Source organism: Cupriavidus sp. 01L45 (assembly GCF_056399885.1).
In genome coordinates this window covers 55,170-110,928 of sequence record NZ_JBFTSG010000035.1, presented here as the reverse complement: position 1 = coordinate 110,928, position 55,759 = coordinate 55,170, and the positions used below count along the sequence as shown (strand labels likewise).

Annotated in this window: 41 protein-coding genes, 4 tRNA genes and 2 rRNA genes (1 of these 47 running past the window's edge); 19 read left to right on the top strand and 28 right to left on the bottom strand. The window is 64.5% G+C overall.

All coding sequences use genetic code 11. The annotated features are described in order from the left end of the window. From AC1DT6_RS23420 to AC1DT6_RS23405, 4 genes are all read right to left on the bottom strand, one after another. A 23S ribosomal RNA gene (locus AC1DT6_RS23420) occupies positions 1-2,901 on the bottom strand; the annotation flags it as partial. Between the two features lie 314 nt (positions 2,902-3,215). Next, a tRNA-Ala gene (locus AC1DT6_RS23415) sits at positions 3,216-3,291 on the bottom strand. 46 nt (positions 3,292-3,337) lie between these two features. Next, positions 3,338-3,414 (bottom strand) — tRNA-Ile (locus AC1DT6_RS23410). A gap of 61 nt (positions 3,415-3,475) precedes the next feature. Continuing rightward, positions 3,476-5,007: ribosomal RNA gene (locus tag AC1DT6_RS23405) — 16S ribosomal RNA — on the bottom strand. 719 nt (positions 5,008-5,726) lie between these two features. On the opposite strand from AC1DT6_RS23405, the gene AC1DT6_RS23400 reads away from it, so the two are divergent. Genes AC1DT6_RS23400 through AC1DT6_RS23380 form a run of 5 tightly spaced genes read left to right on the top strand, consistent with a single transcriptional unit; the run spans position 5,727 to position 12,699 of the window. Continuing rightward, positions 5,727-7,001 carry an ATP citrate lyase citrate-binding domain-containing protein gene (locus tag AC1DT6_RS23400; protein ID WP_441634625.1) on the top strand — a complete coding sequence of 425 codons (1,275 nt, stop codon included), beginning with the start codon at positions 5,727-5,729 and terminating at the stop codon, positions 6,999-7,001. A 22-nt stretch (positions 7,002-7,023) separates the two neighbouring features. Then, positions 7,024-9,723, top strand: coding sequence for a CoA-binding protein (locus AC1DT6_RS23395; RefSeq protein WP_441634623.1), 2,700 nt, complete (start codon positions 7,024-7,026; stop codon positions 9,721-9,723). Between the two features lie 19 nt (positions 9,724-9,742). Then, positions 9,743-11,059 carry a CitMHS family transporter gene (locus tag AC1DT6_RS23390; protein ID WP_477114936.1) on the top strand — a complete coding sequence of 439 codons (1,317 nt, stop codon included), beginning with the start codon at positions 9,743-9,745 and terminating at the stop codon, positions 11,057-11,059. Between the two features lie 12 nt (positions 11,060-11,071). Then, positions 11,072-11,581 (top strand): universal stress protein, encoded by a 510-nt coding sequence (locus tag AC1DT6_RS23385; RefSeq protein ID WP_477111533.1) that lies wholly within the window; start codon positions 11,072-11,074, stop codon positions 11,579-11,581. Then, complete coding sequence (locus AC1DT6_RS23380) at positions 11,578-12,699, top strand: ABC transporter substrate-binding protein (protein WP_441634617.1); 1,122 nt, start codon at positions 11,578-11,580, stop codon at positions 12,697-12,699. Before AC1DT6_RS23385 ends, AC1DT6_RS23380 begins: the two co-directional genes overlap by 4 nt. A gap of 2 nt (positions 12,700-12,701) precedes the next feature. On the opposite strand, the gene AC1DT6_RS23375 is transcribed toward AC1DT6_RS23380, so the two are convergent. Then, positions 12,702-13,796, bottom strand: a complete 1,095-nt coding sequence (locus AC1DT6_RS23375) for an ABC transporter substrate-binding protein (RefSeq protein ID WP_477114935.1) — start codon at positions 13,794-13,796, stop codon at positions 12,702-12,704. An 81-nt stretch (positions 13,797-13,877) separates the two neighbouring features. Here AC1DT6_RS23375 and AC1DT6_RS23370 point away from each other — a divergent pair, with 81 nt between their 5' ends. Both AC1DT6_RS23370 and AC1DT6_RS23365 read left to right on the top strand, forming a co-directional pair. Continuing rightward, complete coding sequence (locus AC1DT6_RS23370; protein WP_441634615.1) at positions 13,878-14,558, top strand: response regulator; 681 nt, start codon at positions 13,878-13,880, stop codon at positions 14,556-14,558. Next, entirely contained in the window at positions 14,542-15,927 is a 1,386-nt protein-coding gene (locus AC1DT6_RS23365; RefSeq protein ID WP_441634613.1) for a sensor histidine kinase, read from the top strand. The genes AC1DT6_RS23370 and AC1DT6_RS23365 overlap by 17 nt, the downstream gene beginning before the upstream one ends. Before the next feature lie 197 nt (positions 15,928-16,124). Here AC1DT6_RS23365 and AC1DT6_RS23360 read toward each other — a convergent pair whose 3' ends face one another. From AC1DT6_RS23360 to AC1DT6_RS23350, 3 genes are all read right to left on the bottom strand, one after another. Then, positions 16,125-16,373 (bottom strand): H-NS family nucleoid-associated regulatory protein, encoded by a 249-nt coding sequence (locus AC1DT6_RS23360; protein ID WP_441634611.1) that lies wholly within the window; start codon positions 16,371-16,373, stop codon positions 16,125-16,127. A 276-nt stretch (positions 16,374-16,649) separates the two neighbouring features. Continuing rightward, positions 16,650-16,726: transfer RNA gene (locus AC1DT6_RS23355), tRNA-Arg, on the bottom strand. A 127-nt stretch (positions 16,727-16,853) separates the two neighbouring features. Further along, entirely contained in the window at positions 16,854-17,696 is an 843-nt protein-coding gene (locus tag AC1DT6_RS23350) for a hypothetical protein (protein WP_441634609.1), read from the bottom strand. Positions 17,697-18,150: 454 nt separating this feature from the next. On the opposite strand from AC1DT6_RS23350, the gene AC1DT6_RS23345 reads away from it, so the two are divergent. Beyond that, positions 18,151-19,350 carry a sterol desaturase family protein gene (locus AC1DT6_RS23345; RefSeq protein WP_441634607.1) on the top strand — a complete coding sequence of 400 codons (1,200 nt, stop codon included), beginning with the start codon at positions 18,151-18,153 and terminating at the stop codon, positions 19,348-19,350. Next, positions 19,347-20,216 carry a YiiX/YebB-like N1pC/P60 family cysteine hydrolase gene (locus AC1DT6_RS23340; RefSeq protein WP_441634605.1) on the top strand — a complete coding sequence of 290 codons (870 nt, stop codon included), beginning with the start codon at positions 19,347-19,349 and terminating at the stop codon, positions 20,214-20,216. Before AC1DT6_RS23345 ends, AC1DT6_RS23340 begins: the two co-directional genes overlap by 4 nt. Positions 20,217-20,304: 88 nt before the next feature. On the opposite strand, the gene AC1DT6_RS23335 is transcribed toward AC1DT6_RS23340, so the two are convergent. The 19 genes from AC1DT6_RS23335 to AC1DT6_RS23245 form a co-directional block, all read right to left on the bottom strand. Continuing rightward, a tRNA-Leu gene (locus AC1DT6_RS23335) sits at positions 20,305-20,391 on the bottom strand. 113 nt (positions 20,392-20,504) lie between these two features. After that, positions 20,505-21,776, bottom strand: coding sequence for an amidohydrolase family protein (locus AC1DT6_RS23330; RefSeq protein WP_477114934.1), 1,272 nt, complete (start codon positions 21,774-21,776; stop codon positions 20,505-20,507). Between the two features lie 35 nt (positions 21,777-21,811). Next, positions 21,812-22,774 (bottom strand): ABC transporter permease, encoded by a 963-nt coding sequence (locus AC1DT6_RS23325; protein WP_200876713.1) that lies wholly within the window; start codon positions 22,772-22,774, stop codon positions 21,812-21,814. Then, positions 22,774-23,865, bottom strand: a complete 1,092-nt coding sequence (locus AC1DT6_RS23320; RefSeq protein ID WP_441634601.1) for an ABC transporter permease — start codon at positions 23,863-23,865, stop codon at positions 22,774-22,776. Before AC1DT6_RS23320 ends, AC1DT6_RS23325 begins: the two co-directional genes overlap by 1 nt. Next, on the bottom strand, positions 23,855-25,438 hold the full coding sequence (locus AC1DT6_RS23315; protein ID WP_441634599.1) for an ABC transporter ATP-binding protein: 1,584 nt from the start codon (positions 25,436-25,438) through the stop codon (positions 23,855-23,857). Before AC1DT6_RS23315 ends, AC1DT6_RS23320 begins: the two co-directional genes overlap by 11 nt. 107 nt (positions 25,439-25,545) lie before the next feature. Beyond that, positions 25,546-26,553: a BMP family protein gene (locus tag AC1DT6_RS23310; protein WP_477114933.1), complete on the bottom strand. Its 1,008-nt coding sequence runs from the start codon at positions 26,551-26,553 to the stop codon at positions 25,546-25,548. Beyond that, positions 26,543-27,259, bottom strand: coding sequence for a TetR/AcrR family transcriptional regulator (locus AC1DT6_RS23305; protein WP_441634595.1), 717 nt, complete (start codon positions 27,257-27,259; stop codon positions 26,543-26,545). The genes AC1DT6_RS23310 and AC1DT6_RS23305 overlap by 11 nt, the downstream gene beginning before the upstream one ends. Continuing rightward, a complete protein-coding gene (gene upp / locus AC1DT6_RS23300) occupies positions 27,259-27,918 on the bottom strand; it encodes a uracil phosphoribosyltransferase (protein WP_035862882.1) in 660 nt (219 codons plus the stop codon). The genes AC1DT6_RS23305 and upp overlap by 1 nt, the downstream gene beginning before the upstream one ends. Positions 27,919-27,984: 66 nt before the next feature. After that, positions 27,985-29,307 carry a URC4/urg3 family protein gene (locus AC1DT6_RS23295; protein WP_477114932.1) on the bottom strand — a complete coding sequence of 441 codons (1,323 nt, stop codon included), beginning with the start codon at positions 29,305-29,307 and terminating at the stop codon, positions 27,985-27,987. Further along, positions 29,304-30,542, bottom strand: a complete 1,239-nt coding sequence (locus AC1DT6_RS23290; RefSeq protein WP_441634591.1) for a GTP cyclohydrolase II — start codon at positions 30,540-30,542, stop codon at positions 29,304-29,306. The genes AC1DT6_RS23295 and AC1DT6_RS23290 overlap by 4 nt, the downstream gene beginning before the upstream one ends. Positions 30,543-30,783: 241 nt before the next feature. Beyond that, positions 30,784-31,902, bottom strand: a complete 1,119-nt coding sequence (locus tag AC1DT6_RS23285) for an acyltransferase family protein (RefSeq protein WP_441634589.1) — start codon at positions 31,900-31,902, stop codon at positions 30,784-30,786. A 311-nt stretch (positions 31,903-32,213) separates the two neighbouring features. Then, entirely contained in the window at positions 32,214-32,738 is a 525-nt protein-coding gene (locus AC1DT6_RS23280; RefSeq protein WP_441634587.1) for a hypothetical protein, read from the bottom strand. 1 nt (position 32,739) lies between these two features. Then, positions 32,740-33,921, bottom strand: a complete 1,182-nt coding sequence (locus tag AC1DT6_RS23275; RefSeq protein WP_441634585.1) for an MGDG synthase family glycosyltransferase — start codon at positions 33,919-33,921, stop codon at positions 32,740-32,742. 66 nt (positions 33,922-33,987) lie between these two features. Continuing rightward, positions 33,988-34,827: a YfaP family protein gene (locus AC1DT6_RS23270; protein ID WP_441634583.1), complete on the bottom strand. Its 840-nt coding sequence runs from the start codon at positions 34,825-34,827 to the stop codon at positions 33,988-33,990. 70 nt (positions 34,828-34,897) lie between these two features. Continuing rightward, on the bottom strand, positions 34,898-35,725 hold the full coding sequence (locus tag AC1DT6_RS23265) for a YfaP family protein (RefSeq protein ID WP_430869796.1): 828 nt from the start codon (positions 35,723-35,725) through the stop codon (positions 34,898-34,900). Further along, positions 35,722-37,488: a DUF2300 domain-containing protein gene (locus AC1DT6_RS23260; RefSeq protein WP_477114931.1), complete on the bottom strand. Its 1,767-nt coding sequence runs from the start codon at positions 37,486-37,488 to the stop codon at positions 35,722-35,724. The genes AC1DT6_RS23265 and AC1DT6_RS23260 overlap by 4 nt, the downstream gene beginning before the upstream one ends. Positions 37,489-37,495: 7 nt before the next feature. Beyond that, entirely contained in the window at positions 37,496-42,235 is a 4,740-nt protein-coding gene (locus AC1DT6_RS23255) for an alpha-2-macroglobulin family protein (protein WP_477114938.1), read from the bottom strand. 17 nt (positions 42,236-42,252) lie between these two features. Continuing rightward, complete coding sequence (locus tag AC1DT6_RS23250; RefSeq protein ID WP_441628432.1) at positions 42,253-42,948, bottom strand: DUF1175 domain-containing protein; 696 nt, start codon at positions 42,946-42,948, stop codon at positions 42,253-42,255. Beyond that, complete coding sequence (locus tag AC1DT6_RS23245; RefSeq protein ID WP_441628434.1) at positions 42,948-44,729, bottom strand: DUF2138 family protein; 1,782 nt, start codon at positions 44,727-44,729, stop codon at positions 42,948-42,950. The genes AC1DT6_RS23250 and AC1DT6_RS23245 overlap by 1 nt, the downstream gene beginning before the upstream one ends. A gap of 260 nt (positions 44,730-44,989) precedes the next feature. Here AC1DT6_RS23245 and AC1DT6_RS23240 point away from each other — a divergent pair, with 260 nt between their 5' ends. Together AC1DT6_RS23240 and AC1DT6_RS23235 are read left to right on the top strand one after the other, a co-directional pair. Further along, positions 44,990-45,928: an amino acid ABC transporter substrate-binding protein gene (locus AC1DT6_RS23240; RefSeq protein WP_477114930.1), complete on the top strand. Its 939-nt coding sequence runs from the start codon at positions 44,990-44,992 to the stop codon at positions 45,926-45,928. Positions 45,929-46,309: 381 nt separating this feature from the next. Continuing rightward, the gene (locus tag AC1DT6_RS23235) at positions 46,310-46,621 is read left to right on the top strand and encodes an amino acid ABC transporter permease (RefSeq protein ID WP_441628436.1); all 312 of its coding nucleotides are present in this window, start codon (positions 46,310-46,312) and stop codon (positions 46,619-46,621) included. An 83-nt stretch (positions 46,622-46,704) separates the two neighbouring features. Here the strand turns inward: AC1DT6_RS23235 and AC1DT6_RS23230 are convergent, their stop codons facing one another. Beyond that, a complete protein-coding gene (locus AC1DT6_RS23230) occupies positions 46,705-47,595 on the bottom strand; it encodes a hypothetical protein (RefSeq protein ID WP_441628438.1) in 891 nt (296 codons plus the stop codon). A 152-nt stretch (positions 47,596-47,747) separates the two neighbouring features. On the opposite strand from AC1DT6_RS23230, the gene AC1DT6_RS23225 reads away from it, so the two are divergent. The 8 genes from AC1DT6_RS23225 to AC1DT6_RS23190 all read left to right on the top strand — a co-directional run. Then, entirely contained in the window at positions 47,748-48,311 is a 564-nt protein-coding gene (locus tag AC1DT6_RS23225) for an HdeD family acid-resistance protein (protein ID WP_441628440.1), read from the top strand. 521 nt (positions 48,312-48,832) lie between these two features. Next, positions 48,833-50,605: a glycosyltransferase family 39 protein gene (locus tag AC1DT6_RS23220; protein WP_441628442.1), complete on the top strand. Its 1,773-nt coding sequence runs from the start codon at positions 48,833-48,835 to the stop codon at positions 50,603-50,605. Next, positions 50,602-50,973 carry a DMT family transporter gene (locus AC1DT6_RS23215; protein WP_035862867.1) on the top strand — a complete coding sequence of 124 codons (372 nt, stop codon included), beginning with the start codon at positions 50,602-50,604 and terminating at the stop codon, positions 50,971-50,973. The genes AC1DT6_RS23220 and AC1DT6_RS23215 overlap by 4 nt, the downstream gene beginning before the upstream one ends. Before the next feature lie 33 nt (positions 50,974-51,006). Beyond that, positions 51,007-52,170, top strand: coding sequence for a DegT/DnrJ/EryC1/StrS family aminotransferase (locus tag AC1DT6_RS23210; protein WP_441628444.1), 1,164 nt, complete (start codon positions 51,007-51,009; stop codon positions 52,168-52,170). Continuing rightward, on the top strand, positions 52,149-53,141 hold the full coding sequence (locus AC1DT6_RS23205; RefSeq protein WP_035862864.1) for a glycosyltransferase: 993 nt from the start codon (positions 52,149-52,151) through the stop codon (positions 53,139-53,141). Before AC1DT6_RS23210 ends, AC1DT6_RS23205 begins: the two co-directional genes overlap by 22 nt. Then, on the top strand, positions 53,129-54,070 hold the full coding sequence (locus AC1DT6_RS23200) for a formyltransferase (RefSeq protein WP_441628447.1): 942 nt from the start codon (positions 53,129-53,131) through the stop codon (positions 54,068-54,070). Before AC1DT6_RS23205 ends, AC1DT6_RS23200 begins: the two co-directional genes overlap by 13 nt. Continuing rightward, on the top strand, positions 54,067-55,119 hold the full coding sequence (locus tag AC1DT6_RS23195) for a bifunctional UDP-4-keto-pentose/UDP-xylose synthase (RefSeq protein WP_441628449.1): 1,053 nt from the start codon (positions 54,067-54,069) through the stop codon (positions 55,117-55,119). Before AC1DT6_RS23200 ends, AC1DT6_RS23195 begins: the two co-directional genes overlap by 4 nt. Before the next feature lie 13 nt (positions 55,120-55,132). After that, positions 55,133-55,759, top strand: the 5' portion of a protein-coding gene (locus tag AC1DT6_RS23190) for a polysaccharide deacetylase family protein (protein ID WP_441628451.1). It continues 264 nt past the right edge of the window; only the first 627 of its 891 coding nucleotides appear in the window; the start codon lies at positions 55,133-55,135; its stop codon lies off the right edge, out of view.

The window sequence follows — 55,759 nt, the reverse complement described above, 5'->3', positions numbered from 1 at the left end:
ACGTCCTGGTCTCGAACGACCCTTCAAGGAGCTCAAGGCTCCAGGGAATCCTCATCTTCAGGCGAGTTTCCCGCTTAGATGCTTTCAGCGGTTATCTCTTCCGTACATAGCTACCCTGCGATGCCTCTGGCGAGACAACAGGTACACCAGCGGTACGTCCACYCCGGTCCTCTCGTACTAGGAGCAGCCCCCGTCAAGATTCCAACGCCCACGGCAGATAGGGACCAAACTGTCTCACGACGTTTTAAACCCAGCTCACGTACCTCTTTAAATGGCGAACAGCCATACCCTTGGGACCGGCTACAGCCCCAGGATGAGATGAGCCGACATCGAGGTGCCAAACACCGCCGTCGATATGAACTCTTGGGCGGTATCAGCCTGTTATCCCCAGAGTACCTTTTATCCGTTGAGCGATGGCCCTTCCATTCAGAACCACCGGATCACTATGTCCTGCTTTCGCACCTGCTCGACTTGTCGGTCTCGCAGTTAAGCACGCTTTTGCCATTGCACTTTAGGTACGATGTCCGACCGTACCAAGCGTACCTTCGAACTCCTCCGTTACACTTTGGGAGGAGACCGCCCCAGTCAAACTGCCTACCATGCACTGTCCCCGACCCGGATTCACGGGCCAAGGTTAGAACCTCAAACAAACCAGGGTGGTATTTCAAGGACGGCTCCACGCAGACTAGCGTCCACGCTTCAAARCCTCCCACCTATCCTACACAGATCGGTTCAAAGTCCAATGCAAAGCTACAGTAAAGGTTCATGGGGTCTTTCCGTCTAGCCGCGGGGAGATTGCATCATCACAAACACTTCAACTTCGCTGAGTCTCGGGAGGAGACAGTGTGGCCATCGTTACGCCATTCGTGCAGGTCGGAACTTACCCGACAAGGAATTTCGCTACCTTAGGACCGTTATAGTTACGGCCGCCGTTTACCGGGACTTCAATCAAGAGCTTGCACCCCATCATTTAATCTTCCGGCACCGGGCAGGCGTCACACCCTATACGTCCACTTTCGTGTTTGCAGAGTGCTGTGTTTTTATTAAACAGTCGCAGCCACCATTTTATTGCAACCCCTTCACCCTCCTGGCGCAGGCCAGTCAAGCTACAAGGGCGTACCTTATCCCGAAGTTACGGTACCAATTTGCCGAGTTCCTTCTCCCGAGTTCTCTCAAGCGCCTTAGAATACTCATCTCGCCCACCTGTGTCGGTTTGCGGTACGGTCTCGTATGACTGAAGCTTAGAGGCTTTTCTTGGAACCACTTCCAATTGCTTCGCAGCTCTAGGCCGCTCGCCCCAYATCCTTGAATTCCGCGCCCGGATTTGCCTAAGCGCCTTCTCCAATRCAGGGACCGGGACTTCCAACACCCGGACAACCTTCCGCGATCCGTCCCCCCATCGCATCATACGACGGTGCAGGAATATTAACCTGCTTCCCATCAGCTACGCATCTCTGCCTCGCCTTAGGGGCCGACTCACCCTACGCCGATGAACGTTGCGTAGGAAACCTTGGGCTTACGGCGAGGGGGCTTTTCACCCCCTTTATCGCTACTCATGTCAGCATTCGCACTTCTGATACCTCCAGCATCCTTTACAAGACACCTTCACAGGCTTACAGAACGCTCTCCTACCATGCGTGCACTCCTTTAAATCCACTCCACTTGCATCCCAACGACCATTGTTGGGCGCTTTGTCGATGCTGCGCATCGACAAGCAAGGTGCACTTAAAGGAATGCACGCATCCGCAGCTTCGGTGACTGGCTTAGCCCCGTTACATCTTCCGCGCAGGACGACTCGATCAGTGAGCTATTACGCTTTCTTTAAAGGATGGCTGCTTCTAAGCCAACCTCCTGACTGTTTTAGCCTTCCCACTTCGTTTCCCACTTAGCCAATCTTAGGGACCTTAGCTGGCGGTCTGGGTTGTTTCCCTCTTGACACCGGACGTTAGCACCCGATGTCTGTCTCCCGTGATTGCACTCTTCGGTATTCGGAGTTTGCTATGGCGGGGTAATCAGCAATAGACCCCCCAACCATGACAGTGCTCTACCCCCGAAGGTGAGACACGAGGCACTACCTAAATAGTTTTCGGAGAGAACCAGCTATTTCCAGACTTGTTTAGCCTTTCACCCCTATCCACAGCTCATCCCCTAACTTTTCAACGTTAGTGGGTTCGGTCCTCCAGTACGTGTTACCGCACCTTCAACCTGGCCATGGATAGATCGTCTGGTTTCGGGTCTACACCCAGCGACTGAACGCCCTRTTCGGACTCGCTTTCGCTACGCCTTCCCTAATCGGTTAAGCTTGCCACTGAATGTAAGTCGCTGACCCATTATACAAAAGGTACGCCGTCACCCGTTTCCAGGCTCCGACTGTTTGTATGCATGCGGTTTCAGGATCTATTTCACTCCCCTCCCGGGGTTCTTTTCGCCTTTCCCTCACGGTACTGGTTCACTATCGGTCGATCACGAGTATTTAGCCTTGGAGGATGGTCCCCCCATCTTCAGACAGGATTTCACGTGTCCCGCCCTACTTGTCGTACACCTAGTTCCACAACGCTGTTTTCGCATACAGGGCTATCACCTGCTATGGCCGGGCTTTCCATCCCGTTCTGCTAACAATGCTGCTAAAGAGTACAAGGCTCTTCCCATTTCGTTCGCCACTACTTTGGGAATCTCGGTTGATTTCTGTTCCTGCAGCTACTTAGATGTTTCAGTTCGCCGCGTTCGCTTCCCTGACCTATGTATTCAGTCAGGGATGACCCATTCRGGCCGGGTTTCCCCATTCGGACATCTCCGGATCAAAGCTTGTTTGCCAGCTCCCCGAAGCTTTTCGCAGGCTACCGCGTCCTTCATCGCCTGTGATCGCCAAGGCATCCACCACATGCACTTGTTCGCTTGACCCTATAACGAGTGTGTCTCAAACTTGCGTTCAAGCCGTGCTCGCTACAGGATGAGTTCTCGCATTTGTGCCGTATTCCAAGTCATCTTTCGATCACTTAAATACATTTTGGTTGATACAATCACAACCCGGTATCGTGTTGTACTWCAGCGTCTCATCAACGCTCACGACACCTTTACTACATCCCATATTKTTAAAGAACAGCCGTGCGAAACTTGGTCTCGCAACGTCTTGGCCAAGGCCAAAGGCAAACGCTCAATCCTAAGCGCTTGCCTTTGACGACCAATCCAAGGGGCACACCGAAGTGCGCGGTAAATGGTGGAGGATGACGGGATCGAACCGACGACCCCCTGCTTGCAAAGCAGGTGCTCTCCCAGCTGAGCTAATCCCCCATGTACTTCTGTCCGGAGGTTCAGCGTCGAACCACCATCCGTAACTTGGTGGGTCTGGTAGGACTTGAACCTACGACCCCCGCCTTATCAAGACGGTGCTCTAACCACCTGAGCTACAGACCCTTGGCTGTAACAGCAAACAAACCGATAAGTGTGAACGCTCGACTTAAGATGCACGCTCTTGAAAGGAGGTGATCCAGCCGCACCTTCCGATACGGCTACCTTGTTACGACTTCACCCCAGTCATGAACCCTGCCGTGGTAATCGCCCTCCTTGCGGTTAGGCTAACTACTTCTGGCAAAACCCACTCCCATGGTGTGACGGGCGGTGTGTACAAGACCCGGGAACGTATTCACCGCGGCATGCTGATCCGCGATTACTAGCGATTCCAGCTTCACGTAGTCGAGTTGCAGACTACGATCCGGACTACGATGCGTTTTCTGGGATTAGCTCCCCCTCGCGGGTTGGCAACCCTCTGTACGCACCATTGTATGACGTGTGAAGCCCTACCCATAAGGGCCATGAGGACTTGACGTCATCCCCACCTTCCTCCGGTTTGTCACCGGCAGTCTCTCTAGAGTGCTCTTGCGTAGCAACTAAAGACAAGGGTTGCGCTCGTTGCGGGACTTAACCCAACATCTCACGACACGAGCTGACGACAGCCATGCAGCACCTGTGTCCACTTTCCCTTTCGGGCACCTGATGCATCTCTGCTTCGTTAGTGGCATGTCAAGGGTAGGTAAGGTTTTTCGCGTTGCATCGAATTAATCCACATCATCCACCGCTTGTGCGGGTCCCCGTCAATTCCTTTGAGTTTTAATCTTGCGACCGTACTCCCCAGGCGGTCAACTTCACGCGTTAGCTACGTTACTGAAGAAATGAATCCCCAACAACTAGTTGACATCGTTTAGGGCGTGGACTACCAGGGTATCTAATCCTGTTTGCTCCCCACGCTTTCGTGCATGAGCGTCAGTGACGTCCCAGGGGGCTGCCTTCGCCATCGGTATTCCTCCACATCTCTACGCATTTCACTGCTACACGTGGAATTCTACCCCCCTCTGACATACTCTAGCCTTGCAGTCACAAGCGCCATTCCCAAGTTGAGCTCGGGGATTTCACGCCTGTCTTACAAAACCGCCTGCGCACGCTTTACGCCCAGTAATTCCGATTAACGCTCGCACCCTACGTATTACCGCGGCTGCTGGCACGTAGTTAGCCGGTGCTTATTCTTCCGGTACCGTCATCCCCCCGCTGTATTAGAGCARRGGATTTCTTTCCGGACAAAAGTGCTTTACAACCCGAAGGCCTTCTTCACACACGCGGCATTGCTGGATCAGGGTTGCCCCCATTGTCCAAAATTCCCCACTGCTGCCTCCCGTAGGAGTCTGGGCCGTGTCTCAGTCCCAGTGTGGCTGATCGTCCTCTCAGACCAGCTACTGATCGTCGCCTTGGTGGGCCTTTACCCCACCAACTAGCTAATCAGACATCGGCCGCTCCTATCGCGCGAGGCCTTRCGGTCCCCCGCTTTCACCCTCAGGTCGTATGCGGTATTAGCTAATCTTTCGACTAGTTATCCCCCACGACAGGGCACGTTCCGATGTATTACTCACCCGTTCGCCACTCGCCACCAGGATTGCTCCCGTGCTGCCGTTCGACTTGCATGTGTAAGGCATGCCGCCAGCGTTCAATCTGAGCCAGGATCAAACTCTTCAGTTTAATACCTGTGTGRTYCYKRMGRAYCTCGCTCTTTCGAGCGGTCGCTCACTCTCAGAAAACTGACTGGCTACATCCGYGATTTGCACCCCGGACATAACCAACATGTTTTACTGTGCGAGCACTTTATAACTTGTAAGCTAAAAGACCGAAGTCTTCCGCATCCGCTATCAAGCGCCCACACTTATCGGTTGTTTGTTTGTTAAAGAACTAGCCGCGGTTCGCTTTGCTTACCGCGTCACTGCGTTTTCTGCAGCAGAGAAACGAGATTATGAAGAACCTTCTACGTTTCGTCAAACACTTTTAATCTTTTCTTGCTTCGGCAAGCCTCGCTTTTTTGCGCCGCCCACCTTTCCAGCAAACCCTGCAACCCTTGCCCCGCCTGCCTTGCAGCGCGGCGTTTGTGTTGCGAGGGGGCGAATACTAAAGCGTCGGCGCCCGCCTGACAAGCCCTTTCTGGAAAAAATTGCAGGAGCCGTTTCGATCACCCATCGCAAAGCACTTCAGTGCTCCATCTGGTGACGCCTGCGCACATCGCATAGTGCGCATCAGTATCTGGCAAAGGCGTTGCCCCCGCACTCAACACCCTGCCCCTCAAAGAGGCGCCCTGCCCTGCAGCCAGCTGCATGCGGGAAGTCCCTGCCCCCTGGATGTAAGCCGGGCGAAAGCTTCGCTGGAATAGCATGCCCCGGCGATCATAGTTAATAGACGGAGGAGACAACATGCAAATCACCGGCATGCTTCACGGCGCGCGCTTGCTGCAACTCGTGGGCTTCCCCACGGCTGAGGTACTCGGGCCCGACGCCAACGACGACCAGATCAAAGCGCTGATCGAACGCCACAAACAAGTCTTCATCAAGCCGGTATTCCGCGGCGGTGTCGGCAAGAAGGGCAAGGCCGGCCTGCTGGGCCGGGTGGGTGACCTGGCATCGGCACTCAAGGAAAAAGAGCGGCTCTACTTTGCCGAGCACCACCACGGCAACCAGCACGCCAAGGCCAATGGCGTGACCTTCGAAGGCGGCGTGCCTTCCGACCACGAGATCTACTTTTCGCTGACCGATTCCACCGAGTTCCGCGCCCCGACCATGACCTTGACCCACCACGGCGGCATGGACATCGAGGAACTGGACGACAGCCAGGTCGCCCGCGTGCCTTTCAACCCGTTGACCGGCCTCAAGGCCTTTGTCGTGGCGAACGCGTTGAGCGGCCTGAACGCGCCAAAGGAGATCATCTCGCCGCTGGTGCAGCATTTGCCAAACCTGTGGGACCTGTTCCACGACTACGGCATGACCACGCTGGAGCTCAACCCGATCCGGATGCGCGCGGACAAGCGCGGGCGGCTCACGCCTGTCGCCTGCGACTTCAAGTGCGGCTTCGACCGCGACGATCCGCGCTGGCAGCGCCTGGACCTGCCGCCTCATCTGTTTGCTGTCGACACGTCGCCCTTCGAGCAAGAGATCAACCAGCTCCGTACCTATCAGGGGCAAAGTGACGTGTACATCATCAACGACAAGGGAACCATCCTGGCGCCGACCTTCGGAGGCGGCGCGAATTCCCTGGTGACGCAAATGCTGGGAGCCGACGCCATCATCTCTTCCGACTTCGGCGGGAACCCGCCGTACGAGAAGATGAAGGCTGTCGCCGGCATCTGCTTCAAGCATTGGCTCAAGCAGAGCAACGTGCTGTTCATCATCGGGGGCAAGTCCAACAACACCGATATCTTCGAGACCTTCCGCGCCATGGCCGACGCGCTGCGGGAGCATTTCGGCAAGTACGGCGCCGCGCCGCTCTACGTGGTGGTCGGACGCGGGGGACCGAACCTGGTCCGCGGCATGGCCGTGCTGCGCGACACCTGCGAGTCGCTCGGCCTGCCCTACGTGAGCTTTGGATTCGACTCGGCGATGAGCGAGGTGGTGGACTATGCTCGTAAGGTAGACGCCTGGATGAAAGCCGGTGGCCGCGCACAAGTCGCGGCCAGTTTGAATGTGACCGCCTGAAGTCACTGTACAGGAGACAACCATGCGCGCCAAAGGTGTTGGTGATTTCAAGTATTTCGTCGGTATTCAATCCTTGTCGGAAGTGGCCACGCGCGAGGACCGCGTGTGCGTGCTCAACATTATGGGAGGCGAGTCCAGCGACGTGACGCCGGTAGGCCATGCCTACTCGGGCGGCAACGTGGTGTTCGGCACCTCGCCAGGCCGCAAGGGGCAGGTGCTGGACACGCCGGCGGGGCCGATCCCGGTCTACAACAATGTACGTGAAGGCCTGGAGGCCGGCCACCGCTTCAATTGCGGCGTGGTCTATCTGCCCCCCTCTGCGGCCGACGACGGCGTAGTCGAGCTGATACGGGTCAACCCTGACCTCAAGAAGATCTTCATTCCAACCGAGAAGATGTCGGTACACGACGCCCGCGAAATCCGCGCGCTGGCCCAGCTCAACGGCGTAGATATCTTCGGAGGCAACAGCCTCGGCGTGGCCGACGCCTGGAATCAGGTTCGCATCGGTGGCGCGCTGGGCGGGGACGCGCCGGCCGACACCTTGCGCAAAGGCTCGATCGCGATCCTGTCGAACTCGGGCGGCTTCACCACCACCATTGCGCAGTACCTGCGCATGGCTGGCTGGGGCACGACCACGTTGATCTCTAGCGGCAAGGATGTCTACATTCACTACGCCGCCCCCGAATTCGCCTTCGCGCTGGCCCACGACGACCGTAGCAAGGCCGCGGTGCTGTATTGCGAGCCAGGCGGCTACTACGAACGCGATGCCAGCTTTACCAAACCGGTGGTGGCCTGCGTGGTCGGCCGCTGGAAGAGCAAGCTCACACGCGCCGTCGGCCATGCCGGGGCCATGGCCGGTGGCGCCGACGACGCCGAATCCAAAGAGCGCTGGTTCATGGAAAAATTCGGCGTCGATGCGCTATTCACGCCACAGAACCCGGTGGTCTCGGCCAAGGGCGCGGTGGTGGTCAATATCGCCGATATCCCGGCCGCGCTGACGGCTGTGATGCGTGCCAACGGCGTGCAGCCCGATTTCGCGCCGGAAGGCACGATGGAGCTCAAGCCCTGGTTCAGTGCCAGCCGGGGCCTGAAGCTGCCACCTGAACTCGATCTCGCCGTGGTGGAGGCGCCCGCGCCGTACGGCCAGCAGATTGCCGCCCTCCGGCAACAGATCGGTGCCATGCTACCCCGGCAGTCCATGAAAGACACGTCGGGCGCTTCGCAGATGGATGCCAGGACGCAGTTGACCAGCCTGCACGGCGTATCGATGCTCGACGCGGCGCAGCATCCGCTGGAGACCAACGTGAACCTGGCGCTGCTGCACGAGCCCGGTGGCGTCAACGACCAGCGATTGATCAACGTGGCCATCGGGGCCGGGCTGAACTTGCACGGCCACCCCGCGCTGGCGGCCGCCCAGGCCTCGCGCGATGCCGGCAACGCGCCCAACAGCGTACTGGCCACGGCGGCCAGCATCCTCGGGCCGCGCACGCAAGAGCGCGCGCGGGCACTGTCGCAAATGCTGATCGACGCGTTCGCGGCAGCCGGCCTCGACGATGCGATGAACGAAAGCTTCGACATCAGCGGGATCCAACTCGAAGACCCGGCCTTGTTCGTCGCGGACCAGGCCGACGGCCGCGCCGGCGCCATGCTCAATGGGCTAAAGGCCCGAGGCGCCAGGTCGGTGTTCATCAGCTACCTCCGCACCCTGCCGGGCCACCCGACGGAAGACGCTGTACTGGCCGCCATTACCACCACGCTGGCCTGGGGGCCGCTGATGCGCAAGCGCGTGTCGCGGATCACCGCGGAGAGCTTGCCTTGGTGGATGCGCTTGTTCGGCGCGCTGATCGGCGCCTCGGTGCCGGCGAATCAGCACGCGGCCGACAGTTTCTGCGGCATGGCGATCAGCGACATTCTGGAGCGACGGCCAATCAGCGAAGTCGCATTTGTCGCCCTCCTGGGCCTGACACCCAATCCTGCCGATCTGTATGCGTTCCAGGTGCTGGTCGGGCTGCTGCTAAGCAACGGACCGGGCACGATCTCCGCGCAGGGCGCCAAGGGCGCGGTGTCGGCGGACGGGCCCGAAGACCCGGGCCGCGTGCAGCTCAACAAAGCGCTGGCCGGCTTTCTCACGCACTCCGGCTATGCRCATGGCGGCAACGGCTACGAAGGCATCGCCTTCCTGATCGAGCAGTTCAAGGACACCGGCCTCAAGGACCCAGGCGACCCCAATCACGGTATCGACCTCAAGGCCCTGGCGCAGCGATATGTCAAACGCTATGCCGATTACAAGGCGAACAAGAAGAATACCGGCAGCCTGGACATCCAGAAGATCCCCGGCGTCAACCACCCGGTGTTCAAGGACAAGCCTGTCAACCACGACCCCCGGGAGGTGTTCATTGCCGGGCTGCTCGCCGGCCGCGGCGAGTACAACGTGTTCCACACCTTCTACCGTGAACTGGTGCAAACCTTGTTCGATGAGGGCGTGTCGCGCACCGTCTACTGCGTGAATATCGACGCGGTGATCGCCGCGCTACTGCTCAAGATGCTCTGGCAGCCCTACCAGGGCGGACAGTACGCGGAAAGCGCGCTGGAGACGGCCGCCTTCACGATCTTCCTCTACCCGCGCATGCTTGGCTGCGCCGCCGAAATCGACGACCACCTGAACCGGGGCCGCAATATGGACACGCGCACGCCGGCTTCCCAGTGCCAGTTCGTAGCCTGAGAGAGCGGAGATACACGACATGCTGACCCTCCTCGCCTATTCGATGGTGATCGTTTTCATGGCGCTGATCATGACCAAGCGCCTTTCGGCCATGGTCGCGCTGATCCTGGTGCCGATCACGTTCGGGCTGATCGGTGGCTTTGGGATGGAGCTGGGGGCGATGATGCTGGATGGCATCAAGAAGCTCGCGCCGACGGGCGTGATGCTGATGTTTGCCATCCTGTATTTCKGCGTGATGATCGACGCCGGCTTGTTCGACCCGGCGGTGCGCGTGATCCTGAGAATGGTGGGCGGGGATCCGATGAAGATCGTCGTCGGCACCTTCGTGCTGGCAGTGTGCGTCTCGCTCGACGGCGACGGCTCCACCACCTACATGATCACCTGCGCCGCCATGCTCCCGCTCTACAAGCGGCTCGGCATCAGCCGCCTTGTGCTGGCGTGCGTAATCATGATGGCTGGCGGGCTGATGAACATCCTGCCCTGGGGCGGCCCCACCGCGCGCGCGGCGAGCGCGCTTGGCGTGGACGTGGGCCTGATCTTCGTACCGATGATCCTGCCGATGATCGTCACCGGGTGCTGGGGCTTGTTCGTCGCCTTCCTGCTGGGGCGCCGCGAGCGCACGCGGCTCGGCGCCATTGCGGCAGGCTCGGCGGATCCCGCTTCCGCCGCACAGCCGCAGGTGACAGCGGGCGACCCCGACATCGCCAGGCCCAGGCTCCTTTGGGTCAATTTCCTGCTGACCCTGGGACTCATGGTGCTGCTGATTCTCGGCACCATGCCGTTGCAGGTACTGTTCATGGTGGCCTCCGCGCTGGCGCTGATGATCAACTACCCCAGCCTCAAGGACCAGAAGGAGAGGCTCAGCTCGCATGCCGCCAATATTGTTCCCGTGGTGTCGCTGATCTTCGCTGCCGGTATCTTCGTGGGCATCCTGTCGGGCACCAAGATGGTCGACGCGATCGCGGCCAGCGTGATCAGCGCCGTGCCGGACTGGATGGGCCCTTACATGGCCATCGTCACCGGCGTGCTGAGCGTCCCGTTTACTTTTTTCATCTCGAACGACGCGTTCTACTTCGGCATCCTGCCTATCCTTGCCAAAGCGGCCGCCGTCTATGGCATTGGCGCCGCTGAAATCGGGCGCGCATCGCTGATCGGCCAGCAGGTGCACCTGCTCAGTCCACTGGTCGCATCGACCTATTTGCTGGTCGGCCTGGCCGAGGTCGAATTCGGCGACCACCAGCGCTACACGCTGCTCTGGGCCTTGTCGGCGGCGCTGGTCATGCTGGTGGCCACCGTTGTCTTCGGGGTCATCCCCATCGTTGGCCATGCCCATTGACGGTAGCCCACCATGCACAACGAAATCCGATCCATTCTCTATGCCGCGGACCTGAGCGAAGGCTGCGAAGACGCGCTGGCCTACGCCATCGGCCTGGCCAACCGGTTGGGCGCAAGACTGCAGGTGCTCACCGTTATCCCGGACCAGCGCGAGAAGTCGCTGATCGAGATCGATTCCCACGTGCCCCAGGACGCGCTCGACAGGTATCACCATGATCGCGCGCAACGGGTGAAGCTGCACATTGAAGCGCAGATCGCGGCCTTCTATGCCGTGCGCACGGACAAGAACCCGCCGCAGCCGATCACCGAGATCATCGTGTGCGAGGGGGACGACGTGGCCCAGCTTATCCTCGACGAAGCCCGTCTTGGGCCCGCTGACCTGATCCTGATGGGTTCGCATGGCGATGGTGTCCTGGCCGGCCTGCTGTTCGGCTCGGTAGCCCATGAAGTCATGCGCAAGACTCGCACCCCCCTGCTGCTGGTGCCGGTCAGCGGACGAGACGAAGCGGAAGGCAAAGCATGAAATTCCTCATCGGGCTGGGGTTCGGGCTGATCTGCACGCTCGGCATGGCGCAGGAGCCTGGGGAGCTCATGGGCTATGCGTCCAAGGGCAGTGTTCCGCCTGGCTATGCACCGGCGTACGCGGAGACGGTCAAGGCCGCCGAAGACGAAGGCCGGCTGGTGATTTACTCGACCACGGACGCGGGCATCGCCAAATTCCTGATTGCGGATTTCCGGGCCATGTATCCGCGTATCGACATCACCTATGAAGACCTGAACAGCACCGTGCTGTACCACCGCTTTGTCGCCGAGACACAGCTGGGCGGCGAATCCGCTGACGTGCTGTGGAGTTCAGCCATGGATCAGCAAGCCGCGCTGGTCGACAGTGGCTACACCATGACTTACGACTCTCCGGAAAAGGCGAACTTCCCGGAGTGGGCCAGTTGGAAGAACCAGGCCTTCGCCACCACCTACGAGCCGATCGTCGTCGCCTACAACAAGAAGCTGCTGCGGGCCGGCGAAGTGCCGCAGACACATGCCGACCTGGCCCGGCTTCTGAACAGCGACCCAACGCGCTTCAAGGGAAAGGTGGTCAGCTACGATATTGAAAAGTCCGGACTCGGCTTCTTTCTTGCCACGCAGGATGTCGCTGTATCGCCCGCATTCTGGGATGTCGCCCGCGCCCTGGGCAAGGCCGCGGCCCGCCTCGACCTGACGACCGACGCCATGGCCAGGCGCGTGGCCTCGGGCCAGGTGCTGGTTGGCTACAACCTGCTGGGCGCCTACACGGTGGCGCAGGCGCAGAAGAATCCATCGCTGGGCTATGTGTTCCCGAAGGACTACACGCTCGTCATGTCACGCATCATCGTGATCAACAAGAAGGCGGCACATCCCAACGCCGCAAAGCTCTGGGTGGACTACACGCTGTCCAAGCGCGGCCAGGCCGTGATTGCGAACAGCGCACACCTCTACGCGCTGCGCGACGACGTCGAAGGCGAATTCACCGCCGCCCGCCTCAGGCAAAGGCTTGGCGGCAGCCTGAGGCCGATCGCGGTCGGGCCGGGCCTGATTGGCTATCTCAACAACCAGAACTACCGGGATTTCATCCTGCAGTGGCGGCAAGCCGTAGTGCAGCCCTAGGCTTAGCGCGGCTGTGCCAGCGCGTCTTTCCAGCGCTTGAGGAATTCCTGCCGTTTGTTGCGGTCGAGATAGACCATCAGCCCGGCGCCGATCGCGATCGGCCGGATGTTGCTGCCCGCATCGAGCCGGAGCACTGCCGCATTGCCGCCGCCATGCGCATCGCTACGCAACGCAAACAAACCCAGCTGGTTTGCCAGCACGGTCTGGCCGCGCTTCGACAGCATGTAGTCGAGCCACAGCCTGGCTGCATTGGGATGCGCCGCGCGCCGCTGGATAAACGCAATGCGCGAGCCGACCAGCACGTAGTCCTGCGGATAGACAAAGCCGATCGCCGGATCGGTGCGCACCTTGTTGTACGCATAGGAACCCAACAGGTTGTAGGCCAGCAGGCTTTCGCCGGAGGCCACGCTCTCCAGCATGGCAGCGGTACTCGGGACTTGCCGGACCTGATTGGCACCGAGCGCCCGGGCCACGTCCCACCACATGCCGGATGCCTTCGCGTCCTGCGTGGCGAACAGGAAGCCCAGGCTCGAGTTCTCCAGGTCGTAGGTGATCACGCGGCCTTTGAAGCGTCCGGGAGCGGCCGTGAGCAGACGAATGAAATCGGCGTGCGTGCGTGGCACTTCGGCGGCGGCCAGCTGGCGCTTGTTGTAGGCAAAGCCGACTGGCTCAAGCGTCGTGCCCCAGGCCTCGTTCCTCCAGACCGCCCAGTCAGGCAGGCCGGCACGCTCCGGCGACGCGTACTGCAGGGCATAGCCATCGTTGACCAGCTTGACCTGCAGGTCCATGGCCGAACTCCACAGCACGTCGGCCGTGGCGCTGCCACCCTGAACCTCTTTCAGGAAGCGGTTGTAGACCTCGGTGCTATTGAGATCGTGGTACTCGACATCGACACCGGGGTACAAGGATTTGAAATCCGCAATCAGGTACCGGGCCTCTGCCATGTCGGTGGGCGAGTAAACAACCACCCTGCCCTCACGCTTCGCCGCCGCGATGGTCGCCGCGTAATCCGCGGGATAACCCTCGGGGACTTGGGCCCTCGCCATGGGTAGCATCAGCAGTAACAGGAGCCCGATCAACCATGCCCTCGATGTCATGTTTCCTCCAGCCGGCGCGCCATTATAGCGACGCCAATGCCCTTTGCACCCATACCGGCAGTGCCGGCGAGGGTTGACCCCATGCGCACGCTGCTGGTCGAAGACAACCCGAAACTGGCGCGCTCGCTGACGGAGGCCCTGGGTGCCGCCGGCATGGTGCTCGATGTCGTGTCCGATGGCCTGCACGCGGACCAGCTGCTCCAGGCGGAACGCTACGACGTGGTCGTGCTCGACCTGGCGCTGCCGGGAATCAGCGGCATCGAAGTGCTGCGCCGTGCACGCGCCCGTGGCGACGATGTGCCGGTGCTGATCCTCACTGCGTCGGGTGAAACACCCGACCGGGTGCGCGGGCTGAACGCGGGCGCCGACGACTACCTGCCAAAGCCATTTGACCTGGCCGAACTGGTGGCCAGGTTGCGCGCCATCGCGCGGCGCCGGCAGGGCAGCACGCATGCTCTGTTCGAGATGGGCCGCCTGTGCTTCGACAGCGTGGCCATGGAGTTCAGCGTGGCCGGCCAGCCGCTGGTTTTGCCGCGGCGCGAGCATGGCGTGCTGGAGACCCTGATCACACGCGCCGGCCGGCCGGTCAGCAAGCAGGAGATGTGCGCGCAGTTATGCTCGCTCGACGACGCGGTCAGCGCGGAGGCCGTCGAACTTTACGTGCATCGGCTGCGCAAGCGCCTCGAGGGCAGCGGTACCCACATCCGGACCCTGCGCGGACTCGGCTACCGCCTGGAAGCGGTCGATGATTCGACTGCGTAACCACCTCCTCCGGTGGCTGCTAATTCCGCTGTCCGTCGTCTGGATAGTCGGATTCCGCATCAACTACGTGCGCACGCTGGAGCAGGCCAACCAGGCCTATGACCGTACCCTGCTCGGTTCAGCGCTTGCCATGGCGGAGCGGGTTTCGGTCCAGAGCGGCGAGCTGACCGTCGACGTGCCGTACGCCGCGCTGGAGATGCTCGAAACCCGCTCGCAGGACCGGATCTTCTACAAGGTGAGTTGCCTTGATCCGCCATCGCTCGTCACGGGCCAGGAGGACCTGCCCGCTCCGCCCACCGTGCCTGCGGGCGACCAGCCGTTGTTCCACAACGCCATGTACAACGGCGAGCCGGTACGGCTGGTGGCGCTGCGGCGACCGGTATACGAGGCCGTGCCTTGCGGCCCCTTGCTGGTCCAGGTCGGTGAAACCACGGGGGCGCGCGAAGCCTTGTCCAGGCGCATGCTGTTCGACACCAGCGCGATGCAGCTGACCCTGATCGCAGTGGCCGCGCTGCTGATCGCGCTCGGCGTCCGGCGCGGCCTGCTGCCGTTACGGCGTATCCGCGACGAAATCAAAGGCCGCGACCAGACCGACCTCACACCGATTGCCACGCAAACGGTGCCGCGCGAAGTGATTCCTCTGATCGAGGCGATCAATCTCCACACCGGCCGGCAGCGCCAGCTCAACGAGGCGCACCGGCAGTTCATCGCCGATGCGTCGCACCAGTTGAAGACGCCGCTTACGGTGCTCAAGGCGCAGGCGGCGCTGGCGCTGGCGCAGCACGACGCCCGCCGCGTGCGCGAAATCGTGAAGGAGATCCATGACAGCACCGATGCCACTTCACGCATGATCCAGCAACTGCTGGCGCTCGCGCGCAGCGAGTCAGGCCACGTCGTGGATGACGTGGGGCTCGACCTGACCGAGCTTGTGCGCCAGACGAGCTTCGACCTGTTGCCGCAAGCGCTCGAAAAGCGCATTGACCTCGGCTTCGACGGCAGCGGGCCGGTATGGATGACGGGACAACCGCTGCTGCTGCGCGAGCTTGCAGCCAATCTGGTCGACAACGCGATCCGCTACACGCCGGAAGGCGGACAAATCGACGTGTCGGTGGCGTGCGACGCAACGGGCAACGCCGTGCTGAATGTCAACGACAGCGGCCCTGGCATTCCGCCCGACGAGCGGGCCAAGGTATTCGGCCGCTTCTATCGCCTGCGCGGCTCGCGCGCCGACGGCTGTGGACTCGGGCTGTCGATCGTCAGGCAGATCGCCGACCGGCATGGCGCCCGCGTCGAACTCGGCCAGGCTCCCGGCAGCGGCGGCCTGCGCGTGAGCGTGGTGTTTCCACCCCGGCGTCTCCCGCCAGCCTGACGCGGAAAGCGCCCCGCGCACGTCAACGCAAAAGCATGAATATATCGACATGCATGCAGTCCGAACCGGAAAGCACCATGAGATTTACTTGAGCGAGGTACTGCGGGCGGATCCCAAAAAATGGAAAACTATACTTCGTCATCCCATGAAATGCTGGCGCCAGCATTTGGACGGGCGAAAGGCGGCATTGCGCCCGGTCATCCGACGACCCGGAAATGCTCCTGGCTCTGGCCCGCGCTGACCGCCCGCAGCAACCAGGAAGGCATCTCGCCCTGCCCGTCCCAGCTTCGCCCCTCCGCGTCGCGATAGCGTGCCACTGGCTTCTGTTCCGGTTCCGGCAACGGGAAACAGCCAGCATCCTCCAGGTCTGCCAAGGAGAGTCCGTGCTTCGCCATCTGGATCTTGACCCAGACAATGGCCGCAGCTTTTTCAATTTCGGAGGACATGGATGGAGGAGGAGACGGTATGGAGTTGGCTTGTTGACGGGTTCGGCGCGGCTAGTGCAGCCGCTGACAATCGCACGAAACTGCAACAAGAGTAAGGAAGGCGTCTTCAACTCGCCCGCGCTAGTCAGGCCAAGGAATCGAAAACACAAACAATCGACCTGCCCGCCCTCACCCCGGCACAAGACAGCCCATTCTTCGGTGTACCCCTGGGTGTATCCCGGCGCCCGAGAAAGACAAAAGGGTCAGCACGCGAAACGTGCTGACCCTTGTCATTGGTGGTGCGGCTGGCAGGATTCGAACCCACGACCCCTTGGTTCGTAGCCAAGTACTCTATCCAACTGAGCTACAGCCGCACGCGAAGACGGCATTCTAGCGCAACGGCGCAGAAATGCAAGCCCTCTTCTTTGATTGGGTGGGAAGGCCCCTTCATGCGGCGGTGAACCGGCTGAATCCGGCGCAGCGCAAGCGCGCGACTCGCCCCTACCAGCGGTAGCGCGCCCCCAGAGTGCCGCCAGGATTGCGGCCGGCTTTCAGCTTGACCCAGAGCTTGACGCCGCCGTTGGTGCTGCCGTGCGCTCCGAGATTGACAGAGAGAAGTCCGCGCAGCATGTCGGGATCGATGCGTGTGCCGTTGATATTGATCACCTGCTTGCGGTCCTGCCACAGGTCGGCCTCGACAAACGGATACACACCGTTGACTCCGGTAAGCCGACTCGGCTGTGTGCGATAGACCCGCAGGACGACTTCCGCGGCGCTTGCGTCTGCCTGCTGCCCGGCCAGGAAGCCGGATGCACTTCTGTCGGGAGCAGGCTGATAGGCGAGCTGCAAGCGCGGTTGAATCGTCAGGCCGCCACTGCGCGGGAGTACGGTATCCAGCGCGACAGCCATGCTTTGCATCCGGTTGCCGACGAAGCCGGTGGCAGATGTGACATCGTCCAGGTGCAGGGAAAGTTTGGCTGGCCGCGGCCCGTTGGCCGGTCCGGCATATATCGGATCGAGCACGGCCGCCGAGGGACCGGGGGCGTCATTGTCCGCACCGGGAGGAGGCGACCCGCCGGTCCAGGCCCATTTGCCGATCGACGCCACCAGAGGTGGCTGCGTATCCTCCACGGCGAGCCGCGCTGCCGGCGCAGGCGGATCCGGGAGGTCGCTGCCGACAATCTGCGGAGGCAGCGCCAAGGCGTTGCCGGCAGCCTGCTCAGACGACGGCGGAGCATTGCTGGCAACCTGCGCGTACGGATCAGATTCAGGCTGGTTCCAGCCGAGGCCGGCGTTGCCGGGCGTGGGGCGCTCCTCGGCCTGCACCAGGGCTGCCAGCAGCATCGCAAGAATCGAGCAACAGCACTGGCGGCACGGATGGGAGTGGACAGCGTGCGCGCAATGACCAGTACCAGCGGTGCTGGCACCGCCTCCTGTTGCGCTAGCAGATGACACGCGCCTGGCCATGACTGCAACCCCTGGCTGAAATGAACCATGTCGGCTTTGCTAGAGCATAGGTCAAACACTGGCCAAACGTTAGGGCGCTGGCACGCCTTGCGTGGGGCGCCGCACAGGACCGTTCGCCTGCCGGCCGGAACGTGTCGGACGGCGCCACATTGCTATGCAAATCGAAAGCGCTCCGCTAGGATCGCGGCTGGCAGCCAGGCCCGGCAGCGATGCCCGGCGCGCCAGCCGTAGCAGAACAAGAAGAAGCAAAACAACGGAATAGCGGAAGATGCGGATAAATAGCGATTCGACCGACAGGCCTGAAAATCCTGGCGGGTCCGATGATTCAAAAATGAAACAGAACGGCGCAGCCGGGAAACTGCCAATCGCCCCGGTGCACAACGTGTTGCGCGATACGCGCGACCTGCTGGGCAGCAGCGGCGAGCTTGCGGCCGGACGCGGCCTGATCACGGCCATCCTTGCGCTGGCCCTGGGCGGACTCAGCCTGCTGGGCGTGATCGCTTTCCATTTCCCGCAATACCTGACCACGCCCGAACTGCGCCACAAGTATTCGGTCGACGTATTGCGCCACGTCCTGTTTGCCGCGCTGCTGGTGTCAGGCGGCCTGTCGCTGAGCAACCTGGTGCTGGGGCGCCGCCGCAGTCTGAATGCCGCTGCCTTCGCGCTCGTGGCGCTGGCCGTGGCGCTCGGTGGCTCGCGAGTACCGGTGGGGGACTTCCCGGACCACACGCCATATATCGGCCTGGACTGGTTCATCCTCGACCTGCTGGGCTCGACACTGATTTTCGTGGTCATCGAAAAGATGTTCCCGCTCTATCGCGGGCAAGCCGTATTTCGCCGCGAATGGCAGACCGACCTCGTGCATTTCGCGGTCAATCACTTCATCGTTGGCCTGATCCTGCTGACGGTCAACTTCCTGATCTTCCGCTTGTTCGGCTGGCTGGTACGCGACAGCGTGCATGCTTTCGTGGGAGGTATCCCCTTCCTGCTGCAACTGCTGCTGTGCATACTGGCAGCCGACCTGGCGCAGTACTGGACCCATCGGGCCTATCACGAGGTGCCCTTCCTGTGGAAATTCCATTCCGTGCACCACAGCACCAAGACCATGGACTGGCTCGCCGGTTCGCGCCAGCACATCCTCGAACTGGTATTCACGCGGGTGCTGGTGCTGGCGCCGTTGTATGTGCTCGGGTTCAACAAGGCTGTCATCGACGCGTACATCATCATCGTGGGCTTCCAGGCGGTATTCAACCACGCCAATGTCCACCTGCCGTGGGGCCCGCTGCGCTACCTGGTGGTGACGCCGGATTTCCATCACTGGCACCACGCCTCGGATGACGAGGCGATCGACAAGAATTACTCGGCGCACTACGCCTTCCTCGATTACCTGTTCGGCACCGCGGTGAAGTCCGGCAGGCGCTTCCCCGAAAAATACGGCGTGGTCGGCGACTACATGCCCGATGGCTTCATACGGCAGCAACTCTTCCCCTTTCGGCGCATGCCTCCGGCGCGCAAGGACGACGAGGCATGAGCCGGCTCCTGATGATTGCCGGTGCGGCGCTGGCGGGCCTCGCACTGGGCGGCTGCGCGACGCAATGGGGCAGCCACGCGGACGATCTCAATGTCGCTGCGGCACAGGGCTCCGGGCTGCCGCTACGCTTCCAGCAGATGAGCCTGGAGGTGTCCGGGGTCGGAGTGCGCCCACTCGATATCGACGCCTTGCAGGTCGGCGATATCCTGCTCTCGGCAGCCACCTCATTCAACTCTTCGGCGATCCGGCTGGCGACGATATCGCAGGTCAGCCATTCGGCCGTCTATGTGGGCGGCGGCAATGTGGTGGAGGCAGTGGGCTCTGGCGTTCGGGTCTATCCGCTGCAACAGGCGCTGAATGACGGCGACATCATCGTGGCTTACCGCCACCCCGGGCTCGACGATGGTATGCGCCTGAAATTGCATGCCTTCGCGATGGCCCAGGTAGGCCAGCCGTATAACCATCTCGGCATCGCCATGCATGCGCCGTTTTCGCTGGAGCGGCGTCTGTGCGAACTGCCGGGTGTGCCCGGCGTGGTCCGCAACGCCTGCATGCGCAGCTTCAGCGCCATCCAGATGGCGCCCAACGAGCTGGATGCGCGCAACAGCTTCTTCTGCTCGCAACTGGTGCTCGCGTCCTACCGGGCGGCCGGCCTGTCGCTGACAAGCGCGGCGGACGACGCGGTCTCGCCGGCCGACCTGCTGCATATGCGGGAAGGCGACGTGCCCTCTTTCCAGGTCACGCGCAAGCTGGCTTATGTAGGGCGGCTGACGCCGGTATCGGCCTTGAGGGCCGATGGCACATCGGCAAGCCAGTCCGCGGACGACGATGAGTGGAGGATGCAATCCTGGTCCGCAGGACCTTGAGCAGACCAGAAGGCCTTGCCGCGGCACAGATCGCGCGGCACAAAAGAAAAAGGCCGCTGCATAAGCAACGGCCTTTTTCATCGAGTCTTGGTGCCCAGAAGAGGACTCGAACCTCCACAGTGTTGCCACCGCTAGGACCTGAACCTAGTGCGTCTACCAATTTCGCCATCTGGGCTTCGTCTCACTGCTTTTCTGCTGCAGCGCTGCGAAGAACAACATTATGCTGATTACATAATCAGCTGTCAACACCTGCCCTGCAATTTCTTCCCAGTCTTCCCAAAACCGGACTCAAGGCTGGAAACTGACCTGCCCGGGCCTGCCATCCAGGTGCAAGGTGGCGGTAGCCGGACGCGTGCTCGCCACCACCTTGCCCGCCCGCAGCACGAGCAGACGGGTAGCGCGCAAGCGGATTGCCTCGACCGGGTCGCGCGCCTGCAGCAGCACCAGGTCCGCGCGGCAGTCCGGTGCGATGCCGTAGCCCTCCAGCCCGAGGATCCGCGCCGGCGTCTCGGTGACGGCGGCAAAACACGCGCGCATCGCCTCCTGCCCCGTCATCTGCGCCACATGCAGGCCCATATGCGCCACCTCCAGCATGTCGCCGGAGCCCAGGCTGTACCAGGGATCCATCACGCAATCGTGGCCGAATGCCACCGGCACGCYCCCGGCCAGCAACTCCGGCACGCGGGTCATGCCACGCCGCTTCGGGTAGGTGTCGTGCCGGCCCTGCAGCGTGATGTTGATCAGCGGGTTGGCGATGGCCGCCACACCGGATTCTCGAATCAGCGGAATCAGCTTGGACACGTAGTAGTTGTCCATCGAATGCATCGAGGTCAGGTGCGAACCCGTGACCCGGCCCTGCAACCCGAGCCGCACGGTCTGGCATGCCAGTGTCTCGATATGGCGCGACAGCGGATCGTCACTCTCGTCGCAATGCATGTCCACCCGCAGCCCGCGCTCGCAGGCCAGCTCGCACAGGATGCGCACGGACTCCGCGCCATCGGCCATGGTGCGCTCGAAATGCGGGATGCCGCCCACCACGTCGACGCCCATGCCCAGGGCGCGCTTGAGGTTGTCGAGCGCGCCGGGCGCGCGCAGCACGCCGTCCTGCGGAAAGGCTACCAGTTGCAGGTCAAGGTAAGGCCGCACCTTCTCGCGCACGTGCAGCAGCGCCTCGGTGGCAAGCAAGCGCGGATCGCACACATCCACATGCGAACGGATCGCCAGCAGCCCCTTGGCCACCGCCCAGTCGCAATAGGCGAGTGCCCGCTCGACGATGGCATCCTGCGTCAGCAGCGGCTTGAGCTCGCCCCATAGCGCAATGCCTTCGAGCAACGTGCCCGACTGGTTGATGCGCGGCAAACCGTAGGACAGCGTGGAGTCCATATGGAAATGCGCATCCACAAAGGGCGGCGTGACAAGCTGCCCCGCCGCATCGACCTCGGCCGCCGCTGGCGCCTTGAGCGCCGGCTCGACTGCCTTGATGCGGTCGCCCGCGATGCCGATATCGATGCCGGTGCGGCCATCGGGGAGCGTGCAGTTGCGCAGGATAAGATCGAGCATAGTGGTTGTTTGTTATTCGCTACGTGTGATTGGACTCAGCGTTCGCCCTTGCGATAGGGCTTCATCAGCGCCTGCGGGTATGTGGCGCGCCGCGCCACCAGCACCAGCGCGAGAATCGACAGCACGTACGGCAGCATCAGGTACAGCTGATACGGCAGCGGCGGCAGACCCGGCAGGCTGGCACCGCTCTGTTGCAGGCGCAGTTGCAGCGCATCGAAGGCAGCAAACAGCAAGGCACCCGCCAGCGCGCGGCCCGGCCGCCAGGACGCGAACACCACCAGGGCCACGCAGATCCAGCCCCGCCCGTTGATCATATTAAAGAAGAACGCATTAAAGGCGGACAGCGTCAGGAATGCACCCCCCACCGCCATCAACGCCGAACCGGCCATGATCGCACCGATGCGCATGGCGCCTACCCGAATCCCCTGCCCCTCCGCCGCAGCGGGATTCTCGCCGACCATGCGCACGGCCAGGCCGAGCGGCGTGCGATAAAGCACCCAGGCCACCACGGGCACCAGGCCCAGCGCCAGCAGCGTCAACGCGCTTTCCTGGCCGAAGACGGGGCCCAGCACGCGGCCGAGCAGCGGCACGTCCTCGATCCAGCGCATCGGCGCGAAGGGCGTGATGGTGGGTGGCGTGGACACCGAGGCGAAGCCGATCCGGTAGGCATAGTAGGACAGGCTGGTGGCCAGCATGGTGACGCCCAGGCCTGCCACGTGCTGCGACAGCGCCAGGCTCACCGTCAGCCAGCCATGCAGCAGGCCGAAGGCAAGTCCCACGGCGGCAGCCACAGCGACCCCGCCCCACAGCGGGGCGCCATGATAGACCGCCAGCCAGCCGCCGAACGCGCCGGCCACCATGATGCCTTCGATGCCGAGGTTGAGCACGCCGGCGCGCTCGCACAGCAACACGCCCAACGTGCCGAAGACCAGCGGCGTGGCCACGCGCAGCACCGCGATCCAGAATGGCGCCGAGGCCAGGATATCGAGCAATTCCATCAGGCCGCCTTGCCCCGCGCATCGAAACGGATACGGTAGCGTGTCAGCATGGTGGCCACCAGCATGGCGAGCAGCGCCACCGCCACGATCACGTCGGCAATGCTGTTGGGCACGCCCACCGCGCGGCTCATGCCGTCCGCCCCCACCAGCACCCCCGCCACGAATACCGACGCCGCCACCACGCCTAGCGGATGCAACCCCGCCAGCATGGCGATGACCACACCGGCGTAGCCGTAGCCCGGCGAAATATCGAGCGTGAGATAGCTGGTGCGCCCTGCCACCTCCACCACGCCTGCCAATCCCGCCAGCCCGCCCGACAACAGCGCGGCCCACATCGTCACGCGCCGCACCGGCATGCCGGCGAACGCCGCGGCGCGCGCATTGGCGCCCACCGCGCGCATCTGCAGGCCGAACACCGTGAAGCGGTTGACCGCCCACAGGATCACGGCAAGCGCGCCAGCCAGCAGCAGCCCGCTGTGCACGCGCGAGCGCGCCATCAGTTTCGACAATTCCAGTTCCGGCACCAGCGGCACCGATTGCGGCCACCCCATCGCCGTGGCGTCTTTCATCGGGCCGTCCAGCATCATTGACACAAACAGCAGCACGATAAAGTTGGCCAGCAAGGTCGTAACCACCTCATCCACGCCAAGCCGCGTCTTGAGCCATGCAGCCCCGAGCAGCAGCAAGGCACCGGCCAGCATGCCGGCCGCCACCATCAGCACGAACAGCAAGCCCGTCGGCAACTGCTGCGCCCAGGGCACCGCCGCGCCATCGACCTGCCCGCCAACGGCCACCGCCGCCAGCGCGCCGAGATAGAGCTGCCCTTCGGCGCCGATATTGAACAGGCGAGCGCGAAAGGCTACAGCAACCGACAAGCCGGTCAGGATCAGCGGCGTAGCGCGCGTGAGCGTTTCCGACCAGGCAAAACGCGATCCGAAGCCGCCTTCGAGCAGCAGCATGTAAGCACGTCCCACCGGCGCACCGGCCCAACGCACCAACAAGGCGCAGATCAGCAAGGTAGCAACGATCGCCATGACCGGCGCGGCCAGCATGGCCACGCGCGAGACGCCGCTTCGGGCTTCAAGCCGCATGCAGTACCTCCCCCGTTCCAGCAGCGCCATGCGCGCCTTCGCCGGCACCGGCCATCGCCAGTCCGAGTTCTCCGAGCGTCCATGCTGCCGTCGGACGCGCCTCGGTCAGCCGGCCTGCGTGCATCACGGCAATGCGGTCGGCCAGCGCATGGAGTTCATCGAGGTCTTCCGAGATCAGCAACACGGCCGCGCCCTCTTGCGCTGCATCGAGCAGGCGCGCGCGCACATAGGCCACCGCGCCGATGTCCAGCCCCCAGGTGGGCTGGCTGGCCACGACCAGCAGCGGCACCCTCCCTTCGCCCCGCACCGAGAGCGCCCGGCCCAGGATCAGCTTTTGCATATTGCCGCCCGACATGGTCCGGGCCGGCACGTCGATACCGGCGGTGCGCACGTCGAAACGCGCGACCAGTTCCCGCGCAAACCGCTGCGCCGCCGCGCGCCGGATCACCCCCCCACGAGAAAAACGCGGCTCGCCGAGTTGCTCGCTGGCGGCGTTCTCCCAAACGGTCAGGTCGCCGATCACGCCCACCGCGTGGCGGTCCTCCGGCACGCGCGCCACGCCTGCCTCGATCCATGCGCGCGGCCATGCCGGCATTGGCTTGCCAGCCAACGTGACATGGCCCTCGGCGGCCGCCAGCGTGCCGCTGGTCAGTTCCGCCAGCGCGGCCTGGCCGTTGCCGGACACGCCGGCGATGCCCACGATTTCGCCAGCCCGTACCTGCAGGCTGACTTCGCGCAACAGCGCGCGGCCGTCCGCGCCACACGCGCCAATCTTCTGCAACGCCAGCACGGCGGGCGCCTCACTGGCACCGTCCGCGTCCAGCCGCGCGGCGCGTTCCGGCATGGCCACCACCCGGCCCACCATCAGTTCCGCCAGTTCGGCCTTGCTGGTCTGCGCCGCCGTGCACTGCGCCACCAGCCGCCCGCCGCGTAATACGGCGATGCGATCGGACACCCGCAGCACTTCGTCGAGCTTATGGCTGATAAAGATCACCGACAGCCCCTCGGCAATCAACTGCGCCAGCGTGGCGAACAGCGTTTCGGACTCGTGCGGCGTCAGCACCGCGGTGGGCTCGTCAAGGATCAGCACGCGGGCGCCGCGGTACAGTGCTTTGACGATCTCCACGCGCTGGCGCTCGCCCACCGACAGCTCGCCCACCCTGGCTTGCGGCCGCACGGCCAGGCCAAAGCGCTCGGCCAGCGCCAGCACCCTGTCACGCGCCGCGCGCCGTTCCAGGCGCCAATGCCACAGCGGCTGGGTGCCGAGCATGATGTTGTCCAGTACCGAGAGATTGTCGGCCAGCGTGAAATGCTGGTGCACCATGCCAATGCCGGTGGCAAGCGCCGCGCGTGGCTGGCCGGGCGGCAAAAGCTGGCCGTCGACCTCCACCGTGCCGGCATCGGCCACGTAGTGCCCGAACAGGATACTGACCAGCGTGCTCTTGCCGGCGCCGTTCTCGCCCAGCAGGGCCAGCACTTCGCCGCGCCGCAGTTCCAGCGAGATATCGTCATTGGCGGTCAGCTGGCCGAAGCGCTTGGTGATGTTGCTCAGGCGCAGGATGGGGACTTGCATGGGTGGTTGATCGATGTGGCGGTCAGGTTGCGCTGGCTTGCTCTTCGCTCCCAGGCGGAGGAAAGGGGGCAAGCCAGCGGCGGGGAATAGCGAGGCGAAAGCCGCCCTCACTGCGTCGACTTCGGCTCCGTCTCCACCACCTTGACTGCGAACTTGCCGTCGAGGATGGCCTTCTCCCTGGCCCTCACCTTGGTCATCACATCGGCGGGAACCTTGCCTTCGAACGTGCCCAGCGGCGCCAGTTCGGCCCCCTTGAATTTCATCAGCGAGTAGGGACCGTAGTCCTCGCTCTTGAACTGGCCCGCCTTGACCTTGCCAAGCGCCGCGCCGACCGTGGGCTCCATATTCCACAGCGCCGAGGCCACTACCGTGGCGKGATATTGCGGCTGGGTGTTGATGACATTGCCGATTGCCAGCTTGCCCTTTTCCTTGGCGGCATCGGATACGCCGAAGCGTTCGGCGTAGAGCACGTCGGCACCCTTGTCGATCATGGCGAAAGCCGCCTCCTTGGCCTTGGGCGGATCGAACCAGGAACCGATGAAGCTGACGGTGAACCTGACCTTCGGATTCACCTCGCGCGCGCCTTCCATGAAGGCGTGCATCAGCCGGTTGACCTCGGGGATGGCATAGCCACCCACCATGCCGATGTGGTTGGTCTTGGTCATGCCGCCGGCAATCATGCCGGTGAGGTAGGAAGGCTCCTGGATGTAGTTGTCGAACACCGAGAAATTCGGCGCCTGCGGCTTGCCCGAGGAGCCCATCAGGAAGGCGGTCTTGGGATAGTCTTTGGCCACCTTGCGCGCCGCCGCCTCCACGGCGAAGGACTCACCCAGGATCAGCGCCGACCCCTGCTCGGCATACTGGCGCAGTACGCGCTCGTAGTCGGCATTGGACACGCTCTCCGAGAATACATAGTCGATCTCGCCGCGTGCCTTGGCCTCGTTGAGCGCCTTGTGAATCCGCGACAYCCATTGCTGTTCGACCGGCACGGTATACACCGCCGCCACCTTCAGCTTGGCTTGCGCCTGCGCGGGCGCGGCGCCGCCAAGGGCGGCCACGCTGGCGGCGGCCGCCGCGAATTTCAACCAGGTCCTGCGCTTACCCTCAAACCTCATGACGTTCTCCCCTTGTTGACGATAACTCCGTGGCCAGGCCGGCCGACTCCAGCCCGCATCCGCGCAGCAAAAGCCGCACAAGATGGTCAGTGGCCTGTTCGTAGTCGCGCTGGCCCAGGTGGCTCACCCCAAGCACGGCGCATACCTGCGACTCGAAATCGGCATAGGTCTGGGTGGCGGCCCAGATGGTGAAAAACAGGTGCTGCGGATCCACGCTGGCCATCTCGCCACGCGCGATCCACTCACGGATCACGCCGGCCTTGCGCGCCACCAGCGCGCGCAGCGCGCCGTTGAGCACATCGCGGATTTCCGGCGCACCGTGCAGCAGTTCATTGGCGAATACGCGCGAGGCGTCGGGATGGCTCGCAGACAACCGCATCTTGGCGCGGATGTACTGTTCAAGAGCTATCTGCGGGCTTTGCCCCGCGTCGATGATGTCGGTCTCGGACAGCCACAGTGCGAGCGTATGGGCCAGCACCGCCCGGTACAGCGCCTGCTTGGTGCGAAAGTAGTAATGCAGGTTGGATTTCGGCACGCCGGCGCGCGTGGCGATCTCGTTCATGGTGGCACCGGCAAACCCGGCCCGCGCGAACACATGCTCGGCCGCGTGCAGGATCAGCGCCTCGTTCTCCTGGCGGATACGGCCGCCCGCCGCCTCCCGCGGCAGCGGAAAGCATGGCGGCGGCGCCGTGGCCGGCGCTTCCATTACTTGGTGCCGTAGAGCCTGTCGCCGGCATCGCCCAGGCCGGGCACGATGTAGCCGTGCTCGTTGAGCTCCTCGTCGATGGCGGCGGTGACGATGGCCACGTCGGGGTGCGCTGCCTGCAGGGCACGCAGCCCCTGCCGCGACGCGATCAGGCACACATATTTGAGCGTGCTCACGCCGGCTTCCTTCAGGCGATTGAGCGCGGCAATGGCGGAGTTGCCGGTGGCCAGCATGGGGTCCACCACGATCACCAGCCGCTCGTGGATATCCTCCGGGATCTTGAAGTAGTACTCGATCGGCTCCAGCGTTTCGGGGTCGCGGTACAAGCCGATGTGCCCTACCCGCGCGGCCGGCAGCAACTCCAGCATGCCATCCAGGAAACCGTTGCCGGCGCGCAGTATCGATACCAGGCACAGCTTCTTGCCCGACAGCACCGGCGACTGCATGGGCGCGATCGGGGTCTTGATGGAGATCGTTTCCATCGCCAGGTCGCGGGTCGCTTCATAGGTCAGCAACTGGCTGATCTCGCGCACCAGCCGGCGGAAGTTATCCGTGGTGGTGTCTTCGCTGCGTACCAGCGTGACCTTGTGCTGCACGAGCGGATGGTCCACCACCAGCACGGACGGAGTGACGGGCGGTACGGCGGAGAGGTCGGTCATGATGCGCTCCTGGAGGGCGGTCGCGAAGAGGTCTTGCTGCGGCTCGGCGCGTGGCTGCGATATCGGTCAGAACACCGTGCCATCGCTATTGATGACGAACGGCGGCGGACCGCCGGGCCTGCGCTTGGCGGCAATGCGCCGTCCCGCGGCCCAGGTGCCGCCTTCCAGCACGCGGGCAAGCGGGAACGCCGCGGCCGACAGGCCAAGCGCCTCGCGCACCGACGCGGCCACAAGGTCCAGCCCCGTCACCGTAAGGGCACGCCACTCCACGATAACCGGCTCGTCGACGGTATGCGCCAAGGYTGCAAATCCGGGATCGCGCGGCACCATCAGTTCGAAATCGAACAGCAGGCCACCATTGCGGTATTCCGGCAAGCCCGTCAGCGCCTCCAGCCCGGTCACGGCCAGGCCGGCATCTTCGAGCGGCTCCAGCAGCGAGTACGTCAGCCACTGCGTCAGCTTGTGGAAAGGCACCAGCCCGTCGGTGCAGGCCGGATGTGGCCAGCAGTCCCCCAACGATATGCCACCGAGGCTGACGCGCCCCGGCCACACGGGCCCGAGCGCTACCAGCAGCGTGGTCAGCACGAAGCCGGCCTCGATCTGGCCGTCGACGGCATGTGCCTTGAGGTAGTCATACAGGTTGCCCAGACGCGCAGGCGTGCCGAACACGGCCGGCGTGGCCTGCGCCACTTCGCCCAACCGGCGCAGCAGGCCGGCACGGCCGTCCAGGCCAACCAGCCGATTGTGCTGTGCCACCTGGAAGGCGGTCGCGATGGAAGGCGCGTCGATCCGCATCAGCCGCTCGGCATCGGAGCGCAGCGGCTGGCCCGGCTGGGCGGAAAAACCACCGCGCGCGAACAAGTCGAAGCTGGCTACGCCAAGCCCCTCGGAACGGGTCAGCAGCAGGTCGCTGGCCGGATCGCGGTAGCGCCAGTCGGGGCCTGCGCCGGCGTCCAGCAATACGCTGGGAATCACCAGATCGATGCCGATGCGGGCGCGCTCCTCGCGGTCAGCCTCGCCGGAAAGCCCGCCGCGTTCGCACAGGATCTGCCAGCGGTCCAGCCTCTCGCCGGGACCGCCGCTTTCAAAGTGGCGCCAGCGGCTGTGGTACGGCACGTTCAGGTCCGGATAACGTTCCCGGATGGTGGTCGCCACATAATCGGCCACCGCCGGAATCCGTTCCGGGTGCCACGTGAACAGCTCTGACGCGCCTGCCGCCACATGGTCCGTCACGGCGGCGCATCGGGTGCGTACCGCCAGGCCGGTCAGCAGCGCCGCGGCCGGATGGCCCGCCGGCACGGGACTGGCCCATCCGCCGCGGCCATCCGCGTCATTCGTGAACGCACTGGGGGAGCCCTGCGGGCCGCCCGCTTCGGGTATCTCGTTCATTCGTCCAGTCCTCTACCCTTGGCCAGCGCGAGTTCCTCGGCACCGGGCGGGGTATAGCTCGTGAAATAGCCAGCCGCCACCTTGGCGTCGATTTCCACTCGGGCATCGGCCGGGATCAGTGCATCGGGAATCGCTACCTGTTCGACCACCTCGATACCCTGAGCGGTCAGCGCCCCGTGCTTCATATTACTCATCGAAGCCCAGCGATCGATACGCTTGATGCCAAGCCAGTGAAATACATCGGGCATGAGTTCCTGGAAGCGCATGTCCTGCACGCCGGCCACGCACTCCGTACGCGCGAAATACGTCTCGGCCCGGTCGCCGCCGACCTGGCGCTTGCGGGCGTTGTAGACCAGGAACTTCGTCACTTCGCCCAGTGCCCGGCCCTCCTTGCGGTTGTAGACCACCAGGCCCACCCCGCCCTGCTGCGCCATCTCGATGCAAACCTCGATGCCATGCGCCAGGTAGGGCCGGCAGGTACAGATATCGGAGCCGAACACGTCCGAGCCGTTGCACTCGTCGTGCACGCGGCAGGCCACCTTGGTCTCGGGCTTGCCCAGCTTGGCCACATCGCCGAAAAAGTACAGGGTCATGCCACCGATCGGCGGCAGGAACACCTTCAGGTCGGGCCGCGTCACCAGTTCGGGGAACATGCCGCCGGTCTGCTCGAACAGGCTGCGGCGCAGCATGCTCTCCTTGATCTCGAAGCGGCGCGCGAGCGCCGGCAGGTACCAGACCGGGTCGATCGCTGCCTTGGTGACACGTACGTCGCCATTGGCGTGCAGGATCTGGCCGTCAGGCGTGAGGCGGCCGGCTGCAATGGCTCCCGTCAGTTCCGGCATATTGATGTGTGCCCGCGTAATGGCGATCGTCGGCCGGATATCGATACCCGCCGCGATGCGGTCTGCAAAGGCAGTCGAGACCAGATGGCCCCAAGGATCCAGGGAGACGATCTTGTCCGGGTCGCTCCATTGCGGATGGGGCCCGACGATTTCCGCCGGAGAGGTATCGGTGAGATCGGCGCGATGATCCCGCTGCAACTTGCCGGAGGCCACCGCCAGCGCCCGATACACCGCATAGGCGCCGGAGTGGGTGCCAATGACATTGCGTTGGGCCGGATTGGTCACGCTGGCGATCACGGGTCCGCGCTCCGCCGCCGTGGCGGCCCCCCAGTGGATGGGTTCGGCCGGCTTGTCGCGGCGCGCGTGCGAAGTCAGGACAATATGGTCGGACATGGCAGCCTCGGAACAGGAATCCTGACCAAACGGTCAGGTTTGCAATTCCATAGTAGGCAACCTTCGTGCCATATCCCAATGCTAGTTTCTACCCTGTGTTGCATGCCGCACGATGGCGTGCCGCACCATCCGCGTGCGCGCGCCGCCCCGCTGGCCAGTTCATGGTGCACAGGCACCATGCAAAAGAAAAGCGGCACCCAGCCGCTGGGGCGGGGTGCCGCTAGGCTGTGATCGCGAGGGGTCAGGTCGACCGATGCTGCCCGCCCTGCTGCCGCTGGGCCGGTTCCGCGCGCGCCGGCCACAAGGCCATGCGCAATGCGCGTAGCGGGTCGGTACTCTCCACGTAACGGTGGAACACGGTGCCGGCAACGTTGCTCAACAGCCATGCCAGTATCATGCCCAGCGCATTGAGCAGCGGCCGATTCGGTGCAACGTGGAATACCACCGCGTTCACGACCAGGCACACCGGGAAATGCACCAGGAAGACCGAGTAGGAAATGCGCCCGAAAAATGCCAGGCTCGGGGCCTGCGGCCAGCGATCCAGCCACCCTCCGCGCCGCGCAACGGCCAGCAGCAGGGCGATGGATAGCGCCACGGCAATGCGCAGGCGGAAGTCCACGATCAGTGCCGCCAGCACCACTGCGCCCAGCACCAGCAACGCAACCGGCGAACGCTCCGGTGCGGAGGCCCAGAACGCCAGCGTGCCCATGCCATAGGCGCCGAAGAAGTAAATCGCCCAGATATCCCAGGCCGCATCCCGGTTAAACCAGAACAGCGAAGCCACGACCAGCCCCGCCACCACCAGCGGCCCGAGCGGGCTGCCGCCGACATCGAACCATTGCGCGCAGCGGCGCGCCGCCCACAGCGCAACAATCAGCAAGACGAACAGTTGCAGATCGATGGCCACGTACCAGACGCCGGCCGACAACGCGTCGAAGTCGAGCACGTTGTGCAACAGCAGCACATGCGCCAGGAACTGATGCAGGCCGGGGGCCGACGGAATGGAATCGTGATGCATCCAGGTGCGCGCAATGGCGGCACCGGCAATCGCAATCAGGATGGCCACGCTATAGGGCACCACCAGCTTCTGGTAGCGGCGCCAGATCGCCTGCAAGGGATGCGGCACCACCAGATGCCCGCCCGGCGCCAGGCTACGCGCCGCCAGGAAGCCGCTGATGACGAGAAAAGCCTGAACGGCGATACGCGCGTACTGCGAAAACCAGTCAAGGAGGTCGGGAGCCAGCACGTGCGCCGCATCGGACATGGGGCCGTAGAAGGCAAGATGGTGCAGCACGATCAGTTGGGAACTGATCGCCTTGAGAGCGTCAATGCACGCCATGCGCGAAGGACGGGGGCTCATTTGTTATAAGAATGCTACAAAGTACACAAGGGCCGGATTTTACTCCCAAGAAACACGATCGGTACCGAAACGGGCCAGGATGGAGCGTGACGATTTGTTTCAATGAGGCACAATCACCACATCTTTTCAACAAATAGATATCTTAACGTCACATTAATATGGTTTCGGCTTAGAAACCGTGGCCGATGCCTGCCGTCGCTCGCTCCTGCCAGCCTGTCCCGGCCAGGGCGTTCGGTGGACACGCCGCCTTGGCGGAATTTACGCTGCAACGCGGAAGCGGCTTCGGCCTGATTCAATTCGCGCTGCGCCGGCTAGCGGCGCGCCACCCGGCACGACAGCCAGAAAAGCACCGCCGCCGCCGCTAGCGAAACCCAGTAATCCGTCGGCGCGCCGGCCCACCAGTGAATATGCCAGGGCACGAAATCCGGTGAGAAGCGCGCCAGCCCGAACGCCGGGTTCAGCACGAACCACAGGAAGTCCTCGGCGATCCAGAACAGCATGATGCAGGCGATCACGCGCGCTTCGGCTCGCCAGTTCCAGCGTCCACCGTAGACCAGCGGGAAATGGAAGAACAGTGCCACGCAAGGGAACACCCACGCGTGATAACCGGTCATCGGGCGGCCGCCCCAGAAGATCTCCAGCAGCCAGTGATGTTCGACGCGCCAGGTGGGCAGGTTTGCCGCCCAGCCCGCGGCGCCTTCGATCTGGATCTCCACATTGGCGAAGAAATACGCCAATAGCAGCGTCCAGGCAACGGTAAGCATCAGCACCAGTGGATGCCGCGACGGACAGGACTGCGCGCGCTGGTGCGAAGCCGAGAGATTTAGGGCGCGCATCTCAGCGTCCCGCCTGCGCCACACCCGCAGCCTGCCCGGTCAGTTGGCCGCACCGTTCCAGGTGCCCCAGCACGGTTCCCAGCACGCGGCGCGCCGCCGCCGGTTGCCCCAGCGCGCGGGCGCGCACGCGCATCTGATCGAGCCGCGCCGGCTCCGCCAGCAATAGCCGGACACGATATTCGAGCGACACGAGATCGACTGCCTTGAGCGCAGCGCCCTGCTCCAGCAGGTAATCGGCGTTGCGCTCCTCCTGGCCGGGGATGGGCGCATTGACCACCATCGGCACACCCATCGCCAGGCATTCGGATGTGGTCAGGCCACCGGGCTTGGTGATGACCAGGTCGGAGCACGCCATCAGGCGCTCCACTTCGTTGGTGAAGCCAAAGGGGAAGAGCCGGGAGGTATGCGCGCAAGCCAGTGTCTTGAGCCGCGCCAGCGCCGTCTCATTGCGCCCGGCGAGCACGATCAGCTGGAAATCGTGATCGAGCCGTATCAGTGCATCGGCCACTTCGTCAAGGCCTCCCAGCCCTGCCCCGCCCCCCATCAGCATGATCGTGCGCCGGGCCGCATCGAGCCCGAAGTGCCGCGCGCAAGCCTGGCGATCCTGCGGGTGGGAAAAAGCCGGCACCACCGGGATGCCGGTGGTATGGATGCGGCCGGCCTCGATGCGATTGGCCCGCATGCGAAAGGCGATTTCCTCGCTGGCGGCGAAATAGCCCGTCATATTGGGAATCACCCACATGCCGTGCAGATCGAAATCGGTCACCTGCACCCACACCGGCACCGCCAGCCGCAGCCGGCGTACCTCATGCATCAGGATCTCCGCGGGCAGGAAATGCGTGCAGACGATGGCATCCGGCGCAAATTCATCGATCGCGCGGCGAAGCGCGCGCGTGCTCAGTCGCTCGGCGGCGCGCCGCAGCTTCTGCATCGGCGCGGCCGGGTCGGCCTCGGAGGTTCTCTGGTACAGCATGCCCCACAAGGCCGGATAGCTATTGACCAGCTTGATGTAGAAATCGGTGTAGAGCTTGCGGAAGGTCGCCGGGACGTACTCCATGACATCGAGGTGCAACGTCTGCACGCCCGGAAATTCGGCTTCGGCGGTGAGGCGAAGCGCTTCGGCGGCGCGCATGTGGCCGGCGCCGGCGGAAACGCTGAGGAACAGGATCTTCTGCTGCGACATGGCGATTGGGGTTTCCAGGAAATATCCGGGCTGGCCGGGAATGCCAGGCTTGCGCCCGCAGTGGGATCACTTCATGACAAAGGACTTGATCAGGGTCAGTTCGCCGGCCTTGCGCATTGGCACGAGGAACACCTGCTGCTTTTCGTTGGGGGTGTTCTCATCGGTGATCAACGCGACTTGCGCCACGGTGATGGCCTCCGGGCCGGCGCCGCTGCCGTAGTAGTTGACGTAGACCAGATAGGTGCCGGGCGGCGGCGCGGCGATGGAATAGATCTCGGGCCCGTAACCTGTGGTGACATCGACGTCGAGCGCGCCGCCATTGGTGGCCACGCGATTTGCATAGAACGTGTGCTGGCCATCAGGCGCCACCACGTGCAGGTCCAGGTCGGTCTGATCGCTATCCCAGGACAGCACCACGCGCAGACGCGGGCGTGTCTTGCCCTGGTAGCCGTCGTAGAACTGCACGCGCTTGCTGGCGCCCTGCGCGCTGCGGATTTCCACGCTGTTGCTGCCACCGGAGAAGGCATACGGCCGCGAAAAGCGGCCATCTTCCTCGACCCGTTGCGGCATGGCCACGCCGTTGACCACCAGGGTAGCAACCGGCGCGCCGGTGCGGCGCTCGCGCCCGCCCGGCGACGGGCTCGTGGCCTCGCCCTCAGGCTTCGGCGCTGAACGGATACGCCCGGCGATCATCGCGCTGGCGGCCTGTCCCGCCCGCGTGGAAACCGCCACCGCGGGGTAGTGGACTTCCTGCGTATAGGCCGAGGCCGCGGTGTCTCCGGCGGAGTTGCGCCAGCCGTTGCGCGGCGTGGTGAACTCGATGGCATCGTCCGCGCGCGCGGCCCCCGCCAGCAGCAGCGCCGGCAGGGTCAGGCTGAAAATGGCTAACTTCGGCAAACGCTGCATATCCATGCTTCCTTACTGACGTTCTTTGCGGCTGTTTTTCCGCATTTACTGACCGCGTGCCCGCTACTGCTCAGAACCGCACCGATTTCATCAGCGCCAGCTCGCCCAGCTTGCGCAGCGGCACCACGAGCGTCTCACGCTTTTCGTTGAGCGTGTTCTCGTTGTAGATCAGCGTGAGCTTGGCGGTGATCAGGTCGCGCTCGTTCGCGCCTTTCTCGAAGTTGTAGCCGGCGGCGTTGAAATTGCCCCAGTAGTTCACATAGAACAACCACACGCCAGGACGCGGCGCCGCGCTCGAAAATATCTCCGGTCCCGCGCCGTCCACACTGTCCACGTCCAGCCCGCCCCCCTCCGGCAACAGCGGGCTGGCAAAGAATGCATGGCCGCCATCCGGCGAAATCACATGCAGGTCGACCTCGGCCTTGGGATCGTCCCAGGTCAGCACGGCGCGCAGCTTGGCCTGGGTCTTGGTGGCATCGGCCTCGTAGAACTGCAAGCGCTGGCGCGAAGCGCCGTCGGCGGACACGATTTCCACGCTGTTGGAGCCGCGGCCGAAGGCCCAGGGCCGCGCGAAGCGCCCCTGCTCGTCGGTATATAGCGGCATGGCGGTCCCGTTGACGACCAGGGTGGGCGGCTTGCGGTCGGCCTTGCCGACTTTGCGCAGGCGCCCCTCGATCAGGGTGCGGTACTTTTGCGCGCCCCGGTCCACCGGCGGCTTGGGATAGGCGGCGGTGTAGCGTTCGAGTTCGCTGGACAGGCCACCGTGGCGCCAGCCGCCGACCGGACCTTCGAGATCGGCGACCGGCTCGGCCGCCACGGCCAGCGGTGCTGCGGCACAGGCCAGGGCCAGCGCGCCACAGCGCCAGTTGCGGATGCGTTTGCGGGTGGGTTTCATCATGGATTCTGCGTACGTACCAACTTGCGCGCCAGGGCTTCGACAAAGCCTTCGTCCTGCCCGCGAGGGTGGCGGGCGAACGCAAGGTGGAGATATTCGTGGGCCAGCGCAACACGATCGTCCTCACTGGCAAGCCGGTGGACATAGAGACGGTTACGGCGGGCATCGGCATAAGGGCGCCCTTCGCGGACTTCGCACACGGCAGGCAGCGGCGGGGTTTCGTAGCCCGGCTCCGCCGCGAGCCGGCGCTCCCACTGGGGCGCGCGCTGGGCCAACCATTGCCGCGCATTGGCCACCGCCAGGCAATCTCCGGCCACCGGGCTCTGGAACGAGGTCAGCGTGGCCTGTGGCCACCAGCGTGCCAGGATGGCGTCGAATGCCTGGCCCTGCCCGGCAGCGCGCCGGGCCTCCAGCCAGGCCATGCGCCCCGGGCCGCCCGCATCATGGTGGTAGCGCACCGCGACGCCGGACAGCACCAGCGCATCGGTCAGGTCGGCGGCGGCGCGCGCCGCCGCGGTGGGCGCGCGCGGCAGCACGCGCTGGGTGCGGCTGCTGTCGGCGATATGGAAGCAGCCTTGCTCGCGCGTGGCCTGCTGGATCAGGTAGCTGCGCGCGGCCACCGCCAGCGCGCGGGCGGCCTCGGGCTCGGTGGTGTCGCCCTCGCGCTCGACCACCCGCGCCACATAGTCGTTGAGCCCGAAGCGGCCCAGCACGCGCGGTGCGGCACCAGGCGTGCGCATCAGCGTCAGCTCGCCCCGGCTTTCGACGCRCAGGCTGTTGCCGTTGGTGAATTCGGCGCGGAAGGTGCCGTTGAGCGGGCCATCCGGCGGGGCCTGCCGCTTTGCCCCGGCGCCAACGGCTTGCAGATCGCGCAGCGGATAACGCTCGAACATGTCGACCAGCACGCAAGCGCCGTCATCGGGCACCGGCACGGATGCCAGCAGCGGCTGCAGGCGAGGCGCGGCACGGCGCAGCACGTTGGCGCTGGCGCCGGAGCCGCCCAGCCAGACCGGGCTGCCATCGGCCAGCCAGCCAGCGGCACCGCCGATGGACGCGCCCGGCCGCGCGGGATCGGGCATGGTCCAGGTCTTGGCGCGCAGCAGGCTGCCATAGGTGGCCAGCGTGCCTTCCCCGCGTCCCACGGTCAGCACGGAGACCAGGGTGGCGGCGGCGGCCTGCTGCGCGGCCGGCGGGACCGCATGCAGCCCGGCCAGCAGATCGGCCACGGTCACCTTGCGCTCGGGCTGCATCGCCTGCATGTCCTGCAGCCATGCCGGCGCACCGGCCTCCTTCCAGAAACGGCGCCAGTCAGTACCGGACAAACCCAGCCGGCGTGGTTCGAAATAGCGTCCGCAGGACTGGATCAGCGCGCGTTCGCGATCGATGCTCTGCCCGGGCGTGCAGCAGTAAGCCTCCTCCGGATCGCCGCCGCGGCAGATGTAATCGTCCGAAGGCTTGTCGCGGCCCACCAGGTAGCTGTAAACGAACAGCTTCCACACGCTGCCCAGCGGCGCCTGCAAGCTCGCGGACAGCGGCGCGGGCGCTGCTGCGGCGTTGCCGTCGAGATGGAACAACTGGGCCTCGGCGCCGGCGAGGCGCGCGAAACGCAGGGGCTCGCCCGCGCCGGGGCGGGCGGATGCCAGCGCTGCGGCCAGCGCTGTCCCGGCGCACGCCGCGCCCAGCGCGACGAGTGCCGCCACGCGCCACCCCCGGCGGCACGCCGCATAAGCAGCCCGGGCCATCGCCTTGCGCACCGCCCCGCTCATGCCGGCCTCACTCCACCGTCAGGGGGAAGCCGGCCGTCTTGCCGTCGCCTTGCAGGGCCTTGGCATCCGGCTGGTACATGCGGAAATAGCGCACCGGCGGCAGGTTGAACTTGCCCGGCAGCGAGAAGCGCACCAACTGGCGCAGCACCACCGGGCGCTCGAGCGAGACCACCGGCTGGTGATAGGACAGCATGCCCATCTCGTAGGTGACCGCGCGCTGGAACGGCTGCAGGCCCGTGGCCTTGTTGTCCGGATCCGGCAGCCCCTCGATGCGCAGGCCCCAGGTCGTGCCTTCGACCTCGCCGCCCGGCGGCAGCGGCGCCTCTACCAGGCCGTAGCGGAACGTGCCCTGGCGCGGGCTCAGCACGATCTCATCGACATAGAGCGTATTGCTGTCGAGTTTGTAGCCCGGCTTGACCGGCTTGGCCGAGAACGCCAGGCCAGCCGTACCCGCGGCGGCTGCCTCGGCTTGCTTGCCCTCTTTCGCGGCGCCATCGCTGGTGGGTACCAGGCGATAGAGCTTGCGTTCGATGCCGACAGGCAAGCGCGAGGCCTCCTGGGCACGGCTGCGGTAGGACAGCACCGCATTCGTATTGAACGATTGCGACGCCGCTTCCATGTTCTGCGGCACGGTGAGGGCCAGCGTCTCGGGCAGTTGCGGCCCGTTCCAGCGCCATTCCGGCAGGCCTAGCTGGCTACGCGCGGCCTTCCAGTTGCCCTGCGGCACGCGCAGCGCGGGATCGCCTTCGCCGGCCAGGCCACGGCCCAGGCCGCCGCCAAGGGCCTTGTTGAGCCAGACCAGCGTCACCGCCCGGTCGATGGTGGGCGAGGCGGCGCCCGCGCGCGCCAGCAGCGCCTGCACGTCGGAGGTGGCTGCGCCCTTGCCGGCCATCAGAAGCAGGCTCTGCACCAGCGGCGACGGGTCGTTAGCCAGTGCCTGGCGCGCGGCGTCCGCGGCGCCGGCGAGGCCTTCCGGCATCGGCTGGCCGATCTGCCTGTAAAGCTGCGCCGCCAGCACCGCCGCCACACGGCGGCCTTGCAGCGAATCCGGCGCGGCGAACACCAGGCTTTCGCCCGCCGCGGCACCGGGCACATCGGCACCGGGACGCGCCAGCTCACCGGCCAAACCGCCGAGCTGCGTGGCGACCGGCAGGCCCATCTCGTTGATGAACCAGAGGGCTAGCGTGCGATGCAGCAGCGGCTCCTTCATGGCCTGCTTGTAGGCTTCCAGCGTGCGCTTCCAGTGATCGGGCGGCAGGCTGATGCCCACGGCACGCGTTGCCAGCCAGTCGGCGTAGTAGGCATAGGCCGTCAGCAGCCCGCTATTGCCCACCGTATCGCCCCACCAGCCAAACTGGCCATTGACGCCGGCCAGCAGCGCCAGGCGCTGGCGCTGGGTGCGCAGCAGCGCGTCGATGCCCTGCGTGCCGCCGCCGGTGTCGGCACCAGTGGCCGCAAGGCTGCGCTGCGCCAAAGCCAGCGGGATCAGCCGGCTGGCCGTCTGCTCGGTGCAGCCGTAGGGATAGGCCAGCAGATCGTCGGCCACGCGGGCGAACTGGCTGGCGGCGCCATCCACGAAGCGCAGGCGCACATCCTGCGCATCCGCCGGCAGCTTGAACGCGGCGTTGGCGCCGGCCAGCGGCAACGTCAGCTCTCGCTGCGAGAGCCAGCCAGTGGGCTCGACCGTGAGCGTCGTCTGCAAGCGATCCACCGTCTTGCCCTGCACCTTGATCTCGGCATTGACCACGCCGCTCTGCAAGGCGCTTTGCGAGACCGGCAGGCGCACGTAGTTGGCGCCACGCTTGAGCGCCACGCTCTGGTTGACGTTCAGGCCGGCGCCGATCACCACGAGATCCGCCGCCACTTCCTGCTMGCCCTGGTTGAAGGCCACCATGTCGATGCGCGGGGCGTCCTCGGCACGGTAGCGCTGCGGCCCGGTCCACTTCAGATACAGGCCCTTGTCGGAACGGATGCTGGCGGTGCGCTGCCCGACCATGCCATCGCCCGACATGGCACGCACCGTGACGCGCCAGCGGGTCAGCGAATCGGGCATGGTGAAGCTCATGCGCGTCCGCCCGTCGGCGCCGGTACGCAGGTTGGCCTCCCACGCAGCAGTGTCCTTCTCATCGCGGCGCGGGCGTTCCAGCACCTTCACGCCGCGCTCGTTGTAGCGGCCCCGCTCCGGCCCGCCAGCACCCGGCTGGGCCGAGACGGCAAGGTCGTAGCCGATGAAATTCAGGCTGGACGTGGTGCGCACGCTGTTGCGGCGTGGATGGTAGAAAAAGTCGACAATGCTCGGCGCGATCTCCGGCTGCAGCACATAGACCATCTCGTCGACCACGCTGACGGTGAGATTGGCCGGCACGGGCTTGCCGTTAAAGGCGCTCGTCAGGTCCAGCGTGACTGTGTCGCCAGGGGCATAGACAGGCTTTTCGCTCCTGACCGTCAGTTCGATGGTCGGCTGCACCACGGCAATGCCGGCGTTCTGGAACACATAATCGCCGTCCTTCACGTACAGCACCGAGAACGTCATGTTGGGGCTGAAATCGTTGCCCACCTTGATGCGTGCGCGCCACTGCCTGTCGGTGACCTTCTCCAGCGAGAGCCAGTCGCCGCCCATGGAAAGCAGGCCGCGCCGCTCCACCCGGTCGCGCTCCAGCGTCAGCAAGGCGTCATCCACGGCGAGCGGGAACGTCACCAGCGCCTCGGCGGTGTCGCCGATGCGGTAGCGGTCGCGATCGAACACGATCTCGATATTGCCCGGCACGGTCTGCAGGCCCTCGCCCGCCACCCAGTGGCTGGCGGCGGCCAGCAGATTGCCGGCGCCATCCTTGACGGAGAGCGTGTACGACCCCGGCTGCTCGAACTTGACCGGGAACGCCAGTGCACCGTTTGCGGCGGCGCCGAGCGCGCCTTCGCTGCGGGTGCGCGACTCGAGCCGCACCAGCTCCCATTTGGCGGGGGCCTGCGCCGGTGCCTGACCGGTAGCCGCGAGCGCCTGCAACTGGAAGGTCACGCTCTGGCCGGGGTTGGTGAAATTGGCGGGCGCGGTCAGCTTGTACGGCGTGGCGCCGCGCGCGATCAGCAGTTCGCGCGTGACCTTGACCCGATAGGCCGCACCGTCGTTGGCAAACACCGTGACCACATAACGGCTCGGATCCTTGGCCGCGGGCAGGGTCAGCGCGGCATTGCCGCTGCCGTCGGTGGTCAGTTCCTGTTGCTCCAGCTTGACCGGGAACAGGCCGGCATACTGCAGCTCGCCCTCCACCATCGTCACCTGCTGCGCGCGCAGGCTGACAGACAGCCTGGCATCCTTGACGGGCTTGCCGTCCGGATAGCGCAACTGGATCTTGCCCTTGACCGCCTCGCCAGTTGCGTAGTCGGCCTTGTCCAGTGCGAGATTGACGTCGAAATGCGGCTTGATGTATTCCGCCACGCGGAAAGCGCCGCCGTAGGTATTGCCGCCGTAGTCGAAGCGCAGCGTATAGCCGCCGGCTAGTGCATTGGCCGGCAGCGTGAAGCGCGCATCGGCGCCATTGTCGGCCGCCAGCGCGGTACCGACCGAAGCCAGTGGCGCGCCATTGGGGTCCAGGACCTCCAGCTTGATATCACCCGCCGCGGCCGGCCCCGATTCGGTGGCGTTGCGGAAATTGCGGCCGATGAACTTGACCCGGACCTCGTCGCCGGGGCGGTATAGCGGCCGGTCGGTGAAGGCGTACAGCTTGGTGTTGAAGATCTCGCTGTCGTAGTAGAAGTTTTCCGAGATAAAGGCACCGCCGGCCGGGTCCACGCCCAGCAGGTAGCTGCGTTCCGGGCTGGTATGGGCCAGTTCCGCCGCACCGTCGGCGCCGGTGGTCGCGCTCTGCAGCACGCCCAGGCCATCGGTCCAGGACAGGCTGGCGCCGGCAACGGGACGCCCGCTCTTGCGGTGCGCGGCCCAGACCAGCATGCCGTTGCCCGTGCTCTTGGTAATGGCCACGGTGTCGGAGACGAACAGCAGCGTATGGGCACGGTAAGTGCCGATAATGGCTTCGACGATATACAGGCCCGGTTTGAGTTTGCCCAGCGGCACCATGACATTGCCGACGTCGCGCGGCAGGAATTCGCTGCTGCTGCCTTCGAGCTTGACGTCCTTCGGCGGCTGGATCTCCCTGGCATCCCAGATCGGGTAGCGGAAACGCTCGACCACGTCATAGCCCTTGAGCGGCTCATACTGCGGATTGTTCTCGAAGCGGGTGGGCTGGGAGATCTGGTCGCCCATGCTGAACTGCGGGGATTCCTCCACCGCCTTGCTGCGGGTGGCGAACGACAGCACGCGCTGCCATGCGCGGCGCGCCTGCTTGTACCARCTATCCCAGAGGTAGGACAGGGTATTGGCCAGCCCTTCTCCACGGTAATTCGCCTTGACGTCGATGCGGTGGAGGTTCTTTTGCGCCTTCAGGAAGGCAATCGGGTCCGCGACCCGGTACACCAGGACATCGGCGCCACCGTAGCGTTGCAGCTCACTCTTGTATTCGCGCCCCGGCGCTTCCAGCCGTACCTGCGCGGTCTGGTCACTGCCGAAACTGGCGTCCGACAGCAGGAAGAACGGCTGCCCCTGGAAGGCACTGTAGCCGCTGGACGGCACCGTATCGAGCGTGACGCCGGGCTGCCCGGCGGCGGCGGCCGCGTGGGCGCAGGCCAGCAGGGCAAGCGCCAGCAGCATGCGGGCAATCACGGAATTCAGGAACGCGCTCGCGCGCATCATGACGACAGGCATCGTCTTTACCTCGACAAAAAGGCGAAACGGAATACGCCGATGAAATTGGGATTGCCGTCCTGCGGCTGCCAGCGCGAATCGTTCCATTGCATCAGACGGGAAAGGGTGACGGCACGCAGGCCGTTATCGGTACTGGTCACGGTGCCGGTGTGGTAGGCCAGGTACTGGCCCATCCAGATCATCAGGTGCTGTTCGTCGCCCTGGTCGTAGAAAAGCAGGTCGCCGGGCTGGGCCAGGTTGACGTTCCGGGCAACGAAGCGGCTATTGCCCTGCACCAGCGCAAGGGCCGAGGCATAAGCCCCTGTACTGCCGTCGGCGCGGGTCCAGCGCTGGCCAAGCGTTCGCTGGCCCGGGCTCAGGCTCAGCTCAGGCGGCAGCTGGCGTGCCGAAGCACCGCCTTGCATGCCGTTGGCACGCAGCCAGCGTGCGTCATGCACCTTGAGCGCCTCGCCCACGGCAAAGCGCACCAGACCCGCGCAATCGCGCTGGTACCAGCGCGGGGTCGGGCCCTGGCGCAATTGCTCGCCGACGATGCGTACGAACCATGCGCGAAACGCCGCCGACTGCGTGACATCGAGCGAGTCCGCCCCGGGCGTGCCGGCATCCAGACCCGACAAGGCCCAGGCGCGGCCGCTGCCAGCCAGCGGCAAGCCAGCCACCAGCGCCGCCAGCATTGCGCGGCGGCCTCGGCTTACAGCCATCACTGCGCGGCCTCTTGCGCCGACGGGGTCGCCAACGGTGCCGCAGCCAGCACGCCGCGCGGCGGCAAGCCTGCCTGTTGCCAGTTCACCTGCACCCACCCACGTCCGGACGGCAGGCTGTCGGCCAGCACCAATGACACCGCCGGGTAGGTCGCCAGCGCCTTCAGCTTGGGGAACAGGTGCGCGCGCGCCGCGTTCAGGAACAAGGCCTCCTGGTCCGCGGGCAATGCCTTCGTGGCCTCGCGCCGCACCAGGGGCGCCAGCGCCGAAGGGGTGAAGCTCAGCACGGTGCGAGCCTGCTGGCCACGCTGCATGGTGTCGGCCGCCGCCGGAAAGCGCTTGCCCTGCACCGCCAGCGCATCGTCGACCAGCGCGCCATCAGGCGAGAACAGCACGATATTGCCAGCCAGCGCCAGCGTCACGGGGAAATAGGCGCCCGCCGACAACTGGGCCGCGAACGGCGCACCCTTGGCCTCGCGCGTGCCGTAGGGCGAGCTGACCGCGCGCGACCAGAGCACGGCCCCGCCAGCGCCCTCGCGGTTCTGCACCGGCAGCCGCGCGTACGCGCCCTTCTCGCCACCGGCATTGGGCTCGTAGGCGCCGATCACCTGCCCGAACAGACTCGCCAGTACCGGGCGCAACGTGGCGGCGGCGTCAGCCGACTTGATCCGCGCGACGAACAGAGGCGCCACCAGCGCCGACTTGCTGTACCAGCACACCGCGGCCGGGCCGTCGAAGGCCTGCCCCACCTGCGTTGCCAGTTCCTCCTTGCCGTCACTGACCTTTTGCAACATCTTGCCGGCGGCCTGCCAGTCGACCGGCAGCGTGGCGCAAGCGGCGGGGTCGGCCGGCAAGGCCTTCCAGAGTTCGGCCGTGTTCCACTGGCCGGGCAGGCGCGCGCCATCTACCAGCACCGCGCTGCGCCAGACGACATCGTCGGCTCCAGCCTTGGGGTCGGCGCCGGCAAGATCGAAGCGCAGCGCTTCGATGCCTGGAAAGAAGGCCTGGTAGCCAAACGAGAGGTAGTTCGCCCCCACCACCACACGGTGGCCCTTGGACGGACCCTTGGCGGCATCCAGTGCGAACGATTGCAGCGGGGCCTCGCGGGCGCCGGCGTCGTCGGACAGCCAGGCGGCCACTGCCTTGGCGCGGGCCGCAATCGGTTTGCTCTCGGCGTCGAGCAACATGCCTGCTTCGGACAGGATCACCAGCCGGTCGCCCTTGCCCGCCAGCAGCAGGCTGCGCGCCGGCCCGACCCGCAGCGCGTACAGCGGCGTGCCGTCGATTTCGCCGGCGCGGCTCAGTTGCGTGTCGGCCGGGGCGATGGTGCCCAGAGTCTGCAGCACCTTGGCCAGCCCGTTGCGCTCCATCGACAGCGCCCAATAGCGCAAGGTGCCATCGGCGCCGCGCCACGCCATGAGCCGGCCCGGTTCGTCGAACACGCGCTTGAGCAATGCGTCGCTCCAGTCCAGCTCGTGTTCGAAGGCTATGCGGCGCAAGGCGCCGGCAGCGGACAGACGGCCTTCATTGTCTTCGTAGTAATTGACGAAATCTTCGGTGAGCACGTCCCGCAACAGCGGCACGCGCAGCATGTCGCGCGGCAGGCTGGACAGGCTTTCGCTGTCGGCCAGCGCGTCCGGGCGGTTGAAATCAAGCTCAAGCTGGCGCGGCTGCCCCTTCCAGGCGCGGCCGAACGGGTGCCAGACCAGTTGCACCGCGACACCCGCGGCTACTGCCAGCGCAACAGCACCCAGCGCGATCTTCTTGCGCGAAATAGTCATGATTCCCTTCGCTATCGTGATCACTGCACGTCACAGACGCAGCGAACCCGGTAGCGTACCGCGCACATCCAGTCCGCCGCAACCCGACGAACGTGAAATTTTGTGAAACCGCGCCGGGCGCTGCGCGCGCCGGGAAACCGCTCATCCGCGGCATCGCATTGCCTCTGGCTAATCCCCGGCGGATATTTGCTAATGACGAAGATGTACTTTGCCTAGCAAGGCCTCGGGCGTAGCCTTGCGGTTTTTGAAATATTCGACATATGTTTCCGTTTTCCACTTTGACCAGCGCCGGCGCATCGCGCGCCTCGCACCTGCTGGTCAAGCTAGTCTTCGCCGCGGCGGCCGCGCTGTCGTTCTCCGCCCCTCAGGCAGCCCAGGCGCAAAGCCCGGTACTGGACAAGATTCGCAATACCGGCACGATCGTGCTTGGCTACCGGGAATCGGCCCTGCCGTTCTCCTTCGCCGACGACAAGGGCGAGCCTGCGGGCTACGCGGTGGACTTGTGCCTGCGCGCCGCCGAAGCCGCGCGCGTGAAGCTTGGGCTGAAGACGATCAAGGTGCGATGGATGCCGCTCACGCCGCAGAACCGCATCCCGGCCGTGGTCAACGGGCTGGTGGATCTGGATTGCGCGCCCAATACAAATTCGCTGGAGCGCCAGAAGCAGGTAGCTTTCAGCGTCTCCCATTACATCTCCACGGTACGCATGCTGGTGCGCGCGGACTCCGGCATCCAGTCATTCGATGACCTGCGCGGCAAGAACGTGGTAACGAGCGCCGGCTCCACCGGCGACCGCCACGTGCGCCGCCTGAAGAGCCAGTATGGTTACCACGACATCTACGCCAAGGATCATGGCGAGTCCTTCCTGCTGCYGGAATCCGGCCGCGCCCAGGCGTTTGTGATGGACGACGTGTTGCTGTCGGGGCTGCGCGCCCGCGCCAAGGACCCGTCGCAGTTCGTAATCGTGGGTCCCGCCCTGTCGGTCGAGCAGAATGCGTTGATGATGTCCAGGGCGGACCCGGAATGGAAGCAACTCGTCGACCAGACCCTCGCGTCGGTATTCGCGGGCCCGCAGGTCGTCGCCTTGCAGAAGCAATGGTTCCAGCAGCCGATCGGCGCGCGCAATATCAATCTTGCACTGGCGCCGAGCACGCAGGTGCGGGATGCATGGAAACACCCTTCGGACGTCGCCACGGAATAAATCCTGACGACGCATCGGAAGCCTCCGCGGCCGCCAGGCTCCCGGGGGCTTTTTTTTCGCAAGCGTCAGCGTGCGCCGGGCGCCCAACGGAGCCGAACTCGCAGCACTGCGCGCCGACAGCCGCCAAAGTGCTCAACAATTCATATTCAGCATTAACCGTCAAGCAAGTCTTGCCGACAAAGGCAATAGCGGCTTTCCATAAGTCAGCACAAAGCTGTGCATTTCACAATACAGCACGTGTTGACAGCCGGGCGAAATGTTGGCGACACTGGGACCAGGCGGACAAACCCGGCATGGTGCCTGGCCCTTGGCAAGGCCACCTTCCCCCGTCAGTTTCCGCGTATTCGAACCGCCGGAAGGCGGCATTTTCCAGGAGAAAACATGAATAAGTTCGTCGCGACAGCCATCGCGCTGTGCATTGGCGCCGTCTCCGTGGCTGCCCAGGCGCAATCCACCGGCAAGAAACAATTCGACCCGTATAGCCAGGGCGCCAAGTCGGGCGAGAAGTTCGACCCGTACAGCCAGGGTGCCAAGTCCGGTGACAAGTTCGACCCGTATTCCCAGGGCGCGAACAAGAGCACCCGCACGGACCTGACCGACGCCTCGGCGCCGGAGGCCAAGAAGCCGGCCAAGAAGACCAAGAGCAATAGCAAGAGCAAGAAGCCCGCTGCATCGGCCGCAGCCGCCAGCTGACCGGCAAGGCGCGCCGGAACCCGGCGCTCGCCAGCAAAAAGCCCGCCGATCCTGGCGGGCTTTTTGTCTTGCGCGTCCGTGCGCTATCGCGTGGGGGGAACGTCAGGTGCTGTCGTGTCCAACTCCATCGCCGTGACGTCGATACGCTGTACCTTATCCTGCTGGCGGATCTCCGTACGCAGCACGAATGCCTCGGCAGGGCAATACCAGTCCGTTACGTGCATGACGGTGGGCTCGACCTGCACCACCTCCTCTCCCACCATCAGCGGCCCCAGCGAGGTCCGCTTTTCGTAGGTGATGGGCATGCACTCCTTGCGCCCCAGCACGGTATCGATCATCTGGCGCTTGCCCACATGGCGGGAGCTGACACTGATCGAGGCGTACAGCGCGCGCATGCTTCCCACGACCTCATCCGCGCCCAGCGGAAATATCTGCAGCGATACGCTGGACTCGAACGCCTCGCCCTCGATGGTGCTGCCCTCGTGGATATCCATGCCCGCATAGCTGAACACACCCTGGCCCCTGAAGGCGGCCTCGCCATACATGCGCGCATAGCGCCCCTGCGCGTTGATGACGGCATGCTCGCTCTCAATGCTGCTCCTGGCGGTAGCGGAACGGCGGTCGATATTGACCATGTGGACCTGGTTCATGATGACCGGCGGCCCCATCAGCGCGGACAATGCCGACTTGGAACGCACCTCGAGTTGCGCCCGGCATCCTGTCGGGCTCTTGGTGGTGCGCCGCAATGTCATGGTGACCGACATGGGCATGGCGCCATCGCCCTCCATCTGCACCCGTGAACCGGAACGGAACCAGGGCGCATCGCAAAGCACGGCAAGGGGTCGCAACGGCGCACTATCGGCCGGGGCCGCGGCGGCCACTGAGGTGGTCTGCGCCTGCGCAGGATTACCCGCTGCCAGCCACACAACTCCGGCAACCGCCGCAGCCTTTGCCCTTTGCGCCTTTGTCCTCACATGATTCCTGTCTAGAATGATTTCACGCCCCCGTCCGTTCCGCCGAAGGATCGCTGGCTAGAAATTAGCGCTTTTTTGCACGCCTGTCTTGCCGATCTTCGACGGTCTTCATCACTGCTGGCCCGGTGCCGGCAGCTTGCAAGGGAGTTCCTATGCTTCAGTATTACGCCAAGCTTTGGTGGGTCGTGGCACTACGCGGCATTTTCGCCATTGTTTTCGGGTTTTGTGCCTTTTTCGCCCCCATTGCCACGCTGGCCGCGCTCGTGCTGCTGTTCGGCGCCTTTGCCGCCGCCGACGGCATCACCGCGCTGCTGATGGCAATCTCAGGCAGCCAGCGGGAAGCCAGTGATCGCGGCATCCTCGCACTTCAGGGCCTGCTTGGGCTTGGCGTGGGCCTGCTGACCTGGTTCAGCCCCGTTGTGACCGCGTTTTCCCTGCTGTTATATATCGCCGCCTGGACGCTCGCCACGGGCGTCTTGCAGATCGTCGCCGCCATACGCCTGCGTAAGGACATTCCTAATGAATGGTGGCTGGTGCTGGCCGGACTGGTCAGCATCGTGTTCGCCTTTTTGCTGCTTTGGCAACCGCTTGCCGGCGCGCTGGCGCTCCTATGGCTGATCGGTGCCTGGGCGGTGGTGTGCGGCATCCTGCTTATCGGCGTCTCGCTGCGTTTACGGGGCGCCAGAAACACGCCCAATACATCACTTTTAACCTGAGAGGCGCAACCTGCCTGGATCGGCCTGGGAGCGCTGGCCCAGCGAGCGGCGGCGGGTCCCGGCGGTCGTGCTAACATTGCGCGCCTTTGTCACATAGTAACTACGGTTAGTCATGCGGCAAGGGCATGGAAGGCCAAGCGCTTGGAAGGCATAAAAGCAAAGGCGGCCGGCAGGATCGATTGCCCTTACTTTGTGTCTACCGAAGCTACGGTTGCCGCGTTGTGATGTTTTCTCCGGGCTCCCCGTACCGTCTAGGGTGTGGCGCCAGCCGGAGTGATTTCCGGGACCTCAGGGCGGCAGCGGCATGCTAAGCGTGCTGGGGGCGGTCGCGCCATGGCGAACCGGTGCGCTTGCCTGCAATGGCCGCAGGCGGGGCAAACCAACGGGCCTGAAGCCGCAGGTTGTGGCGACTGGCCTACCCGGCGGCGGCAGGCGCCACGACCGTTACATTCCGTCAGGCCCGAGAATCGGCCGTTCCGGGCGCAAGCCCAACGGCCACCCGATCAGTTTCCAGGAGACGTATGCGTAGTTCCGTGACCTCGCGAGATACCTCGCGAAGCACCGCACAAGGTGTTTCGCAATCCGCCGGCCTGCCGATTGGCGCGATTGCACTGGTTTGCCTGTTTATTCTCCTGGTCTGGTTCGGCACGCTCGACGCACGCCACCTGCTGCGCTCCGATGAAGGGCGCTATGCCGAGATCGCCCGCGAGATGTTTGCCAGCGGTGACTGGGTCACGATTCGCTACAACGCGCTCAAATACTTCGAAAAGCCGCCCTTCCATATGTGGGTGACGGCCCTGTCCTACACCCTGTTCGGCGTAGGTGACTGGCAGGCCCGCCTCTGCGTGGCGCTGTCGGGCATGATCGGCCTGCTGGCTTCCGTGCTGGCGGCACATCGCTGGTATGGCGCGCGCGTCGCCCTGCTGACCGGCCTGGTCCTGGTGGCCGCGCCCATGTGGAGCGTGGCCGCGCACTTCAACTCGCTGGACATGACCCTGTCCGGCGCCATGGCCTGCGTGCTGGCCTTCATGCTGCTGGCCCAGCATCCCTCCGCCACGCCGGCCGCGCGCCGCTACTGGATGTGGGCTTGCTGGGTGGCCATGGGCGTGGCGATCCTGACCAAGGGCCTGGTGGGCATCGCCCTGCCGGGGCTGGTACTGGTGATCTACACCCTGGTTTCGCGCGATTTTGGCCTGTGGCGCCGCCTGCACCTGATCACCGGCATCGCGCTGATGCTGATCGTCACGGTGCCCTGGTTCTGGCTGGTGTCGGAGCGCAATCCGGAGTTCCTCAATTTCTTCTTTATCCATGAGCACTGGCAGCGCTATACCTCGACGGTGCACTCCCGCAAGGGCCCGCTATGGTATTTCGTGCCGCTGCTGGTGGCCGGCTTCATCCCCTGGCTGGGCCTGATGCCGCGCATGTGGCAGGCGATGCGCGGCGGCGCCGCCGCGGCCCGCACGGCCACCGTCAAACCATTCCAGCCGGCGTTGCTGGCAGGGATCTGGGCCATTGCCATCTTTGTCTTCTTCAGCCTGTCCAGCTCCAAGCTGCCCGGCTACATCGTGCCGATCTTCCCGGCTCTGGCTATCCTGGCGGCGGTCGCGCTCAAGGAGATTGACGAGAAGGCCTGGAAGCGCCAGCTCAATGGCATGCTGGTAGTGGCTGCGCTCGGCTTGCTGGCCAGCCCCGTGGTGGCCACCCTGAACTCCGACAATACGCCCAATGAACTGTACCGCCTGTTCGCGGTGTGGGTTGGCGCGGCCTTCGTGCTGATGCTCGGCGGCATCTTCCTGGCGCGCAAGCTGCTGGCCAGCAAAGGCCTGATGGTCAGCATCACGTTCTATGCGCTGGGCATGTTCAGCAGCTTTACCGTAGCGCTGCTCGGCCATGAAGTGATGGGGCGGCCGACTTCGGGCGTGGACATGGTCCCGGCCATCAAGGCGGTCCTTACCGATGACATGCCGATCTACGGCGTGCGCATGCTGGACCACACCTTGCCTTATTACCTGCGCCGCACCACCATCATGGTGGAATGGCCCGACGAACTCGAGTTCGGCACCAAGCAGGAGCCCGGGAAATGGCTGCCCACGCTGGAAGCCTTTATTGCAAAATGGCAGGATGGCCAGCACGCCGTAGGTATCATGTCGGCCTCCACCTACAAGCTGCTTGAAGAGCGCAAGGTGCCGATGTACAAGATCGGGCAAGACAAGCGCCGCGTGGCGGTCACCAATTTCCCGCCCCCCGGCCAGGCGCCGGCAGCAACACCGCAAGAACCGAACCGCGCGCCATGACGCTTTCCACCTTCGCATTTATCTTTACTGGCGTGCTGCTTAATGCGTGCGCCCAGTTGCTGCTCAAGGCCGGCACCAATGCGGTGGGCGCCATCACGCTCGACCGCGCCACGCTGTTCACCACCGCCCTGCGCGTGTTGACGCAGTGGCCGGTGCTGGCCGGGCTGACCCTGTATGTGGTCAGTGTCGGCGTATGGATCGTCGGCTTGTCGCGCGTCGATGTGTCGATCGCCTACCCGATGCTTTCGCTCGGTTATGTAGTGAATGCCCTGGCTGCCTGGTACCTGTTCGGCGAAATGATCGGCCCGATGCGCGTGGCCGGCATGCTGCTGATCCTCGCAGGCGTGTTCCTTGTTGCCCGTTCCTGATTACCGTCACCCCGTACCAAGAGCCTGATCGCCATGACCGCTACCGCTGCGCAAGCCTTCCTGCCCTTCGTCAAGCCGAATATTGACGCCGATGCCATCGCCGAGGTCGGCAAGGTGCTGGCCTCGGGCTGGATCACCTCCGGCCCCAAGATGCACGCTTTCGAAGCCGCCCTGTCCGAGCTGTTCGGCGGCCGCCCCGTGCGCACCTTCGCCAATGGCTCGGCGACGATGGAAATCGCGCTGCGCGTGGCCAATATCGGCCCCGGCGACGAAGTCATCACCACCCCGATTACCTGGGTGGCCACGGCCAATGTCGTGATCACGGTGGGTGCCAGGCCCGTCTTCGTCGACATCGACCCGCGCACGCGCAATATCGATCTTGACGCGGTGGAAGCCGCCATCACGCCGCGCACGCGCGCCATCATGCCGGTCTACCTGTCGGGCCTGCCGGTGGACATGGACCGTCTCTACGCAATCGCCCGCAAGCATGATCTGCGCGTGATCGAAGACGCCGCGCAGGCCATCGACTCGCGCTGGCGCGGCCAGCGCATCGGCGCCTTCGGCGACCTCGTCAGCTTCAGCTTCCAGGCCAACAAAAACATCACCAGCGTCGAAGGCGGCTGCCTGGTGATGAACTCGCCCGAGGAAGCCCAGCGCGCCGAGCGCCTTCGCCTGCAAGGCGTGATCCGCACCGGCATGGACGGCATGGACGTGGAGGAGCCCGGCGGCAAATTCAACCTGACCGATGTCAACGCCGCCATCGGCCTGTCGCAGCTCGCCCACCTGGACGCCATCACCGCGCGCCGCGCCGAACTGGCGGAGACCTATTTCCGCTGTGCGGCCGACAGCGGCCTGGCCGAACTCGGCATCGAACTGCCACTGCCGCGCGACGGCGACCTGGCCACCACCAACTGGCATATGTTCCAGGTGGTGCTGCCAGCCGAACGTATCGAAGGCGGGCGCAACGCCGTGATGGAAGCCATGCGCGAGCGTGGCATCGGCACCGGCGTGCACTACCCCGCCCTGCACCTGTTTTCTTATTACCGCTCCCTGGGCTGGCGCGAAGGCATGCTGCCGCATGCCGAACGCATCGGTCGGGGCATCGTCACGCTGCCGATGTTCCCCGCCATGCAAGCCGCCGATGTGGAGCGGGTATGCGCAACTCTTAGCGAAACATGCAAACGCCTCTTCAAATGAGCCCAGTCGAAGTCTCGGTCGTCATCCCTGTCTACAACGAGGAAGACGGCCTGCAAGCCCTGTTCGACCGGCTCTACCCGGCAATGGACGGACTCGGCTGCAGCTACGAGGTCATCTTCGTCAACGACGGCAGTCGCGACCGTTCGGCGCAGATCCTGGCCAGCCAGTTCCATCAGCGCCCTGACGTCACGCGCGTGGTCCTGTTCAACGGCAACTTTGGCCAGCACATGGCCATCCTGGCCGGCTTCGAGCACACCCGCGGCAAGATCGTGATCACCCTTGACGCCGACTTGCAAAACCCGCCGGAAGAAATCCCGCGGCTGGTGGCAACCATGCGCGAAGGCCACGACTACGTCGGCACCATCCGCCGCGAGCGCAACGACACCGCCTTCCGCCGCATTGCCTCCCGCGCCATGAACCGGCTGCGCGAACGCATCACGCGCATCAAGATGACCGATCAGGGCTGCATGCTGCGCGCCTACGACCGCAACGTCATCGACACCATCAACGCCTGCCGCGAGGTGAACACCTTCATTCCCGCGCTGGCTTATACCTTCTCCTCCAACCCGGTCGAGATCGTGGTGGAGCACGAGGAGCGCCACGCCGGCGAATCCAAGTACTCGCTGTTCCAGCTGATCCGGCTGAACTTCGACCTGGTGACCGGCTTCTCGATCGTGCCGCTGCAGTGGTTCTCCGCCATCGGCACGTTGCTTTCGCTGGCATCCGCCGGCCTGGTGGCCGTGCTGCTGGTACGGCGCTTTGTTCTCGGCGCGGAAGTGCAGGGTGTGTTCACCCTGCTCGCCTTCAACTTCTTCCTGGTGGGCATCATGCTGTTCGGCATCGGCCTGCTGGGCGAATACATCGGGCGCATCTACCAGGAGGTGCGCAACCGTCCGCGCTACCGCATCCAGGCCGTGCTCGAAGGCAGCCCGGAGCAGCAAAAGAAACCGGAGCCCTCGTGCGCGCAGTAGTCTTTGCTTATCACAACGTCGGCGACCGCTGCCTGCGCACGCTACGCGCGCGCGGCGTGGAGGTGGCGCTGGTGATCACCCACCGCGACCGCCCCGATGAAAACATCTGGTTCCGCCGCGTTGCCGATACCGCCGCCGAACTCGGCCTGCCCGTCTTGTACGGCGAAGACCCGGCCGACCCGGCGCTGGCCGCCGCGGTGGCCGCCGCGCGCCCGGACGTGATCTTCTCCTTCTACTACCGCGCGATGATTCCTGCGGCAGTGCTGGCGCTGGCGCCGCAAGGCGCGTTCAATATGCACGGCTCTCTGCTGCCCAGGTATCGTGGCCGCGTGCCGGTGAACTGGGCGGTGCTGCACGGCGAGACCGAAACCGGCGCCACGCTGCACGCCATGGAAGCCAAGCCGGATGCCGGCTATATCGTCGACCAGACCTCCGTGCCGATCCTGCCCGACGACACCGCCGGCGAAGTCTTCGAGAAGGTGACCGTCGCCGCCGAGCAAACGTTGTGGCGCGCCCTGCCCGCCATAATGTCCGGCAACACGCCGCAACTGCCCAACCGGCTGGCCGAAGGCAGCTACTTCTCGGGCCGCAAGCCCGAGGACGGCCGCATCGACTGGCAGCAACCCGCCGCGCAGGTGTATAACCTCATCCGCGCGGTAGCGCCGCCCTATCCCGGCGCCTTCACCGAGATCGGCGGACGCCGCTTCGTGGTGGCCCAGGCTCGCCGCCCGCAGGCGGCCCTGTTCCAGTCCGCCAGCGCCGCCCGCCCGGGCTTGCACGTGATCGACGGGCAGATCGTCGGCGTGTGCGGCGACGGCGGCGTGATCCTTGTACGCGAACTGCTGGACGATGGCGGCACCGCCGCCCCGGTCCCGGCAGACGCGCTTTCCGTATTTCTTACCGCATTGTCCAAAGAGGAAAACCGATGAAAAAGGTCCTGATTCTTGGCGTCAACGGCTTCATCGGCCACCACCTGACGCGCCGCATTCTCGAAACCACGTCGTGGGAAGTCTACGGCATGGACATGTCCAGCGACCGCCTTGGCGACCTGATCGACCATCCGCGCATGCACTTCTTTGAAGGTGACATCACCATCAACAAGGAGTGGATCGAGTACAACATCCGCAAGTGCGACGTGGTGCTGCCGCTGGTGGCCATCGCCACCCCCGCCACCTACGTGCGCCAGCCGCTGCGCGTGTTCGAACTGGACTTCGAAGCCAACCTGCCGATCGTGCGCGCCGCCGTGAAGTACGGCAAGCACCTGGTGTTCCCGTCCACCTCCGAGGTGTACGGCATGTGCCACGACGACGAATTCGACCCGGAATCCTCCGAGCTGATCTGTGGCCCGATCAACAAGCCGCGCTGGATCTATGCCTGCTCCAAGCAGTTGATGGACCGCGTGATCCACGCCTACGGCATGGAGCAAGGCCTGAACTACACGCTGTTCCGTCCGTTCAACTGGATCGGCGCCGGCCTGGATTCGATCTTCGAATCGAAGGAAGGCTCCTCGCGCGTGGTGACCCAGTTCCTGGGCCACATCGTGCGCGGCGAGCCGATCAAGCTGGTGGATGGCGGCGCGCAGAAGCGTGCCTTTGCCGACGTCACCGACGGCATCAGCGCCCTGATGCGCATCATCGAGAATCCGGACGGCGTTGCCACCGGCAAGATCTACAACATCGGCAACCCCCGCAATATCCACTCCGTGCGCGAACTGGCCGAGATGATGCTGAAGATGGCCGGCGACTACCCCGAGTACGCGGAAGAAGCCAAGAAGACCCAGATCGTGGAAACGTCCTCCGGCGATTTCTACGGCAAGGGCTACCAGGACGTGCAGAACCGCGTGCCGAAGATCGACAACACCGTGGAAGAACTCGGCTGGAAGCCGGAGGTCAGCATGGAAGACGCGCTGCGCGCCATCTTCGAAGCCTACCGCGGCAAGGTCGTGGAAGCGCGCACCCTGGTCGATTCGGCCAACTGAGCGCAAGCACCCGATGGCCCGTATCGCCCTCAAGGTCGACGTCGACACGCTGCGCGGCACCCGCGAAGGCGTGCCGGCGCTGCTCTCCATGCTGGCCCGCGTGCGGGCCGAGGCTACGTTTCTCTATAGCCTTGGCCCCGACCACACCGGATGGGCGCTGCGGCGCGTGTTTCGTCCCGGTTTCCTGAAGAAAGTCTCGCGCACCTCGGTGGTGTCGAACTACGGACTGCGCACGCTGATGTACGGCGTGCTGCTGCCCGGCCCCGACATCGGCCGCAAAGGCGCGGCCGAGATGCGCGCGGCGCGTGCGGCGGGACACGAATGCGGCATCCACACCTGGGACCATGTCTACTGGCAGGACAACGTGCGCGAGCGCGATGCCGCCTGGACCCGGCGCCAGATGCAAAGCGCATTCGACCGCTACGTCGAGATTTTCGGCGAAGCGCCGCCCACGCATGGCGCCGCCGGCTGGCAGATGAACGATGATGCCTTCCGCCAGATCGACGACTGGGGCATGGCGTATGCCTCCGACGGCCGCGGCACCGCGCCGTACATCCCCACCGTCGATGGCGTCGCATGCCGCCATGTGCAGATGCCCACCACGCTGCCAACGCTGGACGAGCTCATCGGCGTGGACGAC

Bases quoted from the DNA above. Each gene is read 5' to 3' on its own strand.
- AC1DT6_RS23400 (WP_441634625.1), top strand. From the start codon at position 5,727: ATGCAAATCACCGGCATGCTTCACGGCGCGCGCTTGCTGCAACTCGTG.
- AC1DT6_RS23385 (WP_477111533.1), top strand. From the start codon at position 11,072: ATGCACAACGAAATCCGATCCATTCTCTATGCCGCGGACCTGAGCGAA.
- AC1DT6_RS23380 (WP_441634617.1), top strand. From the start codon at position 11,578: ATGAAATTCCTCATCGGGCTGGGGTTCGGGCTGATCTGCACGCTCGGC.
- AC1DT6_RS23375 (WP_477114935.1), bottom strand. From the start codon at position 13,796: ATGACATCGAGGGCATGGTTGATCGGGCTCCTGTTACTGCTGATGCTA.
- AC1DT6_RS23370 (WP_441634615.1), top strand. From the start codon at position 13,878: ATGCGCACGCTGCTGGTCGAAGACAACCCGAAACTGGCGCGCTCGCTG.
- AC1DT6_RS23365 (WP_441634613.1), top strand. From the start codon at position 14,542: ATGATTCGACTGCGTAACCACCTCCTCCGGTGGCTGCTAATTCCGCTG.
- AC1DT6_RS23360 (WP_441634611.1), bottom strand. From the start codon at position 16,373: ATGTCCTCCGAAATTGAAAAAGCTGCGGCCATTGTCTGGGTCAAGATC.
- AC1DT6_RS23350 (WP_441634609.1), bottom strand. From the start codon at position 17,696: ATGCTGCTGGCAGCCCTGGTGCAGGCCGAGGAGCGCCCCACGCCCGGC.
- AC1DT6_RS23345 (WP_441634607.1), top strand. From the start codon at position 18,151: ATGAAACAGAACGGCGCAGCCGGGAAACTGCCAATCGCCCCGGTGCAC.
- AC1DT6_RS23340 (WP_441634605.1), top strand. From the start codon at position 19,347: ATGAGCCGGCTCCTGATGATTGCCGGTGCGGCGCTGGCGGGCCTCGCA.
- AC1DT6_RS23325 (WP_200876713.1), bottom strand. From the start codon at position 22,774: ATGGAATTGCTCGATATCCTGGCCTCGGCGCCATTCTGGATCGCGGTG.
- AC1DT6_RS23320 (WP_441634601.1), bottom strand. From the start codon at position 23,865: ATGCGGCTTGAAGCCCGAAGCGGCGTCTCGCGCGTGGCCATGCTGGCC.
- AC1DT6_RS23315 (WP_441634599.1), bottom strand. From the start codon at position 25,438: ATGCAAGTCCCCATCCTGCGCCTGAGCAACATCACCAAGCGCTTCGGC.
- AC1DT6_RS23305 (WP_441634595.1), bottom strand. From the start codon at position 27,259: ATGGAAGCGCCGGCCACGGCGCCGCCGCCATGCTTTCCGCTGCCGCGG.
- upp (WP_035862882.1), bottom strand. From the start codon at position 27,918: ATGACCGACCTCTCCGCCGTACCGCCCGTCACTCCGTCCGTGCTGGTG.
- AC1DT6_RS23290 (WP_441634591.1), bottom strand. From the start codon at position 30,542: ATGTCCGACCATATTGTCCTGACTTCGCACGCGCGCCGCGACAAGCCG.
- AC1DT6_RS23285 (WP_441634589.1), bottom strand. From the start codon at position 31,902: ATGAGCCCCCGTCCTTCGCGCATGGCGTGCATTGACGCTCTCAAGGCG.
- AC1DT6_RS23280 (WP_441634587.1), bottom strand. From the start codon at position 32,738: ATGCGCGCCCTAAATCTCTCGGCTTCGCACCAGCGCGCGCAGTCCTGT.
- AC1DT6_RS23275 (WP_441634585.1), bottom strand. From the start codon at position 33,921: ATGTCGCAGCAGAAGATCCTGTTCCTCAGCGTTTCCGCCGGCGCCGGC.
- AC1DT6_RS23270 (WP_441634583.1), bottom strand. From the start codon at position 34,827: ATGCAGCGTTTGCCGAAGTTAGCCATTTTCAGCCTGACCCTGCCGGCG.
- AC1DT6_RS23265 (WP_430869796.1), bottom strand. From the start codon at position 35,725: ATGATGAAACCCACCCGCAAACGCATCCGCAACTGGCGCTGTGGCGCG.
- AC1DT6_RS23250 (WP_441628432.1), bottom strand. From the start codon at position 42,948: ATGGCTGTAAGCCGAGGCCGCCGCGCAATGCTGGCGGCGCTGGTGGCT.
- AC1DT6_RS23245 (WP_441628434.1), bottom strand. From the start codon at position 44,729: ATGACTATTTCGCGCAAGAAGATCGCGCTGGGTGCTGTTGCGCTGGCA.
- AC1DT6_RS23235 (WP_441628436.1), top strand. From the start codon at position 46,310: ATGAATAAGTTCGTCGCGACAGCCATCGCGCTGTGCATTGGCGCCGTC.
- AC1DT6_RS23225 (WP_441628440.1), top strand. From the start codon at position 47,748: ATGCTTCAGTATTACGCCAAGCTTTGGTGGGTCGTGGCACTACGCGGC.
- AC1DT6_RS23220 (WP_441628442.1), top strand. From the start codon at position 48,833: ATGCGTAGTTCCGTGACCTCGCGAGATACCTCGCGAAGCACCGCACAA.
- AC1DT6_RS23215 (WP_035862867.1), top strand. From the start codon at position 50,602: ATGACGCTTTCCACCTTCGCATTTATCTTTACTGGCGTGCTGCTTAAT.
- AC1DT6_RS23210 (WP_441628444.1), top strand. From the start codon at position 51,007: ATGACCGCTACCGCTGCGCAAGCCTTCCTGCCCTTCGTCAAGCCGAAT.
- AC1DT6_RS23205 (WP_035862864.1), top strand. From the start codon at position 52,149: ATGCAAACGCCTCTTCAAATGAGCCCAGTCGAAGTCTCGGTCGTCATC.
- AC1DT6_RS23195 (WP_441628449.1), top strand. From the start codon at position 54,067: ATGAAAAAGGTCCTGATTCTTGGCGTCAACGGCTTCATCGGCCACCAC.